Annotated in this window: 37 protein-coding genes, 2 tRNA genes, 1 pseudogene and 1 riboswitch (1 of these 41 only partly in view); of the genes and pseudogenes, 28 read left to right on the top strand and 12 right to left on the bottom strand. The window is 47.3% G+C overall.

All coding sequences use genetic code 11. From position 1 onward, the window contains the following. Positions 1-299 precede the first annotated feature (299 nt). The 5 genes and pseudogenes from CIK96_RS06885 to CIK96_RS06865 all read left to right on the top strand — a co-directional run bounded on the left by CIK96_RS06885 (position 300) and on the right by CIK96_RS06865 (position 6565). Positions 300-1793, top strand: a complete 1494-nt coding sequence (locus CIK96_RS06885) for a GH3 auxin-responsive promoter family protein (protein WP_094434917.1) — start codon at positions 300-302, stop codon at positions 1791-1793. Beyond that, positions 1790-3778 (top strand): Ig-like domain-containing protein, encoded by a 1989-nt coding sequence (locus CIK96_RS06880; RefSeq protein ID WP_254047092.1) that lies wholly within the window; start codon positions 1790-1792, stop codon positions 3776-3778. The genes CIK96_RS06885 and CIK96_RS06880 overlap by 4 nt, the downstream gene beginning before the upstream one ends. A gap of 9 nt (positions 3779-3787) precedes the next feature. Beyond that, complete coding sequence (locus tag CIK96_RS06875; protein WP_094391004.1) at positions 3788-4630, top strand: DUF3108 domain-containing protein; 843 nt, start codon at positions 3788-3790, stop codon at positions 4628-4630. 25 nt (positions 4631-4655) lie between these two features. Continuing rightward, positions 4656-5423: pseudogene (locus CIK96_RS06870) on the top strand (ABC transporter ATP-binding protein); the annotation flags it as partial. Between the two features lie 125 nt (positions 5424-5548). Next, the gene (locus tag CIK96_RS06865; protein WP_094391006.1) at positions 5549-6565 is read left to right on the top strand and encodes an aminotransferase class I/II-fold pyridoxal phosphate-dependent enzyme; all 1017 of its coding nucleotides are present in this window, start codon (positions 5549-5551) and stop codon (positions 6563-6565) included. A 104-nt stretch (positions 6566-6669) separates the two neighbouring features. Here the strand turns inward: CIK96_RS06865 and CIK96_RS06860 are convergent, their stop codons facing one another. From CIK96_RS06860 to rnr, 5 genes are all read right to left on the bottom strand, one after another. Continuing rightward, positions 6670-7362, bottom strand: coding sequence for a hypothetical protein (locus tag CIK96_RS06860; RefSeq protein WP_144007507.1), 693 nt, complete (start codon positions 7360-7362; stop codon positions 6670-6672). A 25-nt stretch (positions 7363-7387) separates the two neighbouring features. Continuing rightward, positions 7388-8728, bottom strand: coding sequence for an argininosuccinate lyase (gene argH, locus CIK96_RS06855; RefSeq protein ID WP_094440130.1), 1341 nt, complete (start codon positions 8726-8728; stop codon positions 7388-7390). Between the two features lie 51 nt (positions 8729-8779). Next, positions 8780-9196, bottom strand: coding sequence for a polyketide cyclase (locus CIK96_RS06850; protein WP_094391009.1), 417 nt, complete (start codon positions 9194-9196; stop codon positions 8780-8782). Continuing rightward, a complete protein-coding gene (gene pyrE, locus CIK96_RS06845; RefSeq protein ID WP_094391010.1) occupies positions 9193-9825 on the bottom strand; it encodes an orotate phosphoribosyltransferase in 633 nt (210 codons plus the stop codon). Before pyrE ends, CIK96_RS06850 begins: the two co-directional genes overlap by 4 nt. A gap of 776 nt (positions 9826-10601) precedes the next feature. Continuing rightward, positions 10602-12773, bottom strand: coding sequence for a ribonuclease R (gene rnr, locus CIK96_RS06840; protein ID WP_094440129.1), 2172 nt, complete (start codon positions 12771-12773; stop codon positions 10602-10604). A 334-nt stretch (positions 12774-13107) separates the two neighbouring features. On the opposite strand from rnr, the gene CIK96_RS06835 reads away from it, so the two are divergent. The 6 genes from CIK96_RS06835 (at position 13108) to CIK96_RS06810 (ending at position 19584) form a co-directional block, all read left to right on the top strand. Further along, entirely contained in the window at positions 13108-15783 is a 2676-nt protein-coding gene (locus CIK96_RS06835) for a calcium-translocating P-type ATPase, PMCA-type (RefSeq protein WP_094440128.1), read from the top strand. 16 nt (positions 15784-15799) lie between these two features. Next, positions 15800-16546 carry a peptidylprolyl isomerase gene (locus tag CIK96_RS06830; protein ID WP_371592495.1) on the top strand — a complete coding sequence of 249 codons (747 nt, stop codon included), beginning with the start codon at positions 15800-15802 and terminating at the stop codon, positions 16544-16546. 7 nt (positions 16547-16553) lie between these two features. Next, entirely contained in the window at positions 16554-17546 is a 993-nt protein-coding gene (locus CIK96_RS06825; protein WP_094440126.1) for an NAD(P)-dependent oxidoreductase, read from the top strand. After that, positions 17537-18529, top strand: a complete 993-nt coding sequence (locus CIK96_RS06820; RefSeq protein WP_094434907.1) for a phosphatase PAP2 family protein — start codon at positions 17537-17539, stop codon at positions 18527-18529. The genes CIK96_RS06825 and CIK96_RS06820 overlap by 10 nt, the downstream gene beginning before the upstream one ends. Positions 18530-18669: 140 nt before the next feature. Next, entirely contained in the window at positions 18670-19137 is a 468-nt protein-coding gene (gene greA, locus CIK96_RS06815; protein ID WP_094391016.1) for a transcription elongation factor GreA, read from the top strand. A gap of 54 nt (positions 19138-19191) precedes the next feature. Beyond that, positions 19192-19584 carry an HIT family protein gene (locus CIK96_RS06810; protein ID WP_094391037.1) on the top strand — a complete coding sequence of 131 codons (393 nt, stop codon included), beginning with the start codon at positions 19192-19194 and terminating at the stop codon, positions 19582-19584. 13 nt (positions 19585-19597) lie between these two features. Here the strand turns inward: CIK96_RS06810 and CIK96_RS06805 are convergent, their stop codons facing one another. Further along, positions 19598-20686 (bottom strand): mannose-1-phosphate guanylyltransferase, encoded by a 1089-nt coding sequence (locus tag CIK96_RS06805; RefSeq protein WP_094440125.1) that lies wholly within the window; start codon positions 20684-20686, stop codon positions 19598-19600. 146 nt (positions 20687-20832) lie between these two features. On the opposite strand from CIK96_RS06805, the gene CIK96_RS06800 reads away from it, so the two are divergent. Both CIK96_RS06800 and CIK96_RS06795 read left to right on the top strand, forming a co-directional pair. Then, positions 20833-20914, top strand: a tRNA-Leu gene (locus tag CIK96_RS06800). 466 nt (positions 20915-21380) lie between these two features. Continuing rightward, on the top strand, positions 21381-21620 hold the full coding sequence (locus tag CIK96_RS06795; RefSeq protein ID WP_094440124.1) for a hypothetical protein: 240 nt from the start codon (positions 21381-21383) through the stop codon (positions 21618-21620). 457 nt (positions 21621-22077) lie between these two features. On the opposite strand, the gene CIK96_RS06790 is transcribed toward CIK96_RS06795, so the two are convergent. Next, positions 22078-22617, bottom strand: a complete 540-nt coding sequence (locus CIK96_RS06790) for a TrmH family RNA methyltransferase (RefSeq protein WP_094391019.1) — start codon at positions 22615-22617, stop codon at positions 22078-22080. Positions 22618-23030: 413 nt separating this feature from the next. On the opposite strand from CIK96_RS06790, the gene nadA reads away from it, so the two are divergent. Further along, complete coding sequence (gene nadA, locus CIK96_RS06785; protein WP_094391020.1) at positions 23031-24020, top strand: quinolinate synthase NadA; 990 nt, start codon at positions 23031-23033, stop codon at positions 24018-24020. 141 nt (positions 24021-24161) lie between these two features. After that, a tRNA-Leu gene (locus tag CIK96_RS06780) sits at positions 24162-24246 on the top strand. Between the two features lie 240 nt (positions 24247-24486). Here the strand turns inward: CIK96_RS06780 and CIK96_RS06775 are convergent. The 3 genes from CIK96_RS06775 to dapF form a co-directional block, all read right to left on the bottom strand. Then, positions 24487-26676, bottom strand: a complete 2190-nt coding sequence (locus CIK96_RS06775; RefSeq protein WP_094440123.1) for a glutamine synthetase III — start codon at positions 26674-26676, stop codon at positions 24487-24489. A gap of 69 nt (positions 26677-26745) precedes the next feature. Further along, positions 26746-27975, bottom strand: coding sequence for an LL-diaminopimelate aminotransferase (locus tag CIK96_RS06770; RefSeq protein WP_094434897.1), 1230 nt, complete (start codon positions 27973-27975; stop codon positions 26746-26748). A 33-nt stretch (positions 27976-28008) separates the two neighbouring features. Further along, the gene (gene dapF / locus CIK96_RS06765; protein ID WP_094391023.1) at positions 28009-28884 is read right to left on the bottom strand and encodes a diaminopimelate epimerase; all 876 of its coding nucleotides are present in this window, start codon (positions 28882-28884) and stop codon (positions 28009-28011) included. Positions 28885-29219: 335 nt separating this feature from the next. Between dapF and CIK96_RS06760 the strand changes: the two genes are divergently transcribed. The 4 genes from CIK96_RS06760 (at position 29220) to asnB (ending at position 33385) form a co-directional block, all read left to right on the top strand. Next, complete coding sequence (locus tag CIK96_RS06760) at positions 29220-29567, top strand: P-II family nitrogen regulator (protein ID WP_094391024.1); 348 nt, start codon at positions 29220-29222, stop codon at positions 29565-29567. A 74-nt stretch (positions 29568-29641) separates the two neighbouring features. Continuing rightward, positions 29642-30895, top strand: a complete 1254-nt coding sequence (locus CIK96_RS06755) for an ammonium transporter (protein WP_094440122.1) — start codon at positions 29642-29644, stop codon at positions 30893-30895. A gap of 47 nt (positions 30896-30942) precedes the next feature. Beyond that, the gene (locus CIK96_RS06750) at positions 30943-31650 is read left to right on the top strand and encodes a hypothetical protein (protein ID WP_094391026.1); all 708 of its coding nucleotides are present in this window, start codon (positions 30943-30945) and stop codon (positions 31648-31650) included. Between the two features lie 70 nt (positions 31651-31720). Then, positions 31721-33385 carry an asparagine synthase B gene (asnB, locus tag CIK96_RS06745; RefSeq protein ID WP_094440121.1) on the top strand — a complete coding sequence of 555 codons (1665 nt, stop codon included), beginning with the start codon at positions 31721-31723 and terminating at the stop codon, positions 33383-33385. A gap of 685 nt (positions 33386-34070) precedes the next feature. Here asnB and CIK96_RS06740 read toward each other — a convergent pair. Then, complete coding sequence (locus CIK96_RS06740; RefSeq protein ID WP_094440120.1) at positions 34071-35369, bottom strand: cobyrinate a,c-diamide synthase; 1299 nt, start codon at positions 35367-35369, stop codon at positions 34071-34073. An 80-nt stretch (positions 35370-35449) separates the two neighbouring features. Next, positions 35450-35644: riboswitch (cobalamin riboswitch) on the top strand. 85 nt (positions 35645-35729) lie between these two features. Between CIK96_RS06740 and CIK96_RS06735 the strand changes: the two genes are divergently transcribed. From CIK96_RS06735 to CIK96_RS06695, 9 genes are read left to right on the top strand one after another with little or no spacing between them, the layout of a single operon-like run. After that, positions 35730-37871 carry a TonB-dependent siderophore receptor gene (locus tag CIK96_RS06735; protein ID WP_094440119.1) on the top strand — a complete coding sequence of 714 codons (2142 nt, stop codon included), beginning with the start codon at positions 35730-35732 and terminating at the stop codon, positions 37869-37871. Continuing rightward, positions 37858-38961: a sirohydrochlorin cobaltochelatase gene (locus tag CIK96_RS06730; RefSeq protein WP_094440118.1), complete on the top strand. Its 1104-nt coding sequence runs from the start codon at positions 37858-37860 to the stop codon at positions 38959-38961. The genes CIK96_RS06735 and CIK96_RS06730 overlap by 14 nt, the downstream gene beginning before the upstream one ends. 30 nt (positions 38962-38991) lie before the next feature. Further along, complete coding sequence (locus tag CIK96_RS06725) at positions 38992-41052, top strand: TonB-dependent siderophore receptor (protein WP_094440117.1); 2061 nt, start codon at positions 38992-38994, stop codon at positions 41050-41052. Further along, positions 41049-42458, top strand: coding sequence for a precorrin-3B C(17)-methyltransferase (gene cobJ / locus CIK96_RS06720; protein WP_094440116.1), 1410 nt, complete (start codon positions 41049-41051; stop codon positions 42456-42458). The genes CIK96_RS06725 and cobJ overlap by 4 nt, the downstream gene beginning before the upstream one ends. Positions 42459-42471: 13 nt before the next feature. Continuing rightward, positions 42472-43668, top strand: a complete 1197-nt coding sequence (gene cbiE, locus CIK96_RS06715) for a precorrin-6y C5,15-methyltransferase (decarboxylating) subunit CbiE (protein WP_094440115.1) — start codon at positions 42472-42474, stop codon at positions 43666-43668. Further along, positions 43653-45404 (top strand): precorrin-4 C(11)-methyltransferase, encoded by a 1752-nt coding sequence (gene cobM / locus CIK96_RS06710; RefSeq protein ID WP_094389999.1) that lies wholly within the window; start codon positions 43653-43655, stop codon positions 45402-45404. Before cbiE ends, cobM begins: the two co-directional genes overlap by 16 nt. Continuing rightward, positions 45401-47128: a cobalt-precorrin-5B (C(1))-methyltransferase CbiD gene (gene cbiD / locus CIK96_RS06705; RefSeq protein ID WP_094440114.1), complete on the top strand. Its 1728-nt coding sequence runs from the start codon at positions 45401-45403 to the stop codon at positions 47126-47128. The genes cobM and cbiD overlap by 4 nt, the downstream gene beginning before the upstream one ends. A 26-nt stretch (positions 47129-47154) precedes the next feature. Beyond that, positions 47155-48312, top strand: coding sequence for an ABC transporter substrate-binding protein (locus CIK96_RS06700; protein WP_094440113.1), 1158 nt, complete (start codon positions 47155-47157; stop codon positions 48310-48312). Between the two features lie 13 nt (positions 48313-48325). After that, complete coding sequence (locus CIK96_RS06695) at positions 48326-49363, top strand: iron chelate uptake ABC transporter family permease subunit (RefSeq protein WP_371591505.1); 1038 nt, start codon at positions 48326-48328, stop codon at positions 49361-49363. A 73-nt stretch (positions 49364-49436) separates the two neighbouring features. Here the strand turns inward: CIK96_RS06695 and CIK96_RS06690 are convergent, their stop codons facing one another. Next, positions 49437-50483, bottom strand: partial view of a glutamate synthase subunit beta gene (locus tag CIK96_RS06690; protein WP_094389995.1) — the 3' portion only. 303 nt of this gene lie beyond the right edge of the window; the window shows 1047 of its 1350 coding nt (coding positions 304-1350); the start codon falls outside the window, past its right edge; the stop codon is at positions 49437-49439.

Here is a 50483-nt window from a genome sequence, read left to right as displayed (position 1 = left end):
CTAACTTACAGATTGTAATTTTCTGCAAAGATAGTCATTTCTAACCCATAGAGTCATTTTTTGCTCGTATTTTGTCGCATATCAACCACTTACAACGATTGTTAATCGTTTTTAGTGGACACTAGTGCTTGCAGATATAAGAAAAACGAGTTTTTCTTTTGTACTTCGCTCACTTAATCGTACCTTTGTGACTACGTCGCGAAGGTAGGCTGCACCTCGGAAATACAAAAGAAAATGGTCTTTTCTTTTGTATTTCGCTCGGTTTGCACTACCTTTGCACCTTGTATAATAATACAGATATGAGTTTAACAAATATTGTACGCCACATCTTCGTGCATCGCATGCATGAACTGGAACGCCATCAGAAGGAGGGCGAAGCCCTTCAGTGCGAGGTGTTGCACCGCCTGCTTGCTCAAGCATCCAACACCGAAATAGGACGCAAATATGCATTTTCAGCCACGAAAGACTATGATACTTTCGTGCGAAACTGTCCCGTCAACACCTACGAAGAACTGAAAGAACAGATAGATCGCATGCGCCACGGAGAGACAAATATCCTCTGGAACGGACGTGTGAAATGGTATGCCAAATCGAGTGGCACTACGAACGACAAGTCGAAGTTCATTCCTGTCAGCAGCGACGGTCTGAGAAATATCCACTACAAAGGTGGCTTCGACTCTGTAGCCCTCTATCTCCGCAACAATCCTCAATCTCGATTGTTTGACGGCCGCGCATTGATTTTAGGTGGCAGCCATGCTCCCAACTATAATCTGCCAGATTCTTTGGTAGGCGACCTCAGCGCCATTCTCATCGAAAACATCAATCCTTTGGCAAATTTGGTGCGCATTCCGAAGAAGAAGACCGCATTGCTTGAAGACTTTGAAGTGAAGCGCGACCGCATTGCCCACGAAGCACTCCACAAGAATGTGACCAACATATCAGGCGTTCCCTCATGGATGTTATCGGTATTAAACCGTGTCATGGAGATTTCTGGCAAGACCCATTTGGAAGAAGTATGGCCCAATCTTGAAGTATTCTTCCATGGCGGAGTGGCTTTCACCCCCTACCGCAAGCAGTATGAACAACTTATCACGTCACCCAAAATGCATTATATGGAAACGTATAATGCGAGCGAAGGATTCTTCGGCCTGCAGGATGACCCATCCGACAAAGCGATGTTGCTCATGCTCGACTATGATGTTTTCTACGAGTTCCAAGAGATGGGCACCGACAACATCGTTCCGTTATGGGGCGTTGAAAAGGACAAAAACTATGCCATGATAATCACTACATCATGCGGATTATGGCGATACATGATCGGTGATACCATCCGATTCACCTCCACCAACCCATATAAGTTTGTTATCTCAGGTCGTACCAAGAGCTTTATCAACGCTTTTGGCGAGGAACTCATCGTAGATAATGCCGAACAGGGTCTGGCTTATGCCTGTCAACAAACAGGTGCCGAGGTGCTGGAATACACCGCAGCCCCCGTTTTCATGGATGCCAATGCCAAATGTCGCCACCAGTGGTTGATTGAATTCAGCACCCCTCCAGCCGATTTGCAGCAGTTCTCCGACCTGCTTGACCGTCGCCTACAAGAGCTCAACAGCGACTATGAAGCCAAACGCTATAAGAATATCACCCTGCAACATTTGGAGATTATCCCTGCCAGAAAGGGACTTTTCAACGATTGGCTTAAGCAACGCGGCAAATTAGGCGGTCAGCACAAAGTGCCACGCCTAAGCAATTCGCGTGAACATATCGAACAGCTTCTCAAACTGCAATCATGAACAGACCCACAAACAGACACTTCCAGTTGATACTCATAGCAGCCCTATCCCTGCTGATGGTGGCATGCGCACGTATGGGACAACCCGATGGCGGATGGTTTGACGATGATCCACCCCGCATCATCGGCTCCAATCCAGCCGATCAGGCTGTCGGTGTGAACTCCAAAAGAATAACCATACAGTTTGATGAGTATATCAAGCTGGAGGATGCCACACAGAATGTTATCGTCTCTCCACCACAATTGGAGATGCCCGAGATTAAGGCAACGGGTAAAAAGATTGTTGTTGACTTGAAAGACTCACTAAAGGCCAACACCACCTACACCATCGACTTCAGCGATGCCATCAGTGACAACAACGAAAACAATCCGTTGGGCAACTACACCTTCACCTTCTCTACCGGTGAACGCATCGACACTTTCGAGGTGGCAGGAACGGTGCTCGACGCCTCAAACCTCGAACCTATCAAAGGCATACAAGTTGGGCTCTATGCCGATCTGGCAGACTCAGCGTTCCGCACCAAGCCCCTTTTGCGCGTTGCCCGTACCGATGGCAGAGGCCGTTTCGTCATCAAAGGTGTTGCACCTGGCGAGTATCGCGTCTATGCGCTACAAGATGCCGATGGCAATTATATGTTCAATCAGAAGAGCGAGATGGTGGCTTTCTCCCATACCACCTATAAACCGTCAGCCGGACCAGATATCCGACAGGACACCATCTGGCGTGATTCCTTGCGTATCGATAATATATTGCGAGTGCCATACACCCACTTCTATCCCGACGACATCATCCTTCTGGCCTTCCAAGAAGTTCAAACCGACCGCTATCTGCTGAAACAGCCAGAGCGAAAAGATGCCGACCGCTTCACTTTATATTTCAGTTATGGCAACCCACAATTGCCAGAAATACGCGGCTTCAACTTCGATGAGAAAGACGCCTTCGTTCTTGAGGCCAGCGAAAAGAAGGACACACTGACCTATTGGTTGCGCGATACGGCACTGGTCAACCAAGATACGCTATCCATGCAACTCTCCTATCTCATGACCGACTCTACCGGAGTACTCGTCACACAGATTGATACGGTAGATGTGATAGCCAAAACCAGCTACGCCAAACGGCAGAAAGACCTGAAAAAACAGGTTGAGAGTTGGGAAAAGGAGCAAGCCAAACTCAAAAAGCAAGGCGAGCCCTACGACAGTATCATGCCGCGCGAGCCACTTAAAGTGCAGTATAACGTGCCCGGCACCATGGCGCCAGACAGTCGTCCCACCATCAATATGCCTGCTCCACTGGCTCGATGCGACACCGCCTCTATCCACCTATATACTAAGATTGATACCCTTTGGTATCGTGTGCCCGTTGATGTGCAGCGTCGCGACTCATTGCTCCGCACGTATGATGTGCTTGCCGAATGGACAGCCGGTAGCGAATACAGCTTAGAAGTAGATTCCGCTGCCTTCGAAGACATCTACGGCAACGTATCGAAACCCTTCAAACAAGGCATTAAGATCAGCACCCTCGATGAGTTCTCGACCATCGTCTTGCAACTCGCAGGCGTCACCGACACCACCTATGTGGTAGAGTTGCTCGACCAAAGCGAGAAGACCATCAAGCAAGTGCGTACAGAAGCCAATGGCGATGCCGTATTCTTCTATGTCAAACCCGGTGGCTATTACGCCCGTGCCTTCCGCGATCGCAACGGCAATGGCGTATGGGATACAGGCAACTACGATGCCAACTTACAACCAGAGGAAGTATATTATTTCCCCGGACGCATAGACTGTAAGGAGAAATGGGACATCACCCGCCCTTGGAATCTTACCGCCACACCGCTCAACATGCAGAAGCCCGGCGAGATAACCAAGCAGAAACCGGATAAAGAGAAACAGAAGTTACTCAATAGAAATGCCGAGCGCGCACGTCGTTTGGGTATTTCCTACTACAAGAACGGCGTGTTGCAAACCGCTAACAACAACTCTAAATGACGATAAAAGATGAAACACCTGAATACCAACGGCAGACGCCTATTGCTCATGCTGATGCTCTGTCTGCCACTTTTCTCACACACCGTCACCACCTCGCAAGCGCAATGTGGCATCCACAACACCGCCTTCAAATCGGGCGAGTATCTCTCCTACGACCTCTATTTCAATTGGAAATTCGTATGGGTGAAGGTCGGCACGGCATCTATGTCCACCGTACAGTCGACCCACAAAGGTGTGCCTGCCTTCCGGTCGAGCCTCATCACGCGTGGTAACGACAAGCTCGACAATATGTTTATCATGCGCGATACCCTGCTATGCTACACCACTACCGATATTACCCCACTTTATTACCGCAAAGGAGCACGCGAGGGCAAGCGCTATTACGTAGATGAGTTATGGTATAGCTACCCTAAGGGAAACAGCCACTTGAAGATGCATCGCATCGATGCCGACGGTAAACACCACTGGAAACAAGCAGAGTATAAGGACTGCATCTACGACATGATGAGCATTTTCCTTCGTGCACGCAACTTCGACACATCCAAGTTGCGCAAGGGCGAGAATATCCCCATGCCCATCAGCGATGCCAGACACCTAAGCAACTCATGGTTGAAATACGGCGGAAAGACTACGCTGAAGATGAAAAACAGCAATGCGAAGTTCCGTTGTCTGATATTCTCATTTATCGAACGTGAGGACGGCAAGAACCACGAACTCATACGTTTCTTCGTCACCGACGATAAGAATCACCTGCCCGTACGCTTGGATATGTTCCTTTCGTTCGGATCTGCCAAAGCCTATCTCACAGGCATGAAGGGTCTGCGCAACGAACTCACTTCTAAAGAGAAATAATTCCCAGCATACAAAAGTCAACCTCATGGAAACCGTAGAACTCAGACATCTCACCATCGGGTATATCGTCAAAGGACAGCAACGCATCGTGGTCAGCGATATCAACGCAACCATCAATGCCAGCGAACTGACTTGTTTGTTGGGGCAGAACGGTATCGGCAAATCCACACTGCTGCGCACTTTGTCGGCATTCCAACCCGCCCTTTCCGGCGAAATCTATCTCGACGGCACTCCGCTGACAGCCCTTTCGTCGCGCCAACTCAGCAAGAAAGTGGGTGTAGTACTGACAGAAAAGCCCGATGTGCGCAATATGTCTGTAGAAGAAATGGTAGGCATGGGGCGTTCGCCCTATACCGGTTTCTGGGGTTCACTCGATGCTGACGACCACCAAATGATAGACGAAGCCATCCGTTTGGTAGGCATCGACCGGCTTAGACGCCGTCCAGTTCACACGTTGAGCGACGGTGAACGCCAGAAATGTATGATAGCCAAAGCCCTTGCGCAGCAAACACCCACCATCTATCTGGATGAGCCAACAGCCTTTCTCGACTTTCCCAGCAAGGTTGAGATGATGCAATTGCTGCGACGACTGGCACACGAACAACAGAAAACGATATTTCTTTCCACCCATGATGTAGAACTCGCCATGCAGTTGGCAGACCGCATTTGGCTGATGGAACCCGACCGTTTGAGCATCGACACCCCTCACCAGCTCGCCGCCGACGGTTCGCTGAGTCGCTTCATCGAGCGCCCTGGCATACATTTCGATACTAACGATATGACCATACGGGTGGCACGTCAGACATGAACGAGCCGCCCTATATATATAAATAAGGTGTAGCCCTACACCTTGACAGGCATTACTTCACTTATTACCAAACATCCAACGATTCCTAAACTCTCCAGAAGAAAAAGACAATGATAGAAGGACACGGTGACGATCTCTACCGCTACAACAGTCAGGTGCGCATCAATTTCAGTTCCAACATCTGCCAACAGACAGACCATACAGCCCTGAAAGCCCATCTTGCCAACCATCTTGACCTTGTAAACCACTATCCGGAACCTCAGCCTCGGAAGCTCGAAGAACAGTTGGCCGAGTATCACGACATCCCTGCCGAATGCGTGATGGTGACCAGCGGTGTGACCGAAGCCATCTATCTCATAGCCCAGATGACGCGTGGCGGCATGTCTGTCATCCCCCAACCCACTTTCAGCGAGTATGCCGATGCTTGTCGCCTCAACGAACATATCATCAGCTATGAGTATGAAAACGACCAGAAGTTGCTGCCTACGCGCCGCATCTACTGGCTCTGCAATCCTAATAATCCAACAGGAGGAGTGATGACCGAAGGCATCATCGACCATCTTATCGCCACCAATCCCATCCACCTTTTCGTGGTCGATCAGTCGTATGAAGGTTATACCGCCGCAAAATTAGTAGATGTGAAACAAGTGATGCGCTATCCCAACCTCATTCTGCTCCATTCGCTGAGCAAGCGTTATGCGGTGCCGGGCATGCGTGTAGGCTATGTGACAGCACATCCTGAGATATTGCGACACCTCCGCCAGTACCAGCGCCCATGGTCGGTAGGAGCCTTGGCTATCGAGGGTGCACGCTTTCTGATCGCTCAAGACAAGCCCGCCATCAGCGACCTTGAGGGACTGTTGAAAGAGACCGCACGCCTTCGCGATGCTTTGCGTGCCCTCCCTGGCATCAGCGTTTACGACACCGACAGCACTTTTATGCTCTGTATGATAGAGCAAGCCAGCAGCCTTCAACTGAAGAATTGGCTGATAGACCATGAGGGCATTCTGATTCGCAACTGTTCAAACTTTGCCAATCTATCGCCCCACCACTTCCGCATAGCCACCCAGAGTCCTGAAGAAAACGATGTTCTCATCAGTGCTTTGCATCGCTTTCTGAACGAATAGAGTCATTGCGGCTGACCAGTCGCTATGTCTTGTCAGCACATGAGAATACGGGACAGACGTCTATGCGACTTCCATCCATTGCCTATCGGATAAACCTTGGTAGATTATTGTCGTGAGAAAACAGAAACAACCCCCGTTGGCCCGGTACAATTGACCAGTGCGTATTGTTCCAGTTTATGGTCGTCTTTACCGCCATTGACCACTATGCCCCGATTGTTGAGCATATATTGTCGCTTGCAAGTGGGACAGGTCGCCATGCCTTTATGATCCATTTGGATGATATACTTGCTACTTCCCAGCGAATTGCCGTTTCTCACACAGTTTGGACATTGTGCATCATAAGCAATAAATCCGCCGTTTGGCGTCGTATTAAAAGTTTGATAGCCCACAATGATGCCGTTGCTGAGTCCGAGCTGATAGTGGCTCTCGCTCTCTGCCGCCGTTTCGCGCTGTGTGGATGAGAGTCCGTCAGAATTGGTAAACACGAGGTATTTCGCTCCTTGTCTTACACTTTCGGTGATATGACAAAATATGCCACGCGACATACTGTTGGTGGCTGTGGCGAGTGTTTGGTCGAGATGGAGTCCGTTATCATAGACAAAGCGACAGGGCCATGCACTGAATTCAGGATCTGTGGAGCATGCCGTTGCCATCAGCAGTACTGCCACACCTGCCGTAAGGCGCCTTGTCCAAAGAGAAAGGTGCCCTGTCCAAGCAGAAAGTCGCCTTCCCGTTAGTGTTGACACAACGGTAGGGCGACTATCCATATTATAATGTTTGCTATAGCCTTCAGCCATATTGTTCTGTTGTTTGCCTTATGGTTTAAGCGTTTTCCAACAGCGATTTTTCTGCATCGGTGACACGGTTGAAACCGAAACCTCCAAGCACTTGCTGCATCAGATCGGCTATCTTGTCGTTGCAGAGATTGCCTATCGAACCCTCATGCGTATGGTGTATGTCCTTGTTGGGTGTGAAAGTTCCAGCCTCGATATCGAGCCCAACCTTCTTATACGCATCGCGGAAGGGCATTCCGGCAGCAGCCAAACGGTTGACTTCCTCTACGGAGAACATCGGGTCGTACATGGGATTGTCGAGAATATCCTCGCACACTTCAATCTTATTGATGATGTATGCCGCCATCTGCAAACAGTCTTTCAGTTCGTCGAAAGCAGGCAGGAACACCTCTTTGATAATCTGCAGATCGCGGAAATAACCCACGGGGAGATTGTTCATGATGAGTGTCACCTGTTGTGGCAAAGCCTGAATCTTGTTGCATTTCGCACGGATGAGTTCGAAGACATCGGGATTTTTCTTGTGGGGCATGATGCTACTTCCGGTGGTACACTCTTTTGGAAGTTTCACAAACGAGAAATTTTGCGAGTTGAAGAGACACGCATCAAATGCCATTTTAGCAAGTGTTCCTGCTATAGTAGCCATGGCAAATGCCACGTTGCGCTCCATTTTTCCTCGTCCCATCTGCGCATAAACCACGTTATAGTCCATAGAATCGAATCCCAAGAGGTCTGTGGTCATCTGTCTGTTGAGTGGGAACGACGATCCATATCCTGCTGCTGATCCCAACGGGTTACGGTTGGTCATCTTGTATGCAGCTTGCAGAAAGAGCATATCGTCTGCCAACGACTCGGCGTAGGCGCCAAACCATAGTCCGAAGGATGATGGCATTGCCACCTGCAGATGGGTGTAGCCCGGCATGAGCACGCTTTTATACTGTTCGCTCTTGGCGAGCAATTCGTCGAAAAGCACTTTCACCCCGTCTGCCAGTTCCATGAGTTGATGGCGTGTGAAGAGTTTCAAATCCACCAATACTTGGTCGTTGCGTGATCGGCCTGAGTGTATTTTCTTACCCATGTCGCCCAGTTTTCGTGTCAACATGAGTTCCACTTGTGAGTGTACATCCTCCACTCCGTCTTCTATGCGAAATTCGCCGCGCTGGCAAATGGCATATATTTGTTTGAGTTCAGCCAACAGTTGTTTCAGTTCGTCGGCTTCCAAGAGGCCAATACTCTCAAGCATAGTGATATGTGCCATAGATCCCATCACATCGTAGGGTGCGAGGTAGAGATCCATCTCACGGTCGCGTCCCACGGTGAAGCGCTCTATTTCTGCATTCACCTCAAAGTTCTTCTCCCAAAGTTTATTCATCTGTCGTGTATAATATATAATCGGTGTAAGGGTTGATTGGCAGAGATGTGCCTACAAGGTGTAGGGCACCTGTGCCAAAGCAGTGGCAACTTTCTCTACTCCATCCTGCAGTGGACCGCTCACCATGCCTTTGAGCATGAATGGGATGTCGGCCTTTACGGTGACGCGCATCTTGCTTTCGTGGTCGTTGACGGGCAGCACCTGTATCCAAAGGTTGAAGGGTACTGGCGATTTCTCTGCTTCAAACTTCACACACTTATTGTCTTCACGCTCTATGATGCGCAGTTTCAGGAGTCCTACCGGTGGCACATTGACCTGCACACTATCTTTGTCAAACTGAAAATCCTTCAGTTTGTCTTCGGGCACTCGGTCTTTAATACGCTCCAAGTTGGTGAGGTCGCTGATGTTGCGATAAACGTTTTCCACCGGATATGGAATCTGGTGTACGCTGCTTTCAAACTTTGTCATGCCTTCCAAGCAGCTGGGTCCTTACGCCACTCGTTCAACACTTCGATGTCTTCTGGCTTGATATATCCGGTGTCGGCAGCCTGTTCAAGCACGGCAGCATAGTTGCTCAGCGTAATCAGACGCACGCCAGCCTCCTTGAAAGCCTGTTCGGCAACGGGGAAACCATAGGTGAACGATGCCACCATACCAATGACTTCGCATCCATACTGGCGCAGTGCTTCAACGGCTTTAAGACTGCTTCCTCCGGTAGAGATCAGGTCTTCTACCACGATAACCTTAGCACCTTTCTCGATGTGTCCCTCTACTTGGTTGCCCATACCGTGGTCTTTTGGTTTCGGACGAACGTAGGCATAGGGCAGTCCGAGCTGGTCTGCCACGAGAGCTCCTTGTGCTATAGCACCTGTAGCAACACCAGCCACAGCCTCTGCCTCAGGGAAATTCTCCTGAATGGCGTGGCACAGTTCGAGTTTTACAAACGAGCGCACGTCGGGATACGACAGTGTTTTGCGGTTGTCGGTATAGATTGGTGACTTCCAACCAGATGCCCATGTAAAGGGTTCGTTGGGTTGCAATTTGATGGCTTTGATATCCATCAGCTTCTTTGCGAACAGTTTTTTGATTGCGTCCATATCTTTGTTTATTTGTTTTTCGTTTTGCAAAGGTACGATTAAGTGAGTAGAATACAAAAAGAAAATACATTTTTCTTTTGTATTCTCGAACGTGAGTACCTTGGATGCGTAGCATCAAAGATAGTGCAAACCGAGCGAAGTACAAAAGAAAAACGAGTTTTTCTTTTGCATTTCCGAGGTGCAGCCTATCTTGGACGCGTAGCGTCAAAGGTACGATTAAGTGAGCGAAAAACGAAAGAAAATATTTATTTCTTTTGTTTTTCCGAACGTGAGTACCTTGGATGCGTAGCATCAAAAATAGTGCAGACCGAGCGAAATACAAAAGAAAAGACCATTTTTCTTCTATTTTCCGAGGTGCATTTCCGCTTGAAAACAACATCATTTTCCCCTTGCCGACAACATTCTTTTACCCCATCTATATATTCCTTACGTTCAAAACGTTACGCGTACAGCTCAGCAATTTCAATGAATTTACTCAGCAATTTCAATGAATTTGCAGACCAATTTCAATGAATTTACTCAGCAAATCAAATTGAATTGCTCGGCAAATCAATTTGTTTTCCTCGGCAAATCAATTTGTTTTGCTCGGCAAATCAATTTGTTTTGCTGAGAAAAGTATCTTTCATATAGGTGTAAACCATTATATTTCATACTATTACACACCATCGGAAACACCTTGGCAAATAGCATATAAAATCGGGAAGCAACCTGCCGTTGACGGCTATGCCTCCCGATAGTATATGGAATATGTATTTTCCAGGGGTTGTCCCGATGGATTATTCGTCGTCGTCAGCCAGTGTGAAGTCGAGCTGTCGCTTCTCTATATTGGCTCTTGCCACCTTGATGCGTACTGCATCGCCCAGTTGGTATTTGTGGTGATGACGTCTGCCAACGAGACAATAGTTCTTCTCGTCGAAGTCGTAGTAGTCGTCGTCAAGGTCGCGCATAGGTACCATTCCCTCGCAGTGGTTCTCGTCTATCTCGCAATAGATACCATACGACTGGATGCCACTGATATGCGCATCGAAGCACTGGCCCAACTTGTCTGCCATAAACTCTACCATCTTATACTTGATAGAATCGCGCTCAGCCTGCTGTGCCACCTGCTCCATGTCGGAACAGTGCTCGCAGAGTTCCTCGTATTTATCTTGGCTGGCACTGCGGCCTCCGTCCTGATAGCGTGTCAACAGACGGTGTACCATCGTGTCGGGATAGCGTCTGATGGGCGAAGTGAAGTGGGTGTAGTATTCAAAAGCCAGTCCGTAGTGACCTATATTATGGGTGGAATACTTTGCCTTCATCATTGATCGGAGAGCAACAATCTCTATCAGGTTCTGCTCTCGCTTACCCTGACACTCGTCCATGAGCGTGTTCAGACTGCGCGAGATCGCTCCTTTGGTGCCGGCAGTCTTCATCTTATAACCAAACTTCACTACAAATTCGCGCAATGCCTCCAGCTTGGTGGGGTCGGGCTGGTCGTGGATACGGTAGGGCAGTGTCTTGGCTTTGACACCTTTCTTCACCTTACCCACACTTTCTGCCACCCACTTGTTGGCTATGAGCATAAATTCTTCAATGAGTTGGGTAGCCTGGTTCGACTTCTTGAAATAAGCTCTGATGGGCTTACCCTTCTCGTCTATATCGAAATGCAACTCTTCGCGGTCGAAGCGCACGGCACCGCCTTTGAATCTGCGCTCACGCAGTATCTGCGACAAGCGAGCGAGGGTGCAGAGCATTTCTGCATTTTCAATGGTCTTGCGCAATGAGGGTTTAGCCTCACACTGCTGCAAGATGTCGAGCACTTCTTCATAGGCATAGCGTCTGTTGCTCTTGATGACGGTGTGTGCAATATGGAATTTCTTGATGTTTGCATTGTCGTCCATCTCGAAAATAGCCGAATAGGCGAGCTTCTCCTCATCGGGGCGAAGTGAGCAGATGAAGTTGCACAGCCGTTCGGGAAGCATCGGGATGGTGCGGTCAACGAGATAGATACTCGTGGCACGCTTCATGGCTTCCTTGTCAATGATAGATCCTTCGGTCACATAATGAGACACATCGGCAATGTGGACACCCACTTCCCAGAGTCCATTCTTCGTTTTGCGAATGGAGAGTGCATCGTCGAAATCTTTCGCATCCTTCGGGTCTATAGTGCAAGTGAACACATCGCGGAAGTCTTCACGACGCTTAATCTCATCGGGCGTGATAGTGGGATCTATCTTTTCGGCAGCATCTTCCACGGCTTTCGGATATTTGTAAGGCAGTCCGTATTGTGCCAATATGGCGTGCATCTCCACATTGTTGTCGCCTTCTTTACCAAGCACATCAATGACTTCGCCCACCATGTTCTTCGATTCCTTCGATGGCCATTGGGTGATTTTCACCACTGCCTTATCGCCATCCTTACCACCTTTGAGTTTTTTCTTCGGCACAAAGATGTCGTGAACAAAGATGTTTCCCTCGGTAACAAGGAAGGCATAGTCTTTTTCCACACGCAGACGACCCACCGCCTGATCGCGCTTATGCGACAAGATTTCTACCACCATTGCCTCCTTGATATGTTTTTCGCGACGTGCCATATAGGCCACTTTCACACGGTCGCCGTTGAGTGCATACATAGAGTTGCGCTCACTGACAAACACGGGCGTGCCGCCATCGTCGGGAAGGAACGAGTTTTTACCATTGGCCTTGCGCACAAAGGTGCCTTCCTGCACTTGTGTTTTGAGGTTGAGCCGGTAACTGTTTTCCGAAACCTTCGAGAGATAGTCGTCCCATGCCATTTCCTCCATCGTGTCGATGGCGAGCATTTTAGCGGGATGGGTTACCAATCGGAGTGCACGGAATATCTGTTTGAACGAGAATGTCTCGTTGGGATTTTCTTGGAAGAATGTCTGAAGCCGCTCCACGAGTTGCTTCTTCGTTACGCGTTTTCCACCTTTTTTCTTATTCATAATCGTAGTTTTTGGATTGTATTCTGCTACAAAGATATGAAAAAAGTCAATTTCTTGTACGCTTCGACGGTTAATTTTCATTAAATTGTCATAGACTGGCTGCCATATCTGACCATCATAACAGGACTAACCGCCACTCACAGCAGCCAGACACCCCCTCTACGTATCTGCAATGTAATATGGTTCAAAGGGTTACACCATGTCAAAATATGATAAAAAATAGGAACACCACGAAGAATATATCTGTTTTTTCTTTGTTTTCCGATTGCTTAATCGTAACTTTGCAAACTGATTGTCGTAAGGTAACGACTGCACTGCATTTACAAAAGCATACATGACACAGAAACAACAATATACAGGACTGACACCGCAACAAGTGGCAGAGAACCGAAAAAAGTATGGGGAAAACATACTGACCCCACCAGAAAAGGATCCTTTGTGGCGGCAGTTCTTGGAAAAATTTCACGAACCACTCATCATAATCCTACTCGTTGCAGGATTATTGTCAGTGGGAATAGCATGCTACGAACACTACGGACTCGACAAAGGAGGCGAAGTTTTCTTCGAACCCGTAGGCATCTTTGTGGCTATCATGCTGGCTACAGGACTCTCTTTCTACTTTGAATGGCAAGCCAACAAAGAGTTTGCTATACTCAACCAAGTAAACGATGATGAACCCGTGGAGGTGATCAGACAGGGAAACACTACCATGATACCGCGACGCGAACTGGTGGTCGAGGATGTGCTGGTGATCAACACAGGCATGGAAGTGCCTGCCGATGCCGTCTTGCTGACTTCCACATCGCTGCAAATCGACGAATCGACACTGACGGGCGAACCCATCTGCCACAAAAGTGAACGTCCGGAAGAGGCTGACCCCGATGCCACCTACCCCACCGACCAAGTGATGAAGGGCACGAAAGTAATGGAGGGACATGCCATCTGTCGCGTCACGGCAGTGGGCGACCATACCGCACAAGGCAAGGTGTTTGAGGCTGTACAGATAGACAACAGCATACGTACACCACTCGACGAACAGCTCGGACAACTGGGAAAATGGATCACCGTCGTCAGCTATATCGTGGCTACAGGTATTGTAGTGGGAAGAATCGTGGCATATCTCACTGCCATGGACCATTTTCAGTGGATCGACTTCACCGCTTATATGCTGCAAACCTTCATGATTGCAGTGACGCTGATCGTGGTATCGGTACCCGAAGGACTACCCATGACCGTCACACTGTGTCTGGCCTACAGTATGCGACGCATGCTGAAAAGCAATAATTTGGTGCGCAAGATGCATGCCTGCGAAACTATGGGAGCTACCACTGTCGTCTGTACCGACAAGACTGGAACATTGACGGAAAATCAAATGCGGGTGGATGAGATGAAGCTGTATGGCACAACAGATGCCGACATCGTAGCGGAAGGACTCGCTGTCAACGCTACTGCATCGCTCGACTATGCGAAAAGTGGCGAACCTGCCGTATTGGGAAACCCCACTGAGGGAGCATTGCTGCTATGGCTACACAGCCAAGGCAACGACTATCGCACCATCAGACTGCAGACCACAACACTGGCAGAACTGCCTTTCTCTACCGAACATAAATTCATGGCTACGGTTGTGGAGTCGGTTGCCCGTAAAGGACAACGCATACTCTATGTGAAAGGTGCACCGGAAATCGTCTTTGCCATGTGTCAGACAGCTGACGTGGAACGCAGAGAGATAGACCAACAACTGGCTGTCTATCAACAACGCGCCATGCGCACACTGGGATTTGCCTATCAGATACTCGAACCGGGAGCACCCCTCCCCATTGTCAATCATAAGCTACAGGCATCCTGTCTGCATTTCATAGGCATTGCAGCCATAGCAGACCCCGTCAGAAGCGATGTGCCACAAGCCATCAACGAATGTATGGAGGCGGGCATTAAAGTCAAGATCGTGACTGGCGACACACCGGGTACTGCTCGCGAGATAGCACGACAAATAGGACTGTGGAACGATCACGACACCGACCAAAGCATCATTACGGGACCTGAATTTGAAGCGCTTTCCGATGAAGAGGTGCGCCTGCGTGTGGAGCAACTGAAAATCATAGCACGCGCACGACCTATGGACAAACGCCGACTGGTAGAAGCATTGCAGAAGAACGGAGAGGTGGTGGCAGTCACTGGCGACGGTACCAACGATGCCCCTGCACTGCGCGCTGCCCACGTGGGACTGTCGATGGGCGACGGAACGAGTGTTGCCAAAGAGGCCAGCGACATCACTATCATCGACAATTCATTCTCCAGCATAGGCAAAGCGGTCATGTGGGGACGGTCGCTCTACCAGAATATTCAGCGCTTTCTACTGTTCCAACTCACAGTAAACGTCACCGCTTGCCTCCTTGTGCTATTCGGTGCGTTCATGGATACTGAGTCGCCACTCACCGTGACACAGATGCTTTGGATCAATCTCATTATGGATACGTTTGCTGCCATGGCTTTGGCATCACTCCCACCATCACACGCTGTGATGAAAGATAAACCACGCAACAGGTATAAATCCATTCTGACCAAGGAAATGCTAAGAGAGATTGTGGGCGTAGGACTGTTCTTCTTCCTACTGCTGCTCACCATGCTCTATGCTTTCCAACATACCGACATCACCTCGCTGACAGACTTTCTGCAACTGCAACTCAGCAATAAACGACATATCAGCGCTTACGAACTCACATTGCTGTTTACCGTTTTTGTCATGACACACTTCTTCTACCTCTTCAACGCAAGGGCATTCGGAAGTCATCGCAGTGCATTGCATTTCAAAGGGTGTAAGGGCTTGATCACTATCGTGGTCATCATCTTCGTAGGACAAGTGGCAATGGTTGAGACACCGGGCTTCCAAAAGTTCTTCAACGTGGTCAGTCTCCGATGGACTGACTGGCTCATTATCATCGCAGGATCGTCGCTCGTACTATGGATAAGAGAGGCTTGGAACCTGTTGGTAACACAAAAAAGAATATAAAAACAAGAAATAGATTATGGCAAAAGTTAGAATAAACACCTCAGAGGGCAGTATCACTGTGCGCCTCTACGACGAGACTCCAAAGCATCGCGACAACTTCCTGAAGTTGGCCAGAGAGGGATTCTTCAACGGAACACTCTTTCATCGCGTCATCAAAGACTTCATGATTCAGGGCGGAGACCCTGACAGCAAAGGCGCACCTGCTGGCAAAATGCTCGGTACGGGTGGGCCCGGATATACCATTCCCGCTGAATTTGCATATCCACAGTGCTTCCATAAGCGTGGCGCACTTAGTGCTGCGCGACTCGGCGATGAGGTAAATCCTGAAAAAGAAAGCAGCGGAAGCCAGTTCTACATCGTCTGGGGAAAGACTTACAAACCTCAAGAGCTCCGACAAATGGAGCGACAAATGGCTATGCAACAAGAGCAAAACGTGTTTAACCAACTGGCACGACAGAACCACGAACGCATCATGGAACTCAGACGCAACCGCGACCGCGAGGCACTCATGGCGCTGCAAGACCAACTCATAGCACAAACAAAACAACAATGTAAGGACATGGGACTGCCTACCTTTACCCAAGAACAGACCAATGCCTATACTAACGTGGGCGGAACTCCGTTCCTCGACGGACAATACACCGTGTTTGGCGAAGTGGAAGAAGGACTCGACGTGGTGGAAAAAATACAAAACACAGAGACACTGCGCGGTGACCGTCCTAAAAACGACGTGACCATGACGGTGGAAATTATCAACGAATAAACTAAAAATGAAGATTCTCATCACTGGAGCCAGTGGTTTCATCGGCTCGTTTATCGTGGAGGAAGCTATCAGGCAGGGCTTCGAAACATGGGCGGCTGTACGCCGTTCGAGTTCGAAGGACTATCTGCAAGACCCACGCATACACTTCATAGAACTCGACCTTTCATCGGAAAGCAAACTGGTGGAACAGTTGCAAAACTGCTCGTTCGACTATGTAGTGCATGCTGCCGGTGCCACCAAGTGTCTCAACAAAGCCGACTTTGCGCGCATCAATACCGAGGGTACCAAGAATTTGGTTACTGCACTGCGCATCCTACAAATGCCTATACAGCGCTTTGTGTTCATCAGCAGCCTCAGTATCATGGGTGCTATACGTGAAAAACTGCCTTATCAGGAAATCTGCGAAACCGACACACCACAGCCCAACACGGCTTATGGCAAAAGTAAACTGCAAGCAGAGCAATGGCTCGACACACAGAAAGACTTCCCATACACCATCCTCAGACCTACCGGTGTGTATGGCCCAAGGGAAAAAGACTACTTCCTGCAGTTTAAAAGCATTAAGGGACACACCGATTTCGCAGTAGGCCACCAACGACAAGATATCACCTTTGTCTATGTCAGCGATGTGGTACAGGCGGTTTTCCTGGCTTTGGAGAAAGGCAAAACAGGCCGCAGATACTTCCTGTCAGACGGTGAAGTGTATCAGTCGGCAGACTTCAGCAACCTCATACATGAGGCATTGGGACGCCCTTGGTGGATTCGCATCACTGCACCGATATGGCTTTTACGCATCGTTACAACATGCGGCGAATGGATCGGACATATCACCGGAAAGGTTACAGCACTTAACAACGACAAGTTTAACATACTCAAGCAACGCAACTGGCGCTGTGACATCACTCCTGCCATCAATGAACTGGGCTACAAACCACAGGTGAAACTGGAGGAAGGTGTGCGCAAAAGCGTGGAATGGTATCAAGCAAAGGGATGGCTATAAACATGCATACACCGAAATTCCTTATCAGACTGGTGGCACATGACAGTCACCCCACACGCGGACTGTTGGCTGTAGAGTGGGCTATGATGCTCTATCTGCTGTTTACACTGGCACTCATGGCATGTCTCTGGCCGCGCATCCAACAGCCTGCACCCATGCTCATAGGACGATTGGCAATGGTCATCGGGGTATTGCTGGCATGGATTATTTATCAATGGAAACCGTGTCGCATCACCCATTTGGCACGAATACTGCTGCAACTCGGACTCCTCTCATGGTGGTATCCCGATACCTATGAGATCAATAAACTATTGCCCAACTACGATCCATACTTTGCGGCGGCTGATCAATGGCTGTTCGGATGCCAACCCGCACTGCTCTTTTCACAGTGGATGCCGCAACATTGGTGGTCGGAACTCATGCATCTGGGGTACGCCAGTTATTATCCGCTGATGGTGGCAGTAAGCCTTTACTACTTCTGCTACCGCTACGAGCGATTTGCAAGAGCCACTTTCGTACTGCTGACATCGTTTTTTGTCTATTACGTCATCTTCGATGTCGTGCCGGTTACTGGTCCGCAATACTACTATCTGGCAGCCGGAACAGACCAGATCGGCGCCGGGGTGTTCCCTGAAATAGGACAATGGTTTATCAACCACACCGAGTCACTGCCCATACCAGGGTGGTCTGACGGTTTTTGCTACCATCTGGTGGCTGCCGCACACGCAGCAGGAGAACGCCCAACAGCGGCATTTCCCAGTAGTCACGTAGGTGTGACAACCATTCTCATGCTATTGGCTTGGAAGAGTGGAAGCCGCAAACTGCTATGGAGCGTAACACCTTTCTATATATTAATGTGTATGGCTACCGTCTATATCCAAGCACACTACGCCATCGATGTGATTGGCGGATGGGTCAGCGGTGTCATCTTCTATTTCGCTTTGGACGGATTTTATCGGAAAAATTTGGAAAGTAGGAAATAAATGCCTAACTTTGCAAACGATAACGAGACACAGTAGAAAAAGGGGATTCCGACATGAGCATAGTCGGAATTCTTTATTTTTTTTGCATCTCGTGAAGTTATATTACAAGAAAACAGAAACCTTTTAAAACAAGAACAATTATGGCTTATATGTCACAAGAAGGCTATGACAACCTCATAGCTGAATTGCAGCGATTGGAAAGTATTGAGCGACCAAAGGCCTCTGCAGCAATCGCCGAAGCCCGCGACAAGGGCGATTTAAGTGAAAACAGTGAGTATGATGCTGCCAAAGAAGCACAGGCACATCTGGAAGACAAAATCAACAAATTAAAATCTACCATTGCCGAAGCTAAAATCATCGATACTTCACGACTCAGCACCGACTCGGTACAGATTCTGACCAAGGTGGAAATGACCAATATCATCACCAAAGCCAAGATGACCTATACCATTGTCAGCGAGAATGAAGCTGATTTGCGCGCTGGAAAAATATCTATCCAGACTCCTATCGCACAAGGACTTTTGGGCAAAAAGGTTGGCGACGAAGTGGAAATCAAAATACCACGCGGCACCATCAAACTGCGCATTGAGAACATCTCTATAGCCTAATATCCAAACAAAAAGGCCACAGAGAAGGGTTAAACCATATTAATACAAATGCTTATGGACATCTTTTCAAAGATTGCAGCTGGTGAAATTCCAAGCTACAAATGTGCAGAGAACGATGAGTTCTATGCCTTTCTCGACATCAATCCACTGGTGAAAGGTCACACACTGGTGATTCCCCGCCGTGAAGTGGATTACTTCTTTGACATGGATGATGAGGAGTTGGCACGCTACCAGAAGTTTGCCAAGCGTGTTGCAGCAGCTATCAAGCGCGCTTTCCCCTGTCGCAAAGTGGCACAGGTGGTGCTCGGTCTTGAAGTACCACACGCCCACATCCACCTCATTCCAATGCAGAGTGAGGCTGATGCAGACTTCCGTAGAGAGAAACTGAAACTCTCTGAGGAGGAATTTCAGGCTATTGCCGATAAGATTCTAAATGAGTTTAAGTAGATTTCAGACCGTCTTAAACAAACTCATCACCGTATTTCATCTGCACTTCGTTCACATATTTGCGAACCAGTGCAGATGAATCTCCTTTCTTACAGATAAGCAATACATTGTCTTCCTCGGCCACAATATAGCCGTCGAGACCGCTGACAATACCCAAACGACCTTTAGGAAGCTTGATAACATTATTGTGCGACTCATCCAATATCACTTCCGAATCAACCACCACGTTATCTCCTTCACCACGACTTCTACATTCATAAATGGCATGCCAAGTACCTAAATCTGCCCAACCGAAGTTGCCGTGCATCACGCAAACCTCGTCGCAGCGCTCTAACAAACCTCGGTCGATGGAGAGATTGGCATAGGAAGGATAGTTCTCGCTTACAAATTCCAACTCATCCTCTAAGGTGAAGTTGGGACGCACAGCATCCAAACGCTTCATCACATCGGGAAACAGCTGTCTGAAACAACTGTTCAGATAGTGTCCGTTGGCTTGTATAAGACCTGTGTTCCATAGAAATTCACCGCTTTCCATAAACACTTTGGCGAAGTCGCGATCGGGTTTTTCGGTAAAAGACTTCACACGGAAGACCTCTGTAGCGCCTTCCATCGCATCACCCATCTGTATGTAACCATAGCCAGGTTCTGGACGTGTGGGAGTGATGCCTATGGTGAGCAGCGCCTGATGATGCTCCACAAAGCGGAAACCTTCCTCTATATTATGTTGGAAAGCCTCTTCGTTAAGCACAAACTGGTCGCTCGGCGTAATCACCACATTGGCATCGGCACACTGACGGCATATGCGCATGTTGGCCCACAATACAGCCGGAGCAGTGCCGCGACTTACTGGTTCTGCCAAAATGTTGTCGACATTCATGTCGGGCAATTGTTCTTTCACCAATTCGACATACTCTTTAGCAGTTGTGATGAAAATATTTTCTTGTGGTAATATCTTGGTGAAGCGGTCGTAGGTCTGTTGCAACTGTGTGCGACCAGAGCCAAAGAAATCTATAAACTGTTTTGGGTTTTTCTCTCTGCTACAGGGCCAAAGTCTTCTGCCTTTGCCTCCTGCGAGAATGATGCAATATTGTTTGTTGTCCATGTTATAGGCTTTAAAGGAACTATTTTACGGTACGAAGTTAGTCAATTTCTGCATATTGAACAAAAAAATCAATCATTTTTAATAATTTTTCTCCTTTCATAAACAGATATTCAAAGAAATTTTGTAACTTTGCACTCGCTAAATAAGCCCAGATGGCGGAATCGGTAGACGCGCTGGTCTCAAACACCAGTGGGGAAACCCATCCCGGTTCGAGCCCGGGTCTGGGTACAGCAGAGCGGCTAAGTGTTGGTTTCAACGCTTAGCCGCTATTTTTTTATGAACTAAAAAGTATTGCCGCAGGATGTGTTGACAGTGGTTGCAACTTGTTTGAAAGCAATACTGATACTAAAGGAAGTGTTGCTTCCGGTTGTACAAACATTGGCTGTTACCTTTTTACTAACTAAAAACACCACTAAGCAATCATATCAACATACAATAATAAACTTTCTTCATTTTCATAGATCTATTAATCATATAAAATTTTTGCGTCTGCAAAAATCCAAGAGCGGTATTACAATCGTGTGATAATCGTATAAATATGGTGTTAAAGGTTAAACCCGAAGTGTTCCACCTATTATATATATACGAACCATTGATGCTGAAACATGATATTCATCCTTTCTCCATAAGATAGAAATCGAGCTGTAATACCATATCTATACTTTTGCAGCCGAAAAAAAAATCCATATCGGATATGAACAGACTGAAGATTGTTTTGATAACAACAGTATTGGACACATCAACACTTTACGCCAAACAAACACAACTCAAACACATGACAGTAGTATCGGATGTACACCTGATGGCACCATCGCTCTTACGACACAAAGGAACGGCATTCGACAGCTACATCGCAAACGACAGGAAAATGCTTGTGGAAAGTACTGAACTATTAGATTCTGTGAGCAACAGCCTGGCCAACTGTCAGCCGTAAGTTGGTGGTCGATGGGTGGTCGAACTTTCAGACATCGACCACCACCTAAAGTACTATATGATAGCGTGATGCACACTTTGGTGGTCGAGTGGTCGAAATTTTCTTGAAAACTAAAATAACTGTACACGTTAAGCGGTGATGTCCATTCGCCTACGACTTTATTCGAATTCGGTCATTATATTACATGCATGACCATGGATTATTATATTTCTAATGCCCGATTTGTGACTAATATCTTTTAACTGAAAGTTGTATTGATAAAGCTTATCTAATACTTTTTGGGTGCAAAGATATGAGATGTATGTTTCAAAGATGTGATAGAAGTATGAATATGAAGTTAAAAATCAGTTGATTAACGATGTTATTCACAAAGTTATCAACCTATAAGTATCTATACCCGTTAACACCTGTATATTGGTTTAGAAACAAACAGATATGGCGGAGCGATTACAGCAAACTATTCTGGTTTCAAAACGAGCGATTCTGCAAACTTATAAATAATGATGCCTGCCGTAACAGATACGTTCATGGAGTGTTTGGTGCCCAATTGAGGAATTTCCAAACAACCGTTGCTGGCATCAACAACCTCCTGATGAACACCTTTTACCTCGTTTCCTAATACCACAGCATAACGCTTCGAAGGATCAGGAACGAAATGCTGCAGCTTGGTAGAATGTTCCACTTGTTCCACCGACAACACCTCGTAACCATCGTTCTTCAAAGCATTGACAGCCTCAAATGCCGTCTTGTAGTATCGCCAATCCACAGACTCTTCTGCGCCAAGCGCCGTCTTATGAATCTCAGTGGCAGGCGGTGTCTGACAAATGCCACAAAGACAAACAGCCTCTACCCTAAACGTATCAGCCGTACGAAATACACTACCTATATTATACATAGAGCGGACGTCGTCAAGGACAACCACTAAAGGCAGCTTTTCCGACTTCTTGTATTCCTCAATACTCAGTCGCTGCATCTCTATCGTGCGTATCTTTCTCATAGTTGGCGACAAAATTACAAATAAAAAACGATAATACAAATTATTGTGGATAACTATGTTGATAACCGTGTGGATAACGTGTTAATTATCCACTAATATCCACAACGACATTTCTGGTATATGGATATCCACAGGTTTATACAGTTGTTTTTAGCAACTTTTCCACGCAATTATGATGAAAAAAGATATAAACTTATTAAATTTGCACCAAAATACGGAATTGTGGATAAGTTATTCAGTGGTCTAAAAATCAGCACTTAACTATCAACACCTATTGTGGATAGCATGTGACCACAAGTTGATAACGAAAAAAGCAAAATATCAATAAGAAAGTTTTGCACTTATCAACAGGCTATTATCATACACATTTCTATTTTAAAATTAAAATAAAAAATAAATAATATAATATTGTGATGTTGAAAAACGAATGGATAAAACAAGGATTCATTGATGAACCTATTGCTGACGGCACCGATCTGAAAAAAGAAATAAGACGGTTGGCGAAGGAGAAGAATGCCTTGATTCTGGCACATTACTACACTCGTGGCGAAATACAAGAGGTAGCCGATTTCATTGGTGACTCGTTGGCTTTGGCGCGTAAGGCAGCCGAAACCGATGCCGACATGATAGTTATGTGTGGTGTTCACTTCATGGCTGAAACCTGTAAGATACTCTCTCCTGAGAAGAAAGTGCTTTGTCCTGATGTGACAGCAGGCTGTTCGTTGGCTGATTCATGCCGTGCAGAAGATCTCAAGAAATATAAAGAGGAGCATCCAGGTTATCAGGTTATCAGTTATGTGAATACCACTGCCGCAGTCAAGGCATTGACCGATGTGGTGGTGACCAGTGGCAATGCCAAGAAAATAGTTGATACCTTTCCTGCCGATGCAAAGTTGATATTTGGTCCAGATTATAACTTAGGATCGTATATCAATTCAGTTACGGGTCGTAACATGCTTCTATGGAATGGCGGTTGCCATGTACACGAGCGTTTCTCGGTAGCAGAAATTGCCAAACTGAAAGCCGATCATCCCAAAGCCCTGGTATTAGCACACCCCGAATGTAAGGGTCCTGTGCTTGCTGTAGCCGATGTAGTGGGTTCTACGGCAGTTCTTTTGAAGTATGCGGTAGAACACCCAGAGCAAGAATACATCGTGGCTACAGAGTCTGGAATACTGCATGAGATGCAGCGCCAGTGTCCCACCACCATGTTCTATCCCGTACCTCCAGAGGTTAGTGAAGGCGGATTGGGTTGTTCGTGCAATGAGTGCGACTATATGAAGAAGAACACTTTAGAGAAGATCTATCATACCCTTCGTCACGAATGGCCTACCGTAGAGGTGGATGAAGCCACAGCTCGCGATGCCGTGAAGCCTATTGAGCGTATGTTAGCATTGAGTTAATGCGTGGAAATAATGGTGATAGGCGGTGCTAAAGCCATAATTCTTCGCCATTTTCTATGTGTGATAAAAAAAGAAAATAACAATTTCTTTTGTATTCTGCTTAGTTATTCGTACCTTTGCAGGCGAATTCCAAATTCCACTGCCGCGATGGTGGAATGGTAGACACGAGGGACTTAAAATCCCTTGGCCAGTAATGGCTGTGCGGGTTCGAGTCCCGCTCGCGGCACGTTTGGATAAGACAAGCCCCGTCGATGTTTCAGTTTTGAAACAACGGCGGGGCTTGCTTTTGTAGGATGGGAAGTAGGGATTTCCCGCATGAGAATATTTTGGAACGTTGGTCTTGCTATTGCTATAGATATAAAAAATGAGGGCCCGATACTTCACAGCATCGAACCCTGCGCAAACTTCAAACAACCAAAAAAAGAAATAGATTTGTTGTTATTGATGTCTATTCATCAGTCTTATATTAGCGGATGAACAATAGTTCACGATATTTAGGCAATGGCCAGCAGGTATCATCAACAATCAGTTCGAGTTTATCAATCTGATATCTGATGGTGTCCATCTTTGGTTCTATCGTGTCATGATATGCAATAGCCTTTTCATGTTCATCGGCAATTTTGTTTGCAACCTTTCTTGCGTTGACAAGTTCTTCTACGCCTTTCTCGATAGTTGATGTGCGTTCAGCAATTTCCTCTATGATTTTAATGTTGCGTGCTGATAGTTTATCAGCTTTGTCAACAGGGAAAATGGCGCGCATATTCTGTACATTATCGAGCAATTTACTTTGGTACTGAGTAGCTACAGGTATGATATGGTTCATAGAAAGATCGCCCAGAACACGTGCTTCAATCTGTATTTTCTTGGTGTATGTTTCCCATTTCACCTCATTTCTGGCTTCCAGTTCCTTCTTACTCATCACGCCGAGTTTCTCAAACATCTCTATACTTGCCTTGTCGAGATAGCGCTCAAAGATCTTCGGGCATGATTTTTCCACGTCAAGACCACGTTTGGTAGCCTCTTCAATCCATTCGTCACTATATCCATTGCCATCGAATCGGATAGGTTTGCAGGTTTTAATATCCTCACGCAATACTTCCACAATAGCGCTGGTCTTATCTTCACCTTTTTCAATGAGAGCGTCAACGCGCTTCTTGAAATTAATCAAAGCTTCAGCAACTGCCGCATTCAGTGCAATCATGGCTGATGCACAGTTGGCTTCAGAACCAACGGCACGGAATTCAAATCTGTTACCTGTGAATGCAAAAGGCGATGTACGGTTGCGGTCTGTGTTATCGATAAGCAGTTCAGGAATTTCCGGAATATCGAGTTTCATACCCTGTTTTCCAGCCATAGTAAATAGATCGTCCTTGTCTGCGAGTTCGATATGGTCGAGCAGTTCGGTCAACTGTTTGCCCAAGAATGATGAAATGATGGCAGGGGGCGCCTCGTTTGCACCCAGACGGTGTGCATTAGTAGCACTCATGATAGAAGCTTTGAGCAATCCGTTGTGCTTATAAACACCCATCAGTGTCTCTACGATGAAGGTCACGAAGCGCAGATTAGCCTCTGGAGTCTTACCAGGAGCATGCAACAATACGCCATTGTCGGTAGATAAGCTCCAGTTGTTGTGTTTACCAGAACCGTTGATGCCATCGAAAGGTTTCTCGTGCAGCAGAGCGCGGAATCCATGTTTGCGAGCTACGCGCTTCATCAACGACATGAGCAACATATTGTGATCGACAGCGAGATTAGTCTCTTCGAATATAGGAGCTACTTCAAACTGGTTAGGTGCTACTTCGTTATGTCTTGTCTTGCATGGAATTCCCAGTTCAAGAGCCTGCATTTCCAAGTCGCGCATAAATGCTGCAACACGCTCAGGAATAGATCCGAAGTAGTGATCGTCCATTTGCTGGTTCTTTGCAGAATCGTGTCCCATCAGTGTACGTCCAGTGAGCAAGAGGTCTGGTCGAGCCGAATAGAGTCCCTCATCAACGAGGAAATACTCCTGTTCCCATCCCAAGTTAGATGTGACCTTCTTGACTGTTGGGTCAAAATAATGGCACACATCAGTAGCAGCCACGTTTACTGCATGCAATGCGCGTAGCAGTGGAGCCTTATAGTCGAGTGCTTCACCGGTGTAAGAGATGAAGATGGTCGGGATACACAACGTATCATCGATGATAAACACAGGGCTTGTAGGATCCCATGCAGAATATCCTCTTGCTTCGAAAGTAGCACGTATGCCACCTGAAGGGAATGATGATGCATCAGGTTCCTGCTGCACAAGGAGTTTTCCGGAAAACTCTTCTACCATTCCACCTTTACCGTCATGCTCTATAAACGAGTCATGTTTCTCTGCTGTGCCCTCTGTCAAAGGCTGGAACCAGTGTGTGTAATGAGTTACGCCATTCTCTTTAGCCCACTGTATCATACCTGCAGCCACAGCGTCAGCTACTTTTCTATCGAGTCTTGCACCGTTGTCTATGACATCAATCATTTTTTCATAGACATCTTTCGGCAGGTACTTATACATTTTCTCGCGGTTGAATACCTTTTTACCGAAATACTCATACGGTCTTTCCGATGGAGCTTTTACGTCGAGTGGCTTTTTCTGAAAAGCCTCTTCCACGACCTGAAATCTTAAATTTGCCATAATCACTGTGTTTTTATTTTGTGTTTGTGTTTTTGTTATTTTGTGTCTGTGTTGTCTGTTATATTGTTGTTATTTCAACCAGTTTTCTATACGTAGCAGTGCTTCGTCGGTTTTCTCTTGTTGTCCGAAGGCAGTCAGACGGATGTATCCCTCGCCACTTGGACCGAATCCCACACCTGGTGTACATACCACATGAGCATCGTATAGCATCTGTTCGAAGAATCTCCAGCTCCCTTCTCCATTTGGTGTTTTCACCCAAAGGTATGGTGCGTTTTCACCTCCATATACTTCCAGTCCGAGTTTAGTGAGTGTCTCCTTCATTTTATGTGCATTGCGCATATAGTAGCTGATGGTTTCTTTCACCTGTTCCTTACCTTCTTGTGTATAGATAGCCTGTGCAGCTCTTTGGCTCAGATAACTTGTTCCGTTGAATTTTGTGCATTGTCTTCTGTACCAAAGGTGGTTCAGTGGAATGCGTTCACCCGTCAGTGTTGACGCTGTAATATCTTTCGGCACCACGGTATAACCACATCTTACACCGGTAAATCCAGCTGTTTTCGAATAGCTATGAAATTCTATAGCACATTTTCTTGCACCTCTTATCTCGTAAATAGAGTGTGGTATAGAGTCATCTTGAATATATGCTTCATACGCCGCATCGTAGAATATGATCGCATCGTTTTTTAATGCGTAGTTTACCCACTTTTTCAATTCCTCCTTAGGAAGTACCGTACCCGTTGGGTTGTTAGGATAGCAGAGGTAAATGATATCTACTCTTTTGTTAGGAATCTGTGGAATAAATCCGTTTTCAGCCGTGCATGGCATGTATAAAACATTTGACCATCGTCCGTTTTCCACTACCCCAGCTCTTCCAATCATTACGTTGGAGTCGATATATACAGGATAGATAGGATCTGTCACACCGATGCTGTTGTCCCATCTCACCAGTTCCTGTATGTTTCCTGTATCGCTTTTAGCACCGTCGTTGATGAATATCTCGTTGATATCGAGATGTATTCCGCGAGGCAGGAAATCGTTTTTCAGGATGGCTTCACGCAGGAAGTCGTAGCCTTGTTCCGGTCCGTAGCCTCTAAACGTGGCTTGTATAGCCATTTCATCAGCTGCGTGGTGTATGGCTTCCACTACTGCTGGACACAGTGGTTGAGTAACATCACCGATGCCGAGCGATATGATGTCGGACTTTGGGTGCATCGTCTTGAAGGCATTCACCTTTTTGGCGATGTCAGCGAACAAGTAATTGTTCGGCAATTTGAGAAAGTGTTCGTTTACTAATGCCATATCTTTGGTTGTTTTAAAAGTTGTCGTTTGTATTCAATTGGTGGGCGGTTCTCCGTCTGGAAGTTCTATTTCTCCTTCGAAAACAAATTCCGCCGGCCCTGTCATATATATATGGTTGTTGGTTTCGTCCCATTTGATAGTGACGTTGCCGCCGTCCATTTCAATGACCGACTCTCTTCCTTTTCTTCCAGTGAGTGCTGCTGCAACCGCTGTAGCACATGCCCCTGTTCCGCACGCCATGGTAATTCCGCTTCCGCGTTCCCATACTCTCATTCTGATATGTCCGTTATCCATGACTTGTGCAAATTCTATATTGCATCTTTCAGGAAAAGCCTCATGGTGTTCCAGTATATTTCCTATTCGTGCAATGTCTATTTGATTCAGTTTTTCTGTGAAGATGACGAAGTGTGGATTGCCCATCGACACGAATGTTCCGGGCCAATCCTCTCCGTCTGCTGTTAAGGTGATTAGTTGTTCCGACCGATTGTCTGAACCTATAAACTGCCTTGTGTTGTACAGTTTAGGTTCTGACATATCCACTGTGACACTGCACACTCTCTCATGGGCAACGTTCAGATGTAATGTCTTAATGCCCGATTTTGTCAACAGTCGGATATCGGTCTTATGGGTTATCCCTTTTTCGTAGAGGTATTTACCAATACATCTTGATGCGTTTCCACACATCATCGCCTCGCTTCCATCAGCGTTGAATATTCTCATGGAATAGTCGGCTTCAGGCATATCCACCTCACCGATGAGCACCAGTCCATCGCTTCCGATGCCTGTATGAGGCTTGCTCCATACTCTGGCAGCCTCTTCAGGGTTGGCTATATTATATAATAAGGTATTGACGTAAATATAGTCATTACCAGCCCCCTGCATCTTTGTGAAATGAACTTTAGCTTTCATCATGCTAATCTTTTTGCCTTTTTTAATTGCTTAATGTCTTATTTCTGGTGCAAAGATACGTCGATTTGATAGTATTTGCAAGTTTATTGCAAGTTTATTTGATAACTTTTTGTGTTATTTTTTTAATTTGAAAGCAAATAGGCTATATTGCTTTCAAATTGTAAGTAACTACAATAAAAACTATAATAAATGCAAACAAAACTAATATTTTATTTTCTTATTGATATAAATATCATTGTTTTACTTACTTTTTGCACTAATTTTGCATCCGAAACAATACAGTTTGTTATCAATACGACATATTAATATAATTAGTAACATTAAAGGTTTAAGGTATGAAAAAGATTGAAGCAATCATCCGCAAAACAAAATTTGAGGAGGTGAAGAGTGCTTTGCTCTCTTCCGACATCGACTGGTTTGAGTACCACGACGTACACGGAATAGGTCAGAGCAGGCAGGAGCGCATTTATCGTGGTGTTCAGTATAACACCGATGTGATAGAGCGTGTAGCGCTAACCATCGTGTGTCGTGAAATGTTTGTCGAACCAACCATCAAAGTCATATTAAATGTAGCCCATACCGGAGAGATTGGTGATGGTCGTATTTTCCTCAGTGAGGTTATCGACACCTATTCTATCCGTACAGGTGAGAACGGCGACACGGTTTTGCGCGATAAGAAATAGTCTGGTTGCGTAATATTGAAACACAACAAGAGAAACGGATAACACAATAACACAAACACAAAATTTAAAAGATTATGAATGAAGTAGGAATTTCTCTCGATACCGTATGGATGTTGTTAGCTGCCATGCTCGTATTTTGGATGCAGCCCGGTTTTGCGCTGTGTGAAGCAGGTTTCACCCGCAGTAAGAACACTGCCAATATTCTGTTTAAGAACTTTGTCGATTTCATGCTTGGTTCGGTATTGTTCTTTTTCGTAGGTTTTGGCTTTATGTTTGGCTCCGATGGCGCTGGTTTCATCGGTGCTCCCAACTGGGGCGACCTTTCTTTTTATAAGAGTGATCTGCCTGTAGAGGGTTTCTTGATGTTTGAAACAGTCTTTTGTGCCACTTCCGCCACTATTGTCAGCGGTGCCATGGCCGAGCGCACAAAGTTCTCTATGTATATAGTCTATAGCTTTATAATCTCTCTGATTATTTATCCTGTGGAAGGCCATTGGACTTGGGGAGGTGGATGGTTGTGCAACGACGCAGCCGAAAGCTTTATGATGACCACTTTCGGACATGTGTTCCATGATTTTGCAGGTTCAGCCATTGTTCATAGTGTAGGTGGTGTGCTGGCATTGATTGGTGCTATTGCCCTCGGTCCCCGTCGCGGCAAGTATGATGCAAACGGCAAGAGCCGTGCCATTCCTGGTCATTCACTCATCTTGGCAGCCCTCGGTGTATTCATCTTGTGGATGGGTTGGTTTGGTTTCAACCCCGGTTCTCAGTTGGCAGCAACGGGTGAAGTAAACCGCATCGCTATCTCTCACGTCTTCCTGACCACCAATCTTGCAGCCGCCTGCGGTGGTATCGCCACGATGTTTGTTACTTGGATGAAGTATGGCAAACCTTCATTCTCACTGACCCTCAACGGTGTATTGGCAGGATTGGTAGGTATTACTGCTGGTTGCGATGCTGTTGATGCTTGGGGTGCCATTATCATCGGTTTGGTTTGTGGCATAGTTCTTGTATATGCTATTGAGTTCATCGACCGGAAACTTCACATTGACGACCCTGTAGGTGCTTCTTCTGTACACGGTGTATGTGGTATATTGGGAACATTGATGACTGGTCTGTTCTCTGTCAGCGAAGGACTTTTCTACGGTCATGGCTGGGGATTCCTCGGTGCCGAAGCCTTCGGTATACTGATAATCGACCTTTGGGCAGCAGTCACTGGTGTCATTCTGTTCTACTCTATTAAGAAGATTCACGGTCTGCGCGTCAGTGCCCGTATTGAAGATGAAGGTCTTGACATCTACGAACACGGTGAGACTTGCTACAACTAATCCTCTCTCTTGAGAGATCACAACAATAGTATTAATCAATAAAAAACATGAAGACGATGAAAAAGAATGTATTGCTTATATCGGTAGGACTGCTTTTTGCAGTCGCTACCGCCCATGCACAGGACAAAGTAGAAACCACTTTATCTGCCGATGTAGTAAACCATTATATCTGGCGTGGTACTGATTGCGGCAATGTAAGTATTCAGCCCACTTTGGGTGTTGCCTATAAAGGCCTGAGTCTTTCGGCTTGGGGAAGTGTCGGACTCGATAAAGACGACAACAAAGAACTCGACCTTACCGCCAGTTACAGTGTAGGTGGATTCTCTATCGGTGTCACCGATTATTGGTTTAATACCCCCGAAAAGCGTTATTTCTACTATAACGCCCATGGCACAAGCCATATCTTTGAAGGATATGTGAGCTACGATTTCGGTCCTGTTTCAGCAGCTTGGTACACCAATTTTGCAGGCAACGACGGTGTCAACAAAGACGGTGACCGTGCCTATTCATCTTATTTCGAAGTCAATGCTCCGTTTAAGTTGGGCGGTGTAGATTGGACAGCCACAGCCGGTGCTGTGCCTTTTGCCACCACCACTTACAACACTTCAGGTTTTGCGGTTACCAATCTTGCCCTCAAAGCCTCTAAAGACATTCAGATCACCGACCACTTCACCCTGCCTATCTTCGGTCAGGTGGTGGCCAATCCCAGTGATCAGAAAGCCTATTTCGTGTTTGGATTCACCCTGCAGCCCTAAGTGGCTGCAGGCTAATCCAGCCACTCCCCTATCCTAACCTCAACGCAAACATAAAAACAACAATATCATCATGTGTGGAATAGTAGCCATCTTCCATGTGGAAGAACAAACGCAAGCCCTTCGCGACAAGGCCTTGCGCATGAGTCAGAAAATACGTCATCGTGGTCCAGACTGGAGCGGTATCTATTGTGGAGGCCATGCCATTCTCGCCCACGAACGTTTGTCTATCGTCGATCCTGAGTCAGGTCAGCAACCTCTTTATAGTCCCGATCGCTGCCAAGTGCTTGCCGTCAATGGCGAGATCTATAATCATAAGGACCTTCGCGAGCGCTATAAGGATCAATACCAATTTCAAACCGGTTCCGATTGCGAGGTTATTTTAGCCTTATATCGCGATCGTGGCATCGATTTCCTTGAAGAATTGAATGGCATATTCGCTTTCGCACTCTACGACGAAACGCGCGATGAGTTTCTCATCGCCCGCGATCCGATAGGTGTCATCCCTCTTTATATCGGCTATGATGCCGATGGCAAGGTCTATGTAGCCTCTGAATTGAAGGCGCTTGAAGGTCAGTGCGACCGCTACGAACCATTTCTGCCAGGCCATTACTACTGGAGTGGCGAGGGAAAGATGCATCGGTATTACCATCGTGATTGGATGGATTACGACCAGGTGAAGGACAATAAGGCCAGTGTGACTGCTATCCATGACGGTCTTGAAGCCGCTGTACGCCGCCAACTGATGAGCGATGTACCCTACGGCGTGTTGCTCAGCGGTGGTCTCGATAGCAGTATCATCTCAGCCGTAGCCGAGAAATATGCCGATATGCGTATTGAAGACGACAGTAAGACCAAAGCCTATTGGCCCCGTCTTCATAGTTTTGCCGTTGGATTGAAGGGAGCGCCCGACCTTGCCAAAGCCCGTTTGGTGGCCGACCACATAGGCACAGTCCACCACGAAATCAACTATACCATTCAAGAAGGCCTTGATGCCATCCGCGATGTCATCTATTTCATTGAGACCTACGATGTCACTACCGTACGTGCTTCTACTCCGATGTATCTCCTTGCCCGTGTCATCAAGTCGATGGGTATTAAGATGGTACTCTCTGGCGAAGGAGCCGACGAGATATTCGGCGGTTATCTCTATTTCCACAAAGCGCCCGATGCGCGTGCTTTCCATGAAGAAACGGTGCGCAAGCTCTCTAAGCTTTATCTCTACGACTGCCTCCGTGCCAACAAGAGTCTTGCTGCATGGGGTGTGGAAGGTCGTGTACCATTCCTCGACAAAGAGTTTCTCGACATCGCTATGCGCACCAATCCTGAGGCAAAACTCTGTCCCGGCATGATGATGGAGAAGAAGATTTTGCGTCAAGCCTTTGCAGATATGTTGCCCGATGAAGTGGCATGGCGCCAGAAGGAGCAGTTCTCCGATGGTGTGGGCTACTCGTGGATCGACACGCTGAAAGCCGTTACCGCAGCCGCTGTGACCGACGAACAGATGGCACATGCCGCCGAGCGCTTCCCCATCAATACGCCACAGAATAAGGAAGAGTACTACTATCGCAGCATTTTTGCTGAGCATTTCCCTTCCGATAGTGCAGCTCGCAGTGTTCCAAGTGTGCCAAGCGTGGCATGCAGCACTGCCGAAGCATTGGCATGGGACCGTTCGTTCCAACATCTGAACGACCCCAGTGGTCGTGCTGTGAAAGGTGTTCACGAGCAGGCATATTAAGTCTGTGTTTTCTCCAGCCGATGTTTTTATGCTGGCAACAATGTCAGGTAGTAGTACTTTCTATAGTTTTTCAACTCCAAACAGTTGATATCCCCTACTCTTTTCAGTCTCCGACACGCTGTTTGTCGGAGACTGTTTTTCTTTCATTCCGCATCACTTCTCAGCCGTAGCTGACAGTTGTTTCAGCAGACAGTGGGTTGCGTATCGTCCTGATACCCTGTTTTTCAGTGGTTTTTTGATGTGACGTAACCTATTGGTATATAGAAGATTAAATACTCATAAGTGCCATATAGTTCAGCAAACTCAATGAATTTCCTGACCAATTTCAATGAATTTGCTGAGGAAATTCAATGAATTTGCTGACCAAACTCATTGAAATTGCATAGTCATCAACGTCATTCAGCATCATCGAGAACGTCATTCAACGTCATCGAGAACGTCATTCAGCATGGCTGCAAACGTCATGTAGTTGAGCAAAACAAATTGATTTGCCGAGGAAAACAAATTGATTTGCTGAGGAAAACAAATTGATTTGCTGAGGAAAACAAATTGATTTGCTGAGGAAAACAAATTGATTTGCTGAGGAAAGTATGTTGAAAAGTGTTGAAACGTACATTATATCAGTACGTTATGATTATTGTGTAGCAGTGGCAACAAAGGTCTTTTGTCCTACTGTGGTTTATTGTCATTTGCCAAAGAACGGCACTTCGTCCTGCCAATACAAGTGGGTATAGCTCGCCACCACATTGCCTTCGATGATAAACGGCGAAGGCGTTTGCTCATTGCGAGCGTTGAACACATCGGCGCCGGAGCGGGGCAGTGGCGGCAAAAACTGGGAGTAATGAAACTCATGACCGCGATATTCCTTCTCTCCAACTGTCACGCGGCGATAGCCTAAAGATAGTTTTCGGTCGCTCTTTCGGCTGCCAATAGAGTAGGGCAGTACGCCACACATCTCGTACGTACCTTCGTCGCTGACGATATTCTTGCAGAGATACATCATGCCGCCACACTCCGCCAGTATCTTTCCGCCACTGATGGCATAGCGGCGTATGCTCGCTCTGGTTTGTTGGGCGCGTTGCAATGCCTCTAAATGCTGTTCGGGATAGCCTCCCGGCAGATAGAGTAGGGTGGTGTCCGCCGGTATCGGCTGGTTGTCTTCAGGATTGAAAAAGGTAACCCTGCCCAAGCGTTGCAGTAAATCGATATGGTGCTGATAGACAAACGAAAACGAATCGTCGTTGCGAGCCACTACGATGTGGCAGTCTGATAGTGGTCTATCGGTGTGATGGTCGATAGTTTCCTGCGGTTTCTCGCCACTTGTCAGCAGTAGCAACCGGTCTATATCCACATGCTGTTCCACAAGGTCTGCCATCTCGTCCATATCCGTGGTACGACTAAAGTCCAGTCCCAAATAGCGCGACGAAGCCTCCGCTTGTCGCTGGCGCGGTACACATCCCAGACACATCAACCCTGCATCTTCTGCCGCCTCACGCAGCATGAGGTCGTGGCGTGGACTTCCCACCTTATTGAATATAACACCCTTGACATGGACATCGGCATCGTAACGCGCCAAACCCTGTAGCAGTGGTGCCACCGAATAGCCCGTATGGCTGGCATCTACCACCAGTATTACCGGCAAATGGAGTGTGGCTGCCACATGTGCCGCACTGCCTTGCTGGCGCTGAAAGCCATCGAAAAGTCCCATCATGCCCTCCACCACACATATATCGGCACCGCGCGAAGCCTCAGAGTAGATAGCCTTCACGTGCGAATCTGTCGCCATGAAGAGGTCGAGGTTGTATGACGATCGGTGGCACGCCATACCGTGATATTTTGTATCGATATAGTCGGGACCGCACTTAAACGGTTGCACCACCCTGCCGCGACGCACCAGCGCCGCCATCATACCAATGGAAATGGTGGTCTTGCCCGACCCAGATGCCGGTGCCGCTATTAGAAATTGGGCGAAAGTATGCTTCATGGGTGCGAAATTACAAAAAAGGAGGATAATAATCCGATTTTTCTATGATTTTTTTGCCATATAACATAAAATGACTACATTTGCACCCGGAAAGAAAAGGCAATCAACGGCAGATGCCGTATGATGCAAGGGAATCCGGTGAAAGACCGGAGCTGTACCTGCAGCTGTAATCCCCCTTTGAAGCAAGTTTGTCAGTATAACGCCACTGAGGCAACTCGGGAAGGTATGACAGACTGGGGAGAGCCAGAAGACCTGCCTTATATGTTCTATCTCAGGCAAACGCCCAGACAAGACATTGCGCCCTCAGGATTAAGGGTTGACAATTTCCTATTTTATTTTAGAATGACTTATAAAAGTATTATGACTTGCAGAAACATTGCGGGTCTGCTACTTGCTATAGTAGTGTGTCCGCCGGTTTTAGCACAGAAAACCATTGAGAGCAAGGAGTCGCTGCAAGAGGTTGTGGTGACAGGAACTGGTACGCGCCACTTGTTGAAAGATGCTCCGGTACAGACCGAAGTCATCAATCGGCAGGTGCTGAAAACCTTTGCCGGACGCAGCATCGAAGACATACTCTCCCAGTTGTCAGCATCGTTCGACTTCGAACAGGGCGACATGGGATCGCAAATGCAGATGAACGGACTGGGCAATTCCTATATCCTAATACTCATCGACGGTAAGCGCCTGCATGGTGATGTAGGCGGACAAAACGACCTCGGACTTATCGATCCCAACAATATTGAGCGTATCGAGATTGTCAAGGGTGCCTCGTCGGCACTCTATGGAAGCGATGCCATAGCCGGAGTCATCAATATTATCACCCGTAAGCATAATGAAGGCGTGATGCTTGAAAACAAGACACGCTACGGATCGCATAACGATATGAGACAGCACAACGGCATTGCCCTGCGCTTTGGACAATGGAAATCATACACCAACTTTCAACTTCAGCACAACGACGGATGGCAGAATACCGCCACCGAACATACACCAAGTTCGGCAACACCCGTCACCGACTCGAAAAGCAAAACTGCAAACGAGTTTACCAATTGGCAGATAGCAGAGCGGTTGGCATGGAATCCCACCCAACAATTAGAACTCTATGCCGAAGGATCATGGTATCAGAAGGGTATATACCGCAAGAGCGGCAAATATCCCAAATATGATGTCTATAACTACGACCTAAAGTATAAGAACGCTTCAGCCGTTGCCGGCATGCAATGGACCACTAATCGCGGTGACCTCGTCACGGCAGATGTCAGTTGGAACAAACATGCCTATTACCACGCTTTCACCTCGACAACACTGGCAGAAGGCTTCGATGAAGATGGCAACTTCATTCTCGACTACCCCTATTTCACCGGACAAAAACTGCTGATGAGCAATCAGGAGCGCACCATGTTTAATCTAAAAGGTGTGTTTGCACTCACCCCAACCAACAAACTCAGCGCCGGTATTGAGGCACGCTACGATTATCTCAAAGCTCCTGCAAGCATCAAAGGACGCACCGCCGACGATAATACCGAGGCCATCTATGTGCAAGACGAACTCCAACTGCTGCACATCCTCCAGGTGACAGCCGGACTCCGACTCAACCGCAACGAGAGTTTCGGATGGAAACTTACCCCCAAACTCTCTACCATGCTTAAACTTGGCGACTTCAGACTTAGAGCATCGTGGAGCCAGGGATTTAAGACACCCACCATCAAAGAGCTCAATTACCAGTATGCACGCGACATGAGCGGCATCATTCTGTTTTTGGGAAATCCAGACCTGAAGGCACAAACCAGCAATTACTTCTCGCTAAACGGCGAATATACCATAGGTCATTTCAACGTATCTGTTACGGGATATTATAATAAGGTGGATGATATGATAGCCTTGGTAACCATACCCAAGAGCGAAGCACCAGACGTTTACCGCCAACAGTATGGTGAGATGCTCAGTAAAGTGCGTCGCTATCACAACATGGAAGATGCCAAAACCTATGGTGTGGATGTCAATCTGCGATACACCACAGACCATCTGAGTATCGGGGCAGGGTATAGTTACCTTGATACCAAAGCCAATATCTACGACACCACACACGACAGAATGGTCAATGTCACCATCGATGGCATGGCACACCATAAAGCCAACGTCTTCGCTACATGGAACCATCAGTTTGCCACCAACTATCAGATGGGTGTCGGCATCTATGGCAAGATGTCAACCAAACGCTACTATCAGACCAACGGCAACGGTAAGGGATACCAGATATGGCGTCTCAGCACCACCCACGACCTTGGAAAAAGCAAACACATGACCTACCGTATAGAGGCTGGAGTGGATAATATTTTCAACTATGTGGATAAAACTCCACACGGATTACACCTCGGTACCAATACATCGGGTACTACGCTTTTCGCCTCGCTGACTGTCAGATTTGCGAAAGGAAAGAAGATTAGAAACATTTTTAATAATCAACATTATAACAAACAAAAAGACAATGAAGAAGATTAAATTTCTCATGATGGCAGCCGTAGCATTGCTGACTGCCTCAACATTCGTTGCTTGTGGTGACGACGACGATGACTCCAAGGGCGGACAACTGTCAAACATGGAGCGTTACCAGCAGGAAGTAGATGCTACCGTTAAGTCACAGAAGAAAAACGACAAGGCTATTCTCGTCGTTGCATTCGGTTCGACATGGCAGCAGGCATACGATGCTTTCGACCTTACCGTAGAGGAATACAAGAAAGAATTCCCTGGTTACGACGTCTATCTGTCGTTCTCTTCAGCTATCTGTATCAACCGTGCTATGGCTGGCGAACACGTAAAGCCCCGCAACTTCTATGAGCCAAAATACTGGCTGGAGGCTTTCGGACGTGTGCAGTATAAGGAAATCATCGTTCAGTCTATGCAGGTGATTCCCGGAGAAGAATACACACGTGTCATCAACGCTATGAAAGACTTCGCTAACAACTCTAACGGTGACCTCGACGACAAGTATCTGAGCACCATGACCCTTAAGCTGGGCTATCCTCTGATGGCTGAATATCCTTCAGACGTGAATAAGTTGGCTAAGGCACTCAACGACAACTTCAGTTCTTATGCACAGAAAGGCGCTTTGTTGTTCATGGGTCACGGTAACCCCGACACCTACGATACCTACAAAGCTAATGTTCGCTACACCCAGTTGGAAACAGCCCTGAAGGCTTACAACTCTAACTACTATGTAGGAACTGTTGATATGAAGGAGAACTTCAAAACTCACGTTCACCAGCGCATGGCCAACGATGGCATCACCAGCGGTAAGGTATATTGCGCTCCGTTGATGTCTATCGCCGGTGACCACGCCCACAACGATATGGCTGGTGACGACGATGCTTGGGACAATGGATTTGAGACCAACGACGAAGGTGAGGTTGAAGACACCAGTTGGAAGATGTATTTCAAACACATGGGATATACCATCGAGGACGATAGCTATACCGACGACAAGGGAATTGTAAAGGGTCTGCTTGAGTTTGCCAATGTCCGCGCACTCTATAAAGCACACACCAAGAACGCTGAAACTGTGGATTACTATCACTCAAAGAACCCCGAATAAACCAGAAACAAACATAAAATCTGATAAACTTTGAAGACCAACAGACTACTCGTTATCTTCGCCTTATCAGTAAACGCAATAGTTGCATCGGCACAGATCCACAGCAAAAGCGGATCGGCAGATGCTGACAAACAGATGAGCCTCAATCCCGTTGTAGTGACGGGGTCGGGGCATCATCAGCGTTTGGGAGTCACTGCTACACCGGTGCACGTACTCTCGGCGAAGGAAATCAAAGAGCAAGGCATCACTACATTTGCTGATGCGCTCACACATACCATGCCGCAACTCTCCATGGCACCTAATGCCATGGGGTCGCAACTCCGTTTGAACGGACTCGGAGGAAAGTACATTCTCATCCTCATCAATGGACATAAACTCAGTGGAGACATCTCCAACAACGCAGATCTCAATCGCATCAACATGGCAAGAGTGAAGCGTATAGAGGTACTCGACGGTGCGGCAAGTTCACTGTACGGCAGCGATGCCATCGCAGGAGTAATCAATATCATCACAGACCAACCTACAGGCAATCTTGTCAGTGCCACTTCCAACTCGCGGGTAAGTGGGAAAGGACAGTTTACCGAGCAGGTCAATGTAGATATCTATAGCCATGGATTCGGATCATACACCTCCTTTTCACACGATAGGGCAGACAGTTATCGCATCAACCCACTGGAATATGTGAAGGGAGAAGAGGACAAAACACAGCAATCGCTGTCGCCCTTGTTTACTGGATATAGAAACAATCTGGTCAGTCAGCGCTTCACTTGGCAGACAACCAAGCAACTGGCATTCAATGCGGGTATGGAGTATGGATATAAAAAGACTGACCGTCCCAATACAAACCCCGACATCACCGGTGGTCTCGACTATGAAATGCGCTATAAATCGCTGCGCTGGAATGTGGGAGGAATATACAAATGGAACTCAAGAAACTCCATTCAGACGGATTTTACAGTAGATCGTTACCGCTATGGAAAGGAGTATGACGTAGAAACCAAAACCTACAAGGTGGGCGATTATGTGCAGTCGAAGAAGCAACGCACCATGGATGGCGAGGTGAAAGCCATACTCGGACTCACCCAAAACTCTACAACCATCTTCGGTGTTGATTGGCGCAACGATATGTTGGTGACTACATCAGGAAACATAGACAATAATGCCTATACCCTTTCTGGCTATGGACAGCACGAAATGGCATTGCCACTACACCTCAAAGCTACCGTTGGTGCACGCTATACCTACCATAAGGAGTTTGGTAGCAGACTGACACCAAAGGTGGCACTGATGTTTAGCAACGGACCTATACGACTCAGAGCAACCTATAGCAACGGATTCAGAGCTCCCGGACTCGACGAACTCTATTACCGTTACTTCTCTGTCAATCGCGGAAAACCACAGGTGTCGTTTGGCAACAAAAACTTGAAATCGGAAGCCAGCCACTATGTATCGCTGGGAGCAGAATATCGCGTTAGCCGCTTCTCGCTGTCGGTCATGGGTTATATCAACCGCATCAACGACATGATTATCAAGGATAATATCAAGCTCACTGACCCATTGCGTGAGATGCTGAAGGCTGAATTTCCTGAAATGACAGATGAACAAGCCAACAAAATGACGTCTTATGCACACTATGTCAATAGCGACAAGGGTGATGTGAAAGGACTACAGGTCAACATCTACGCTAATCCTGTCGATGGATTCAACTTCAATGTGAACTATGCCTATACCTATGCACGCTCGAAATCGGGCGACGAATGGCAGATTCTCGACCGCAGTATCAAGAATGCACTTACGCTATCGGCAAGTTATAGCCGCGCTTGGGGCATCTACCGCTTGTCGGCTAATGTCAATGGCAGACTACAATCGAAAACCTATTATGCGGCTTACGAGGATGCACCGGGCTATGGGGTGTGGAATATCAATACCACACACACCTTCTCGCTGGCTCGCCATCTGACCGTAGAGCCCAGTTTGGGTATAGACAACATATTCAACAAGACGGACAACCGAATAGACAGCAGCCTGCGACGCTATGCACTCTATTCACCAGGACGTATGTTGGTAGCTGGATTAAAAATTAAGTTATGAAACAAATCATCGTTGTAGGAATAGGTCCGGGAAGTATGGACGACATGACAATGGCTGTGCGAGAAACCCTCGCACAAGCCGATGTCGTGGTGGGATATAAGTTCTATTTCCAGTTTATAAAACCCTTGCTGCCCGATACCGCACAGTGTATCGACACTGGAATGAAGCGTGAGTATGAGCGTGCGAAAATAGCTTTTCAACTGGCAGAACTGGGCCATCAGGTGATTGTCATGTCGTCGGGCGATGCCGGCATCTATGGCATGGCATCGCTGATATGGGAGATGAAGGCGAAAAGTCAGTCGGATGTAGAGGTTATCGTGCATCCGGGCATATCCGCTTTTCAGAAGGCAGGCGCCTTGTTGGGCGCTCCTGTCAGTCACGACTTCTGTGTGATTTCACTCTCTGACCTGATGACTCCATGGAATCTTATAGAGCGTCGCATCACTGCGGCAGCACAGGCAGACTTTGTGACTGCCGTCTATAACCCACGTTCCAACGAGCGCTATTGGCAGTTGGGACGTCTCAAGGAGATATTCCTCAACGCGGGCAGAAGTCCAGAAACCCCCGTCGGCTATGTCAGGCAGGCTGGGCGTGAAGACGAAACGGTAGTGCTTACCACGCTCGGAAAGCTCAATCCGGATGATATCGATATGCTGACCATCGTCATCATAGGTAATTCGCAGACCTTTGCCTTTGCCGACAAGATGATAACACCGCGTGGCTATATACAGAAATATGGTCAGAAAGAGAGTGAAAAGTCGATAGGTGCGGGTATTATGACCGAGAGTTTTCACACTATTCTATCAGAGCTGCACCGCAAAGACTATCCCACCGACCATCGTTGGCTATTGCTACATGCCATCCATACCACTGCCGATTTCGATATGGAGAATGTGCTCTATACAGATCAGGGCGCTGCGGAGTGCATCTTTGAGCGTATCAGACAAGGAAAGCTCAAGACCATCGTGACCGATGTCACCATGGTGGAGAGCGGCATACGCAAGGGTGCTTTGCAACGGTTAGGACTGGAAGTGAAGTGCTATCTACACGATTCAAGAGTGGAACAGATGGCAGCCCAACAGCATATCACACGGACACAGGCTGGCATACGACTGGCTGTGGAGGAACATCCCGATGCACTATTTGCCTTTGGCAACGCACCTACAGCACTTATCGAACTTTGCGAACTGATGCGTAAGGGTAAAGCACGACCGCAAGGTATCGTGGCTGCACCTGTTGGATTCGTACATGTGAAGGAGTCTAAGTATATGGTGAAGAGTTTTGCTGACGTTCCCAAGGTCATTGTTGAAGGGCGCAAGGGTGGCAGTAATATTGCTGCAACACTTTGTAATGCCATCATGACACTCGACGACGCCATTCAACTCGTGCCGGGAAGAGATTTATAATAAAACACAATCGATGATGTTACAGTTTACAGTCATAGGTATCAACGACCATCCCAATCCAGTATTTCCTTCAGAAGTGGAACAGCTTATCGCTATATCGACGGTGTTTTCGGGTGGAAGCCGACATCATGAAATCATGGCGGAACGGTTGCCACATGGTGCACAGTGGATAGATATCACCGTTCCGCTTGCGGATGTGTTCAGGCAATATATGGCATGTGAGGGACACATCGTGGTGTTTGCATCTGGCGATCCATTATTCTATGGTTTTGCAACAACGTTGAAAAGACAGTTTCCTGAGGCTCCAATCCGCGTCGTACCCACGTTTCATTCCCTCCAAATGTTGGCACATCGACTCGTTTTGCCCTATCACGACATGACGCTTGTATCGCTCACAGGAAGACCATGGAATGCCCTCGATGCGGCACTGATAACTGGAAAACAGAAGATAGGATGTCTCACAGACCGTCACCATACGCCGGCTACCATTGCACAGCACTTGCTGGACTATGGTTATGACAACTACGAAATAGCCATTGGCGAACACTTGGGAAACCCACAGACGGAGCATATCTGTCAAATCAGTATTGAACAGGCGGCATCGCTCTCTTTTGCCCAACCAAACTGCTGCATACTGTTGCAGAAAGAATTCCGTGAAAATGTTCCCATGGGAATACCCGACGAGGATTTCTCCATACTTGATGGCAGACCCAAGATGATTACCAAGATGCCCTTCCGACTGTTGAGCATCCAACAGCTGGGACTCCATGCCGATAGTGTGCTGTGGGATGTGGGATTCTGTACTGGTAGCATATCGATAGAAGCCAAACGGCTCTATCCCACAATAGATATTGTGGCATTTGAAATAAGAAAGGAGGGGGAGGCGCTCATGCGCGAGAATACGCGCCGATTTGGTACTCCAGGCATACAGACTGTCATAGGCGATTTCATGCTGCAGCATCTTGATACGTTGCCCAAACCTACCAGTGTGTTTATCGGAGGACATGGCGGAAAACTCAAAGAAATGATGGCAAAACTCTGTGAAGTGTTGCCATCGGGAGGCTGTATGGTGATGAACTGTGTGACGGAAGAGAGCAACAGACTCTTTGAAGAAGCCTGTCAGAGCCTTCCGCTCACACCACAAACGCCATTACACCTGACACTTAACGATTATAACCCTATAACAATAAGGAAATGCATCAAGCAATAATTATCCTTTCGGAAGATCAGCGGATGCTGGCAGAAACGATGGCCAGAGAGACCGATGCCGATATCTTGTCGGTAAAAGACGTGGAAAAAAGCTGGAAATACTACGAGGCTTTTGTATTTATTGCCGCGCTGGGCATCTGTGTACGTACGATAGCACCGCTCTTGGAAGACAAGCATACTGATCCTGCAGTGGTTTGTGTAGATACCTGCGGACGCCATGCCATTGCCGTGGCATCAGGACATGTGGGTGGTGCCAACGAACTCACCCGGCATATTGCACATATCATAGGGGCAGAAGCTGTCATCACTACGCAGAGTGACTTAAATGATTTGTGGCCTCTCGACATATTGGCGCAACGCTTTGGATGGGTCATGGCTGATACACACATCAATCAACAGATTGCTCTGTTTGTTGCCCAACAGCCTACCGCATTGTTGTTGGAAACAAGAGACAAGGGTACTGACTGGATGGAAAGCCATTGTTTGCCACACGTCAGCGTGTTCTATCATGCGGAAGACATCGACATGGAACGCTATAAACTACTTTTGGTGGTGGGGCCTGTAATGCCCGAAACTCAATTGCCGACCGTGTGGTATTCGCCTAAGTGCCTGCATGCCGGCATCGGACTGGCACATCAAGCGCCCATCACTCACTTGCAAAGCATCTGCAAGTGTATCAGTGATCATCGCATCATGCAGCAGGCAATTGTCGCTTGGCATACTATTGATGTGAAAGCTGACGAACCTATCATACGAAAACTACAGGAAGAAGCGCCTGTGCAACTATTGACTGCCGACGAACTCAATACCAAGGAGGTGCCCACACCCAGCGCAGTGGTGGAAAACCACGTAGGCACTAAGAGCGTTTGTGAAGCTGCGGCTATGTTGGGAGCAGCCACCAACGACTTGTTGATGACCAAGCAGAAGGGTACACACTGGACACTTGCCATGGCTGTCGAACCTCGCTATGAACGTCGTGGACACGTGGAAATAGTTGGGGCAGGCCCCGGTGATCCTGATTTGGTATCTGTGCGCGGACGCCGTTTCTTAGAGACAGCAGACCTTATATTATATGCTGGCAGTCTTGTACCGCGCGAACTCACGCTCTGTGCGAAGGATGGGGCTGTGGTGAGAAGTAGTGCTTCGATGGCATTGGAAGAGCAATGCGAACTGATGAAATCGTTTACCGACCGTGGACTCTTAGTGGTGAGACTCCATACGGGAGACCCTTGTATCTTTGGAGCTATACAGGAACAAATGGCATTCTTTGATGACAATGCCATCAGTTATCATATCACACCGGGCATATCATCGTTCTTGGCGGCTGCAGCAGAGTTGCGCTCGCAGTTTACCATACCTGAGCGTTGCCAAACGATAATACTTACACGCGGTGAAGGGCGTACGCCTATGCCTGAAAAGGAAAAACTGCATCTCCTCGCACGAAGTCAAAGTACGATGTGCATCTTCCTCAGTGCAGCTATTGTGGATGATGTGCAACGGCAGTTGTTGCAGGAGTATCCGCCCCATACACCCGTTGCTGCATGCTACCATCTGACGTGGCCTGACCAGCATATCTACCGCGGCAGGCTCGATCAGCTATCTGCTATTGTCAAAGATAACCATTTGACATTGACCACCATGATTGTTGTGGGAGAGGCTATCGATAATCGACATGGATTGTCGGAACTATACAGCAGCCATTTTACACATCTTTTTAGAAAAGCTACAAAGGAATGATACTGGTATTGGGAGGTACCACAGAAGGACGAAAAGCCGTTGCCGAACTGGAAGAGGCTGGTAACATTTTCTACTATTCCACGAAGACGGGAGAGCAGGAAGTGGAACTTTGTCATGGCATTGCCATACAAGGTGCCATGACAGAAGAGGCTATGTTGGCGTTTTGTCAACAGAAGCAGATACGTCTGCTGGTGGATGCTGCCCATCCTTTTGCCACCATACTGCACTATACGGTGGCAAGGGTGGCAAATCAATTGCGGTTGCCCGTCATCAGGTTTGAACGCATCTTTCCTCCACGTGATACGGACATCACATGGGTGGATTCCTATGACGACGTGGTACAACTATTGAGCAAACAACCTGGAACGATAGTGGAAGCCACTACGGGGGTACAGAGTATTGCCCGGTTGAAAGTATTGGAAAACCATGGCATCAAGATGTATTATCATATTCTGGACCGACCATCGAGCCTGATCAAGGCTTTGGCTTGTGGTGTGAGCATGGATCAACTCATCCGATACGGACAGGAGAATCAACTCCATGCAGATGTCATGATACTGAAGGAGAGCGGACTTTCGGGTGGTTTCCAACAAAAGGTGGATGAAGCCAGACGGCGCAATATGAAGATGATTGCTATCCGCAGACCAGCTATGCCGCAGTCGTTTCAGAGTGTAAACGGTGAACATGGACTGCGATTGATGGTAGAAAAACTGTTGCCTGAGTTCTTTCCGCTACATAGCGGGCTGACTACGGGCACTTGTGCTACCGCTGCTGCTGTGGCTGCCTATCGTCAGTTGATGGGCAAACAACAAACCGATACGGTCGATGTCATGCTGCCCAACGGTGAGACAATACCTGTGGCGGTGGGTTATGGCATGGGGTATGCGTATGTGATCAAACCAAGTGGTGACGACCCTGATATTACCAAAGGAGCGGAAATACGTGCTGCGGTGACCTGTACAGGACAGCCGCTTTCCATCAAAGGTGGTGAGGGTATCGGTCGTTTCACACTTCCTGGTTTTGATTATCCACCAGGTGAAGCTGCCATCAACAAGGTGCCGCGACAGATGATACACCGTAATCTTCATGAGGAATCGGTATGTGTGACGCTGTCTGTAGTGGGAGGTGAAGAACTCGCACAACATACGTTTAATCCACGATTAGGCATTGAGGGCGGTATCAGTATCGTTGGTGTGTCGGGCATTATCAAACCTTTTTCAGAGCAAGCCTTCGTTGATAGCATCCGCAAATGTATGACAGTGGCAAAGGCTGCAGGTTTTGATACGGTTGTTATCAATAGCGGTGCGAAAAGCGAAAGAATGGTTCGCAACCGCTTTCCAACATTGCCAGCACAGTGTTTTGTGGAGTATGGCAACTATATCGGCGATACCTTGAAGATTGCGCAACAATTGCAGTTTGCGCAAGTATGTTTGGTGATGATGATGGGCAAGGCGGTGAAATTGGCAGCCGGACATCTGGATACCCATAGCAAGCGTTGTACGATGGACAAAGACTTCATTGCTAAGATGCTGGCAGAGGCTGGATGTGATGAGAATGTGTGCCGTAGGGCGCTGCAAATGACCCTGGCACGTGAACTATGGACTATCGTGCCCGCCGACCGCCAACAGGCTTTTATCGATGTGTTGACTGGTTATTGCTATCGGGTGTGTCATCCGTTGTTGCCCAATGGACAGTTGGAGATCATTATATTGAATGAAGAATAACAAAACAAACATAATAACTGACGAACATGAAGAAGTTCTACATTTATCTTTTCATCGCTTTCCTTGCTGTAACAGTGGGGTGTACAGGCAATAAAAAACAACAAGATGGGCAGTCTGCCGAACTGTCAAAAGCTACCGACAGTCTGAGTATAGTACAGCCAAAATATGCCAAGGGATTCCATGTGGAATATCCCGGTAACGGCATCCGATTAGTGGAAGTGAAGGACCCACAGAAAGGAAAAGGTATGACCTATCGTTTTGCACTTGTCAACAGAGGTGCCACTGATGAGATTCCTGACGGATATACTAAGATAGAGGTACCTGTGCGTAGTGTCGTACTGATGACCATGTTGCAACTTTCAAACTTTACTGTCCTTGACGCTACGCAAGTGGTGAAGGGTATTACGGGTACAAAAAATCTCTTTGATAAGCAGATCAAGGCTCGTGTCAAAGCTGGTGATATTGTGAAAATAGGTATGGAAGGCAACTTTGATCCCGAACTGGTGATGGCTGCCAAACCTGATGTGATTTTCATATCGCCATTCAAACGAGGTGGTTATGATGCCATCAAGGAGACTGGTGTGACGCTTGTGCCACATCTCGGCTTTAAGGAACTCGACCCGTTGGGACAGGCTGAATGGATTAAGTTTGTGGCTCTTTTCGTAGGCAGGGAGCGTGAAGCAAATACTGTTTTTCAGGAGATTGCCGACCGCTATGAGGCGTTGAAGGAGAAAGTGGCAAAGGCTAATGGCAAACGTCCTACTGTGTTTAGCGGTGAAATGCACGGTGGTAACTGGCATGCTGTAGGCGGAAAGAACTATCTGGCACAGATCTTCCGTGATGCAGGTGCAGACTATGTTATCCAAGACGATAATACCGGAGGTGAGCCCATCGACTTCGAAGCGATGTATGTCAAGGCTGCGCAAGCCGACTATTGGCGTATTCTGAATAGTTTTCCGGGTGACTTTTCCTATGAAGCGCTTGCTAAATCGGAACCTCGTAATAAGCTCTTTAAGGCTTATAATGACCGCCACGTGATCTATTGCAATATGAAACGCCAACCGTATTACGAGATTTCTCCTGTCTGTCCTGATAAGGTTTTGGCTGATTTCGTTGCCATTTTCCATCCCGAACTCATGCCGAAGGATTACAAACCGACATTCTATCATCTGTTGAAACAATAATATAGCTATACAAGTGAAACATCGTCCTGCCATCATGATGGCTTTCACTCTTGTGGGAGTGGCCGTCCTTTTCCTGTTCAACATCCTTATCGGAACGGTAACGATACCTTTGCGTGCCGTGACAGACATACTCCTTGGACTCGATACTACGGGATATGACGCCACGGAGGTTACCATCTGGAGTAATATTATATGGAACTCACGATTTCCACAGACGCTTACGGCGCTCTTGGCAGGCGCAGGTCTGGCGGTGAGTGGACTTCAGATGCAGACCGTTTTCCACAATCCTTTGGCAGGACCGTCGGTGCTTGGTGTGTCTAACGGTGCTTCGCTTGGTGTGGCATTCGTTGTGCTGTTGAGCAGTTCCATTGGTGGTGTGGCATTGAGTAGATTGGGTTATGTGGGCGATGTAGCTATGACTATTGCCGCTATGGCTGGTTCATTGCTCGTATTAGCACTCATCATATTTGTGGCAAGATACGTACAGGGAAATGTTACGTTGCTACTTATCGGTGTGATGACTGGTTATCTTGCCACATCTATAATAGGCATTCTGAAATTTTTCAGTGCTGAAGAGGATGTCAAGGCGTATGTGGTGTGGGGATTGGGATGCTTCACACGCACCAGTGGCACACAACTTATGGTCTTTACCGTTATGATGGCGGTGTTGTTGCCTATGAGTATGCTGCTCATCAAGTCGATGAACATGTTGCTATTGGGAGATAATTATGCACGAAATTTAGGACTTGATATCCGTCGCTCACGCACCTTGATTATCGTTTCTTCGGGTTTGCTTGCTGCTGTAGTGACTGCCTATTGCGGTCCTATCATGTTTATTGGATTGGCTGTACCCCATCTGGCGCGTGTTTTGTTTCGCACCTCAGACCATCGATGGTTAATGCCTGCCACCTTGTTTTCTGGTATTATGCTTACGTTGATATGCTGTTTGTTGTCGCGATTGCCCGGTTTTGAAGGCGCTCTGCCCGTCAATAGTGTGGCAGCACTGGTAGGTGCTCCTATCGTGGCGATGATGCTTATCAAGCGTAAATAGCAAATGAAAGCGTGCAGACACGAATGAATTCGGTCTGCACGCAATGGTTTTTGTGTTTGTATTGTTTGTGATGTTATTTCTTGAGGAAGTCATCCACCTTGGCGGCAGTCTGTTTGCCGCTTGCTAATGCACGTACCACAAGACTGGCGCCATTGGCAGCATCGCCGCAAACGAAAACATTCTTGGGATACTGTGGATGTTCGGGCTTGAGGAATCCCATAGCGAGTAATACCAGTTCGGCTTTGATAATCTCTGGTTTCCCCTTTTCCACCATGAGTGGACGACCGCCCTCTGGATTGGGTTTCCAATCTATTTCTTGCACGCGTACACCAGTCAGTTTACCGTCCTTGCCTATGAATTCAAGTGAATTGATATTCCAGCGACGGGTGCATCCTTCCTCGTGGCTACTCGTAGTTTTGAGAGTTCTGGGGTATGCAGGCCATGGATTCTTAGGATCTTCTGGTCCTACAGGTGGCTTAGGCATGATTTCTATCTGTGTCACGCTCTTACAACCCTGACGGTGGGCTGTACCAATACAGTCGCTACCGGTGTCACCGCCACCAATGACGAGCACGTCTTTACCCTTAGCGGTGACGATTTCGTCTTTCTTAAACTCTATACCATCGAGTATTCTATTCTGTTGTGAGAGAATGTCGAGTGCAAAGTGAACTCCCTTGAGTTCGCGTCCGGGAATCTTCAAATCGCGTGCTGTTGGTGTACCGGTGGCAATCACTACGGCATCAAACTCGTTGGCGAGTGACAGATGCTGTAGGTCGATATCGGCTTCAAATACAAACTTAATACCTTCATCATACAACACTTTCATGCGTCGGTCTATAATGGCCTTGTTGAGTTTGAAGTTGGGAATACCATAACGCAACAGACCTCCGGCAGCTTCGTGACGGTCATAGACGGTCACCTCATAACCCTTTAGATTCAAATCATTAGCTGCTGCGAGGCCGGCAGGACCTGCTCCGATGACAGCCACGCGTTTGCCGTTGCGCTTGGGATGGTGGGTAATAACATAACCCTCACGGAATGCGGCTTCTGTGATAGAGGCTTCATCTTCTCGGTTGGTAGTGGGTTCGTGTTCTATCAAATTGAGAATGCACGCTTTCTC

Origin of the sequence: Prevotella sp. P4-98, assembly GCF_002251405.1 — a bacterium.
Lineage (GTDB): Bacteria > Bacteroidota > Bacteroidia > Bacteroidales > Bacteroidaceae > Prevotella.
Note: the sequence above shows the minus strand (reverse complement) of the source record. Positions and strands in the feature narration are given on the sequence as shown.

Excerpts from the sequence above, each read along its gene's own strand:
- CIK96_RS06885 (WP_094434917.1), top strand. The coding sequence starts at position 300 with ATGAGTTTAACAAATATTGTACGCCACATCTTCGTGCATCGCATGCAT.
- CIK96_RS06880 (WP_254047092.1), top strand. The coding sequence starts at position 1,790 with ATGAACAGACCCACAAACAGACACTTCCAGTTGATACTCATAGCAGCC.
- CIK96_RS06875 (WP_094391004.1), top strand. The coding sequence starts at position 3,788 with ATGAAACACCTGAATACCAACGGCAGACGCCTATTGCTCATGCTGATG.
- CIK96_RS06865 (WP_094391006.1), top strand. The coding sequence starts at position 5,549 with ATGATAGAAGGACACGGTGACGATCTCTACCGCTACAACAGTCAGGTG.
- CIK96_RS06860 (WP_144007507.1), bottom strand. The coding sequence starts at position 7,362 with ATGGCTGAAGGCTATAGCAAACATTATAATATGGATAGTCGCCCTACC.
- argH (WP_094440130.1), bottom strand. The coding sequence starts at position 8,728 with ATGAATAAACTTTGGGAGAAGAACTTTGAGGTGAATGCAGAAATAGAG.
- CIK96_RS06850 (WP_094391009.1), bottom strand. The coding sequence starts at position 9,196 with ATGACAAAGTTTGAAAGCAGCGTACACCAGATTCCATATCCGGTGGAA.
- pyrE (WP_094391010.1), bottom strand. The coding sequence starts at position 9,825 with ATGGACGCAATCAAAAAACTGTTCGCAAAGAAGCTGATGGATATCAAA.
- rnr (WP_094440129.1), bottom strand. The coding sequence starts at position 12,773 with ATGAATAAGAAAAAAGGTGGAAAACGCGTAACGAAGAAGCAACTCGTG.
- CIK96_RS06835 (WP_094440128.1), top strand. The coding sequence starts at position 13,108 with ATGACACAGAAACAACAATATACAGGACTGACACCGCAACAAGTGGCA.
- CIK96_RS06830 (WP_371592495.1), top strand. The coding sequence starts at position 15,800 with ATGGCAAAAGTTAGAATAAACACCTCAGAGGGCAGTATCACTGTGCGC.
- CIK96_RS06825 (WP_094440126.1), top strand. The coding sequence starts at position 16,554 with ATGAAGATTCTCATCACTGGAGCCAGTGGTTTCATCGGCTCGTTTATC.
- CIK96_RS06820 (WP_094434907.1), top strand. The coding sequence starts at position 17,537 with ATGGCTATAAACATGCATACACCGAAATTCCTTATCAGACTGGTGGCA.
- greA (WP_094391016.1), top strand. The coding sequence starts at position 18,670 with ATGGCTTATATGTCACAAGAAGGCTATGACAACCTCATAGCTGAATTG.
- CIK96_RS06810 (WP_094391037.1), top strand. The coding sequence starts at position 19,192 with ATGGACATCTTTTCAAAGATTGCAGCTGGTGAAATTCCAAGCTACAAA.
- CIK96_RS06805 (WP_094440125.1), bottom strand. The coding sequence starts at position 20,686 with ATGGACAACAAACAATATTGCATCATTCTCGCAGGAGGCAAAGGCAGA.
- CIK96_RS06795 (WP_094440124.1), top strand. The coding sequence starts at position 21,381 with ATGAACAGACTGAAGATTGTTTTGATAACAACAGTATTGGACACATCA.
- CIK96_RS06790 (WP_094391019.1), bottom strand. The coding sequence starts at position 22,617 with ATGAGAAAGATACGCACGATAGAGATGCAGCGACTGAGTATTGAGGAA.
- nadA (WP_094391020.1), top strand. The coding sequence starts at position 23,031 with ATGTTGAAAAACGAATGGATAAAACAAGGATTCATTGATGAACCTATT.
- CIK96_RS06775 (WP_094440123.1), bottom strand. The coding sequence starts at position 26,676 with ATGGCAAATTTAAGATTTCAGGTCGTGGAAGAGGCTTTTCAGAAAAAG.
- CIK96_RS06770 (WP_094434897.1), bottom strand. The coding sequence starts at position 27,975 with ATGGCATTAGTAAACGAACACTTTCTCAAATTGCCGAACAATTACTTG.
- dapF (WP_094391023.1), bottom strand. The coding sequence starts at position 28,884 with ATGAAAGCTAAAGTTCATTTCACAAAGATGCAGGGGGCTGGTAATGAC.
- CIK96_RS06760 (WP_094391024.1), top strand. The coding sequence starts at position 29,220 with ATGAAAAAGATTGAAGCAATCATCCGCAAAACAAAATTTGAGGAGGTG.
- CIK96_RS06755 (WP_094440122.1), top strand. The coding sequence starts at position 29,642 with ATGAATGAAGTAGGAATTTCTCTCGATACCGTATGGATGTTGTTAGCT.
- CIK96_RS06750 (WP_094391026.1), top strand. The coding sequence starts at position 30,943 with ATGAAGACGATGAAAAAGAATGTATTGCTTATATCGGTAGGACTGCTT.
- asnB (WP_094440121.1), top strand. The coding sequence starts at position 31,721 with ATGTGTGGAATAGTAGCCATCTTCCATGTGGAAGAACAAACGCAAGCC.
- CIK96_RS06740 (WP_094440120.1), bottom strand. The coding sequence starts at position 35,369 with ATGAAGCATACTTTCGCCCAATTTCTAATAGCGGCACCGGCATCTGGG.
- CIK96_RS06735 (WP_094440119.1), top strand. The coding sequence starts at position 35,730 with ATGACTTGCAGAAACATTGCGGGTCTGCTACTTGCTATAGTAGTGTGT.
- CIK96_RS06730 (WP_094440118.1), top strand. The coding sequence starts at position 37,858 with ATGAAGAAGATTAAATTTCTCATGATGGCAGCCGTAGCATTGCTGACT.
- cobJ (WP_094440116.1), top strand. The coding sequence starts at position 41,049 with ATGAAACAAATCATCGTTGTAGGAATAGGTCCGGGAAGTATGGACGAC.
- cbiE (WP_094440115.1), top strand. The coding sequence starts at position 42,472 with ATGATGTTACAGTTTACAGTCATAGGTATCAACGACCATCCCAATCCA.
- cobM (WP_094389999.1), top strand. The coding sequence starts at position 43,653 with ATGCATCAAGCAATAATTATCCTTTCGGAAGATCAGCGGATGCTGGCA.
- cbiD (WP_094440114.1), top strand. The coding sequence starts at position 45,401 with ATGATACTGGTATTGGGAGGTACCACAGAAGGACGAAAAGCCGTTGCC.
- CIK96_RS06700 (WP_094440113.1), top strand. The coding sequence starts at position 47,155 with ATGAAGAAGTTCTACATTTATCTTTTCATCGCTTTCCTTGCTGTAACA.